The 57,671-nt window shown below is 40.2% G+C and carries 41 protein-coding genes and 2 tRNA genes (2 of these 43 cut by a window edge); 30 read left to right on the forward strand and 13 right to left on the reverse strand.

Going from position 1 to position 57,671, the window contains the following annotated elements:
- Both D1164_RS17830 and D1164_RS17835 read right to left on the reverse strand, forming a co-directional pair.
- Window positions 1-3,292, reverse strand: the 5' portion of a protein-coding gene (locus D1164_RS17830; protein ID WP_119351256.1) for an outer membrane protein assembly factor BamB family protein. It extends 404 nt beyond the left edge of the window; the window shows 3,292 of its 3,696 coding nt (coding positions 1-3,292); the start codon lies at window positions 3,290-3,292; its stop codon lies beyond the left edge, outside the window.
- A gap of 596 nt (window positions 3,293-3,888) precedes the next feature.
- Window positions 3,889-5,541 carry a hypothetical protein gene (locus D1164_RS17835; RefSeq protein WP_119351257.1) on the reverse strand — a complete coding sequence of 551 codons (1,653 nt, stop codon included), beginning with the start codon at window positions 5,539-5,541 and terminating at the stop codon, window positions 3,889-3,891.
- A gap of 674 nt (window positions 5,542-6,215) precedes the next feature.
- Here D1164_RS17835 and D1164_RS17845 point away from each other — a divergent pair.
- The 10 genes from D1164_RS17845 to D1164_RS17890 all read left to right on the forward strand — a co-directional run bounded on the left by D1164_RS17845 (window position 6,216) and on the right by D1164_RS17890 (window position 22,325).
- Window positions 6,216-6,836, forward strand: a complete 621-nt coding sequence (locus D1164_RS17845; RefSeq protein WP_119351259.1) for a YqaA family protein — start codon at window positions 6,216-6,218, stop codon at window positions 6,834-6,836.
- A gap of 333 nt (window positions 6,837-7,169) precedes the next feature.
- Window positions 7,170-7,757, forward strand: a complete 588-nt coding sequence (locus D1164_RS17850; RefSeq protein WP_172594515.1) for an RNA polymerase sigma factor — start codon at window positions 7,170-7,172, stop codon at window positions 7,755-7,757.
- A 155-nt stretch (window positions 7,758-7,912) separates the two neighbouring features.
- The gene (locus D1164_RS17855) at window positions 7,913-8,908 is read left to right on the forward strand and encodes a FecR family protein (RefSeq protein WP_119351261.1); all 996 of its coding nucleotides are present in this window, start codon (window positions 7,913-7,915) and stop codon (window positions 8,906-8,908) included.
- 82 nt (window positions 8,909-8,990) lie between these two features.
- Window positions 8,991-12,554 carry a TonB-dependent receptor gene (locus D1164_RS17860; RefSeq protein ID WP_119351262.1) on the forward strand — a complete coding sequence of 1,188 codons (3,564 nt, stop codon included), beginning with the start codon at window positions 8,991-8,993 and terminating at the stop codon, window positions 12,552-12,554.
- Between the two features lie 26 nt (window positions 12,555-12,580).
- Entirely contained in the window at window positions 12,581-14,410 is a 1,830-nt protein-coding gene (locus D1164_RS17865) for a RagB/SusD family nutrient uptake outer membrane protein (protein ID WP_172594516.1), read from the forward strand.
- Window positions 14,411-14,793: 383 nt separating this feature from the next.
- On the forward strand, window positions 14,794-16,302 hold the full coding sequence (locus tag D1164_RS17870) for a polysaccharide pyruvyl transferase family protein (RefSeq protein WP_119351264.1): 1,509 nt from the start codon (window positions 14,794-14,796) through the stop codon (window positions 16,300-16,302).
- Window positions 16,303-16,364: 62 nt separating this feature from the next.
- Window positions 16,365-17,867: a Gfo/Idh/MocA family protein gene (locus D1164_RS17875; RefSeq protein ID WP_119351265.1), complete on the forward strand. Its 1,503-nt coding sequence runs from the start codon at window positions 16,365-16,367 to the stop codon at window positions 17,865-17,867.
- Window positions 17,868-17,950: 83 nt separating this feature from the next.
- Window positions 17,951-18,808 carry a sugar phosphate isomerase/epimerase family protein gene (locus D1164_RS17880; RefSeq protein ID WP_119351266.1) on the forward strand — a complete coding sequence of 286 codons (858 nt, stop codon included), beginning with the start codon at window positions 17,951-17,953 and terminating at the stop codon, window positions 18,806-18,808.
- A 68-nt stretch (window positions 18,809-18,876) separates the two neighbouring features.
- On the forward strand, window positions 18,877-20,763 hold the full coding sequence (locus tag D1164_RS17885) for a glycoside hydrolase family 127 protein (RefSeq protein WP_119351267.1): 1,887 nt from the start codon (window positions 18,877-18,879) through the stop codon (window positions 20,761-20,763).
- A gap of 440 nt (window positions 20,764-21,203) precedes the next feature.
- Window positions 21,204-22,325: a glycoside hydrolase family 27 protein gene (locus D1164_RS17890; RefSeq protein ID WP_241558300.1), complete on the forward strand. Its 1,122-nt coding sequence runs from the start codon at window positions 21,204-21,206 to the stop codon at window positions 22,323-22,325.
- Window positions 22,326-22,811: 486 nt separating this feature from the next.
- Here the strand turns inward: D1164_RS17890 and D1164_RS17895 are convergent, their stop codons facing one another.
- Window positions 22,812-23,081 carry a DUF4943 family protein gene (locus tag D1164_RS17895; RefSeq protein WP_449405542.1) on the reverse strand — a complete coding sequence of 90 codons (270 nt, stop codon included), beginning with the start codon at window positions 23,079-23,081 and terminating at the stop codon, window positions 22,812-22,814.
- Between the two features lie 53 nt (window positions 23,082-23,134).
- Here D1164_RS17895 and D1164_RS17900 point away from each other — a divergent pair, with 53 nt between their 5' ends.
- A complete protein-coding gene (locus D1164_RS17900) occupies window positions 23,135-23,461 on the forward strand; it encodes a hypothetical protein (protein ID WP_119351269.1) in 327 nt (108 codons plus the stop codon).
- Window positions 23,462-23,897: 436 nt separating this feature from the next.
- Here the strand turns inward: D1164_RS17900 and D1164_RS17910 are convergent, their stop codons facing one another.
- A complete protein-coding gene (locus D1164_RS17910; RefSeq protein ID WP_119351271.1) occupies window positions 23,898-25,235 on the reverse strand; it encodes an ATP-binding protein in 1,338 nt (445 codons plus the stop codon).
- A gap of 514 nt (window positions 25,236-25,749) precedes the next feature.
- Here D1164_RS17910 and D1164_RS17915 point away from each other — a divergent pair.
- From D1164_RS17915 to D1164_RS17950, 9 genes are all read left to right on the forward strand, one after another.
- Window positions 25,750-26,859 (forward strand): nickel-binding protein, encoded by a 1,110-nt coding sequence (locus tag D1164_RS17915; RefSeq protein WP_119351272.1) that lies wholly within the window; start codon window positions 25,750-25,752, stop codon window positions 26,857-26,859.
- Between the two features lie 197 nt (window positions 26,860-27,056).
- Entirely contained in the window at window positions 27,057-27,212 is a 156-nt protein-coding gene (locus tag D1164_RS23825; protein ID WP_172594517.1) for a hypothetical protein, read from the forward strand.
- A 17-nt stretch (window positions 27,213-27,229) separates the two neighbouring features.
- Entirely contained in the window at window positions 27,230-27,616 is a 387-nt protein-coding gene (locus D1164_RS17920; protein WP_119351273.1) for a cupin domain-containing protein, read from the forward strand.
- A gap of 4 nt (window positions 27,617-27,620) precedes the next feature.
- Window positions 27,621-29,012: an FAD-binding oxidoreductase gene (locus D1164_RS17925; RefSeq protein WP_119351274.1), complete on the forward strand. Its 1,392-nt coding sequence runs from the start codon at window positions 27,621-27,623 to the stop codon at window positions 29,010-29,012.
- A gap of 327 nt (window positions 29,013-29,339) precedes the next feature.
- Window positions 29,340-31,037, forward strand: coding sequence for a tetratricopeptide repeat protein (locus D1164_RS17930; protein ID WP_119351275.1), 1,698 nt, complete (start codon window positions 29,340-29,342; stop codon window positions 31,035-31,037).
- A gap of 495 nt (window positions 31,038-31,532) precedes the next feature.
- On the forward strand, window positions 31,533-32,660 hold the full coding sequence (locus tag D1164_RS17935; protein WP_172594518.1) for a helix-turn-helix domain-containing protein: 1,128 nt from the start codon (window positions 31,533-31,535) through the stop codon (window positions 32,658-32,660).
- A gap of 243 nt (window positions 32,661-32,903) precedes the next feature.
- On the forward strand, window positions 32,904-33,899 hold the full coding sequence (locus D1164_RS17940) for a fibrobacter succinogenes major paralogous domain-containing protein (RefSeq protein ID WP_119351277.1): 996 nt from the start codon (window positions 32,904-32,906) through the stop codon (window positions 33,897-33,899).
- 844 nt (window positions 33,900-34,743) lie between these two features.
- Window positions 34,744-35,370 (forward strand): helix-turn-helix domain-containing protein, encoded by a 627-nt coding sequence (locus D1164_RS23830; RefSeq protein ID WP_172594519.1) that lies wholly within the window; start codon window positions 34,744-34,746, stop codon window positions 35,368-35,370.
- Window positions 35,371-35,610: 240 nt separating this feature from the next.
- A complete protein-coding gene (locus D1164_RS17950) occupies window positions 35,611-39,012 on the forward strand; it encodes a PKD domain-containing protein (RefSeq protein WP_119351279.1) in 3,402 nt (1,133 codons plus the stop codon).
- A 303-nt stretch (window positions 39,013-39,315) separates the two neighbouring features.
- Here the strand turns inward: D1164_RS17950 and D1164_RS17955 are convergent.
- From D1164_RS17955 to D1164_RS17985, 7 genes are all read right to left on the reverse strand, one after another.
- A tRNA-Asn gene (locus D1164_RS17955) sits at window positions 39,316-39,392 on the reverse strand.
- A 117-nt stretch (window positions 39,393-39,509) separates the two neighbouring features.
- Complete coding sequence (locus D1164_RS17960) at window positions 39,510-40,439, reverse strand: DUF58 domain-containing protein (protein WP_119351280.1); 930 nt, start codon at window positions 40,437-40,439, stop codon at window positions 39,510-39,512.
- Between the two features lie 75 nt (window positions 40,440-40,514).
- Window positions 40,515-40,832, reverse strand: coding sequence for a thioredoxin (gene trxA, locus D1164_RS17965; protein ID WP_119351281.1), 318 nt, complete (start codon window positions 40,830-40,832; stop codon window positions 40,515-40,517).
- Between the two features lie 46 nt (window positions 40,833-40,878).
- Complete coding sequence (dnaE, locus tag D1164_RS17970; RefSeq protein ID WP_119351282.1) at window positions 40,879-44,526, reverse strand: DNA polymerase III subunit alpha; 3,648 nt, start codon at window positions 44,524-44,526, stop codon at window positions 40,879-40,881.
- 148 nt (window positions 44,527-44,674) lie between these two features.
- The gene (locus D1164_RS17975) at window positions 44,675-45,067 is read right to left on the reverse strand and encodes an HIT family protein (RefSeq protein WP_119351283.1); all 393 of its coding nucleotides are present in this window, start codon (window positions 45,065-45,067) and stop codon (window positions 44,675-44,677) included.
- A 6-nt stretch (window positions 45,068-45,073) separates the two neighbouring features.
- Window positions 45,074-45,547 (reverse strand): transcription elongation factor GreA, encoded by a 474-nt coding sequence (gene greA, locus D1164_RS17980; RefSeq protein WP_119351284.1) that lies wholly within the window; start codon window positions 45,545-45,547, stop codon window positions 45,074-45,076.
- Window positions 45,548-45,686: 139 nt separating this feature from the next.
- Window positions 45,687-46,091: a hypothetical protein gene (locus D1164_RS17985; protein ID WP_119351285.1), complete on the reverse strand. Its 405-nt coding sequence runs from the start codon at window positions 46,089-46,091 to the stop codon at window positions 45,687-45,689.
- 63 nt (window positions 46,092-46,154) lie between these two features.
- On the opposite strand from D1164_RS17985, the gene D1164_RS17990 reads away from it, so the two are divergent.
- On the forward strand, window positions 46,155-46,589 hold the full coding sequence (locus D1164_RS17990) for a Rieske (2Fe-2S) protein (protein ID WP_119351286.1): 435 nt from the start codon (window positions 46,155-46,157) through the stop codon (window positions 46,587-46,589).
- Window positions 46,590-46,592: 3 nt separating this feature from the next.
- Here D1164_RS17990 and ahcY read toward each other — a convergent pair whose 3' ends face one another.
- Window positions 46,593-47,987: an adenosylhomocysteinase gene (ahcY, locus tag D1164_RS17995; protein WP_317126936.1), complete on the reverse strand. Its 1,395-nt coding sequence runs from the start codon at window positions 47,985-47,987 to the stop codon at window positions 46,593-46,595.
- Window positions 47,988-48,098: 111 nt separating this feature from the next.
- Window positions 48,099-50,285 carry a DNA helicase RecQ gene (gene recQ / locus D1164_RS18000; RefSeq protein WP_119351288.1) on the reverse strand — a complete coding sequence of 729 codons (2,187 nt, stop codon included), beginning with the start codon at window positions 50,283-50,285 and terminating at the stop codon, window positions 48,099-48,101.
- Window positions 50,286-50,473: 188 nt separating this feature from the next.
- Between recQ and tatC the strand changes: the two genes are divergently transcribed.
- The 9 genes from tatC to D1164_RS18045 form a co-directional block, all read left to right on the forward strand.
- Window positions 50,474-51,355, forward strand: coding sequence for a twin-arginine translocase subunit TatC (tatC, locus tag D1164_RS18005; RefSeq protein ID WP_119351289.1), 882 nt, complete (start codon window positions 50,474-50,476; stop codon window positions 51,353-51,355).
- Between the two features lie 30 nt (window positions 51,356-51,385).
- Window positions 51,386-52,108, forward strand: coding sequence for an LPS export ABC transporter ATP-binding protein (gene lptB, locus D1164_RS18010; protein WP_119351290.1), 723 nt, complete (start codon window positions 51,386-51,388; stop codon window positions 52,106-52,108).
- Window positions 52,109-52,260: 152 nt separating this feature from the next.
- A tRNA-Glu gene (locus tag D1164_RS18015) sits at window positions 52,261-52,332 on the forward strand.
- A 30-nt stretch (window positions 52,333-52,362) separates the two neighbouring features.
- Entirely contained in the window at window positions 52,363-52,614 is a 252-nt protein-coding gene (gene rpsT / locus D1164_RS18020; protein ID WP_119351291.1) for a 30S ribosomal protein S20, read from the forward strand.
- A 118-nt stretch (window positions 52,615-52,732) separates the two neighbouring features.
- On the forward strand, window positions 52,733-53,431 hold the full coding sequence (gene radC / locus D1164_RS18025) for a RadC family protein (protein ID WP_119351292.1): 699 nt from the start codon (window positions 52,733-52,735) through the stop codon (window positions 53,429-53,431).
- Window positions 53,432-53,449: 18 nt separating this feature from the next.
- The gene (locus D1164_RS18030) at window positions 53,450-54,772 is read left to right on the forward strand and encodes a polysaccharide deacetylase family protein (RefSeq protein ID WP_119351293.1); all 1,323 of its coding nucleotides are present in this window, start codon (window positions 53,450-53,452) and stop codon (window positions 54,770-54,772) included.
- Entirely contained in the window at window positions 54,765-55,694 is a 930-nt protein-coding gene (locus D1164_RS18035; RefSeq protein WP_119351294.1) for a hypothetical protein, read from the forward strand. Before D1164_RS18030 ends, D1164_RS18035 begins: the two co-directional genes overlap by 8 nt.
- On the forward strand, window positions 55,691-56,665 hold the full coding sequence (locus D1164_RS18040) for a polysaccharide deacetylase family protein (RefSeq protein WP_172594520.1): 975 nt from the start codon (window positions 55,691-55,693) through the stop codon (window positions 56,663-56,665). Before D1164_RS18035 ends, D1164_RS18040 begins: the two co-directional genes overlap by 4 nt.
- On the forward strand, window positions 56,635-57,671 hold the 5' portion of the coding sequence (locus D1164_RS18045) for a GNAT family N-acetyltransferase (RefSeq protein WP_119351296.1). The gene runs 79 nt beyond the window's last position; only the first 1,037 of its 1,116 coding nucleotides appear in the window; the start codon lies at window positions 56,635-56,637; its stop codon lies off the right edge, out of view. The genes D1164_RS18040 and D1164_RS18045 overlap by 31 nt, the downstream gene beginning before the upstream one ends.

Raw genomic sequence — 57,671 nt, forward strand, 5'->3', positions numbered from 1 at the left:
GTTTCACCGGAATTCCGGAAGCTGCCCCGGCTACCACCGGAAATTCAATCCACAACACATCGTTATCCGCACTCCTGTCGCCCGGAGCATTCAGGTTCAGCCCAAGTTGTTGTATTTGTTTTCCGTTCCAGGAATAATTACTGTTTGTCCAGTAGGCCATCCAGGGCATATTTACCAATGCAAGCGAGGTCTGGTTCTGGTATGCACATTGGCAGGTACGGGTATAATCCGGAGAATTAAGTACCCCATCGGCAGCAATCAGGTTGGTGGAGCAACTGGCTTTCCATCCGCCCAAACTTCCTGTTCCTTCAAATGCATTGAGATTGATAAAACCTGCCGAAGCCGACCGGAAGGTAAGCAGGTGCTCGCTTGCAGCAACTATTCCGCAGCCATATTCCCGCTTGAAACTCCATTTTAAATCTTCTCCGGTAACCGGGTCTTTTTCAGTAAGCGAATCGCCGGTTAAAAGCTGAAACCCTTCGCCATTGGTATAAATTTTATCGTTATGAATAATGGGCGGATTGGCATAACTCATTTCACGATCCCATATTTTGTTCTTGGTCTGAATGTCATAAGCAATCATGCGCGTACCCACTTCCCCGTTCAACATATCGCGGGAAGGGCGTGTCGCCTGAAGCAACAATTTATATTCACCGGAATATCCGAGCCAGGTTCCAAACACATCTTCTGTCTCTTCCCTGATGATCTCACCGGTTCGCGCATTCAGGTATAACAACCTGGAGCCTTCGGGGAGTGGCTCGCCCCGTCTTTTCAGTTTCGTTTCCAAATATTGCGGAAGTTTATCGAGGCAAAACAGCATATCGTCGCCTGCAATCACCGAGTTATGAATAAACCCATGATTGGCATCCATACTCCATAACTTTTCACCTGTAAACCGGTTTAAAATTATCAGCTTGCTACTTGCGGTGAGGTTATAATCGGTAAAACGTTCCCTTTTAACTTCCACCTCGTCTTTCTCCATTTCAGGGAATTCTGCAAAATTACTCCCGAGAATCAGCAGGTCTTTGTAAACGCCAATATATCCGAGTTTTTGGGTATTCTCCCCGCCCGTGTTAAACACCCTGGCTGCTTTCCCAGTGTTGATGTCAATCAGCGTACACTCGCTTCCTTCAATAAGATAAACAAACTCCCTGGTCGCAATGTAATTGGTTCCCCTTGCATTGGAACCGGGCAAATGCACCTGGTTGTATTTAGGGTCGAGCGGGTTTTCCTCATCATAACTTTCATCATAATAAACAAGCCAGTTGTCTTCCAGTAATTTTTCAGTTTTGTACTTCCATATCACTCTTCCCGTATACACGTCGCGGGCGCTGATGCTATTCATTCCCTGGATTATCAGCCGCCCGTCGATTACCTGCTCTCCGGGCCCGTGGCCGTGGCGCGGAAGCACATCCATATTCGAGTTTCCGCCAAACCATAAAATACCAAGCGGGGCTTTCACCAACTGATCATCTGACTTTACGGTATTGGCAATATCGCCGTAGTTATGTGTCCAGGGTGAAGCTCCATGCAGCGGGCCGGTTCGTATTACCTGACAAAAACCTTTTTTCTCTTCTAGCTTTGCCCCGGGAAGCTCAAGTTCTCTTATAGCTTTTAACAGAATGTCCTGCTGTTTACCATTTCCCTTTATCAGGATTTTACCGCCATAAGGCCGTGCAGAAGCGTAAACTTTCTCTAAAAAGTCTTTGCCGTTTTCTTTTAAATACGACAGGTCATTTATGATGGTGAACGACGAAAAATACCTGGGCAGGGCAGGAAATTTATCGCCCCAATGCTGAAAGCTTAACCGCTCTGCTTTAATGCCTTCCCGATCAAAATACTCTCTGAGGGATTGTACTTTTTCCCGGCTTTTGTCGTAAACCACCATATTCAAACGGGTATCATTCACCAGATTTTTTAAAAGCTGAATGTTATCGCCTCCCAGCACAATACCATATCCTTCTGTTATACCAGCTTCCTTCAATATTTTTGATTCCTGGTTTGATTTTACTTTCGTTTCGGTTTTCCTATGAAGGGCTACCTTACTCACCGGATTTTGCCCAAACACCATCAATGTTCCGTCGCTAGTAACAGCTATTAACTTGCCGTTGGCGGCCACCAGTCGCTCCACATTCTTTTCTGTTTTGAAATTCCAGATAATTTCCGTCTTATTTCCGGGCAAAAGTTTCACTGCTGAAACCCCTGAACTGTCGGCAGCAAAAAGGCAATTCCCGGCTTTAATCAGATCGTTACAGGCTGAAATATTTTCGCACCACAAGGTATCCAGTTTATTATCGGGCATTAACTGCGCTGCCCATAATTTTTCGCCCGAAAAATAAATACGGTCGCCATCCACCACAGGATACTCCCCCACGTTAGAAATAAGTTTGTTTCCATCTTCCGAGCTATACATGTTGGTTGCCCTTTTCCGGAAATGATTAAAAAAAACTTTATCGTTGGCACAGGTAAAAGAACCGCCGGTTTTCTGGTTGGCAGCCAAATGATAATAAAGCTCCTCGCCGGTTTTTAAATCGAAAGCTGCAGGCACCGAGCGTCCGCCTGCCACCAGCAACTTGTCGCCGCTAATGGTAAAAGCTCCCTGAGGCGCCACATCAGCAAAAGCAGGTGAGCGGTGCGGCTGAAGAATGTAATTGCTGCCGGTACCCTCATTTTTCCAGATAATATTTCCGGTGACGGCATCAAGTGCATAAATAAACGTTCCCATCAATGGAAAAATGCTGGCCGCCGTATATACAACATCGTCTTTCATTACTACCCCGCCTCTGGCAGGCCACATGGAAATAAGCCTTTTGTTTCCCAGTAATTTATTTTCTGCAGGAGCTAGTAACCGCTTCCATAATAAAGCACCGTCTTCTGTATTCAGGCAATATATGTAACCATCGTCGCCGGTAAAATAAATTCGCCCTTTGTTTACTGCCAGGGGAAGCCGAACCGGACCATCGGCATAAAAATGCCAAAGTTCTTCTCCTGAATGTATATCTACCGCCACCACTTTATCCTGATCATTAAAGCCGATAAAAATTTTGTCCCCGGCCACTACCGGTTCGAAAAGCCGATCGTATTGCATCAGGTTTTGGTTGAGTGGATCATCCCAAACCGGATTTCTGGGCGAATACGTTACCTGCCATTGTAAATAAAGCTCATCGGCCAGTTGCTCCGGTGTGGAAGCTGAACGGTTAAAATCATTCCGCCACATCGGCCAATCGTGAGAAAATACAGGTTGTGAAAAAAGTTGGAGGAATACGAAAATTATTACAGAAACTCTTCTCATGCTTCCAGGCTGTTGATTAAGGTTTTTAAAATAGTCGTTTTTTCTACTACAAATATATTCGAATTACTGAAATGAAACTAACAGGACGACAACTCCGGTTAACCTCCTTAAAGGATGTACAAACATAGTAACTCTAATTTTCATAAAAATAGAGGAGAAAGGAAAAGTTCCAAACCAATCCACCTGCATTTTCCAAAAAATTAATCTTAAAGAAAGAAATGACCATTTGTTCTATTCGTTTTTTTTTAATTCGAAAATTACAGCCTTTTAAAATGATGAATCATGCATATCAAAAGTTGAACACTAGCTGATTATCAGTAATTCAACCCACTCCGGGGTTGTGTCTTTACCCCGCATTGCCTTCCCCGGGCTTCGCACGGGGCTATTTTTTATTTATGTCCTTCGGACATTTCTTTATCCCGAAAGGGATTAAATAATAATAGCCACGGGTAAAACCCATGGGAATGAAGTGGGTATGAAAAGAACCCCGAAGTGGGTTCAACTCTTGACTCGCATGAATCGGAAAGATACCCCACCAGACATTTACCCTATATTGCAGAGCGGAGTGTTCCTTCAGATTCCCCTTCAAAGCGCCATTAATTGGTGTTTACCTTCACATCTTTAAACATAAACGGATTATCACTAATTCTCAAAACCTTGCCACTGGCAGTGGTCACATTCCTGAGAATTACTTCCCGGGTCCTGACATAAGGAAACTTTTCCACGTAGGAATCGTCCGTAAAATCGGAATTAAAATTTGCAAAAATAGTTGGCCCCTTGTAGCCTTCCGGATGATTGGAATCGTCAATATGAAGGGAATCAATTGTGATCCGTTCCGGCATATAACAGGTGTACCCAAAATCATGCTGCCCGGAATAGGAGCCGCCAATCAGGCTCGCCCTGGCTGGACTGCCGCCCGAAGGCACAAAAACGCAGTTGCGAATAATAAACTCCCCCTGCCATGTGCTGCCGTAATCGGAGCGCAGGTTGATGAGAGTCCTTCCGTAAATAGTACTGTTCTCCACGGTAAAAGACCCGCTGCCGATAGCATTAATGCCCATATGTCCCAGGGTCGAATTCCGGATGGTTGCATTGGCAACCCCCATGTGGGCATCGAACCGTGACAGGGTGCATTTATCGTAAACCAAATTCTTGCAGTAATTGGATCCCAGGATTCCCCAGTAAGTGCGATCATTGATGTCATTTGTCTGGGTGCAGTTCACAAATGACACATTCAGGGCACGGTTCACCGTGATATCGTAAGTGCCCATAGAAACCGGTTTTCCTGCAGAGCCAATGGTACGGTATGTTTTGTGTCCGGTCAGGATGGTGTTTTGTACCGTTACGTAAGAGCAATCGCGGATGTTAATAAAACCGCCATAAGGTGCTCCATGGTCCCCTTCGCCCACGACACGGTGTTCCAGTCCGTCCACAAGAACATTTGAACGCCTGATTGCTATGTTTCGGTTATAATAGGTATACTTAGATTCAGCCTGGTTGGCAATGGTGGTGAAACGCCCCCCGGTAATGGTCAGTGTTGTTTCATCCATGGGGAGGGCTGTGATGTCCGTAATCTGATCAAAGTCCCAAATGATGGGAGCATTAGAATCTATGTTACCGTTTTTATCCACCACAAAAATATCTGTCTGCGGAGAGCCATTATTCTGGTTCAGCCCAAACCGGATGTATCGTCTGATATGGGAATTAGTCACTGTAACCAGGCAGTTTTTGGTTAAGGCAACATCTATTTTCTCCTGATTCTTTTTAAGGGAAGATACTCCCTCAAGTTTGAAAGGTTGTAATCCGGAACTGACCAAAAAAACAGAGGAATTTCGGTTTTCCACCTTAGTATCGTCAATGATAAAATTTGCCGTACCAAAATCAGTGTCGGTCTGGATAACCGCGGTACGGTCTTTTCCTCCAATATAGTAGGTTGCCCCTGCGTCAGCTTTTACAGCAAGACCTTGCTGATTGGCAAATGCATGAGCAGCAGCAATGGCATCTGCATCATCCGTTTTACCATTTCCTTTGGCACCAAAATCAAAATAAGAGACAAACCCATTCTTTTTAAATTCAGAGACATCCCTGGGAGATACGTTTACAAGCAACTTCCCGCTTTCGTTCGTATGCGCCTGGGTTTTACCCTTATTCGTTGTTATAACTACATTTTCATCCGGGCTATTAATCTGCCCGTGTACCAAACTGAATATACCCGAAAATAAGAAGAGAAGTAACAGTGAATTTTTCATGATGAAACTATTTTGTGTGGATCAATTTTCAAAATATTCATTCAAAAACTGTTTAAAAATCGTAAAAATATAATATTATATAAAATGGGGTTAAGTTTTATTGCACTAATCATGATATTGGAAATCAATTCATTTAACCCCACCCCTAAAGGGAGTAAATTCCTGCCAGACGTCAGGCTGGGATTTTCAGTACACCCTTCAGGGATTGGGGTAAAAACTGAAAATCAAAGCAATATAGTACTGTGGAATAAAATTTAAACAGTTTCTAAAATTTCAGAGGTAATTTTACTCATAAAGTTTATCATTAGCTAATAATTTTGTGCAGAATACGCACACAAATGATTACTCCAGACATTTTTATCAAAAAAAATGGGCATTGATCTGTTTTTATTTTTGAGTTTTCTCCTTGCTGTTATCATTCTTAAAAAAGACAAAAACTGCCGGAATCATAACCTTTATTGTTCTGACTGCCTGGACAAAAGCAAGACCGCAAAAAACGCGGCCTGCAAAATCCAAATTATTAATTCAGACAATAAGGTATGAAAAAGAGTTTAAATACCCCGGATACCACCGCAGCCAAATAAAATATTAATTGTTTACTACAACATTTCGTAATCAAACCTTGTTAATAGAAAGTCGTTTTTGATATGCTAATACCGACTTAAAATGAAACAATGATAAAATATTTGTTCCAGAGCTTTTCTCCCAGGCGATTATCAATACTGAACCGATACTACAAAATCACGCAATTTTATTCCTTCCTGAAAAATACAGCCTATAAAGGAGGCACCGTTACTGCGATTTTTGTGTTGCTACTAATTGGTCTGGAAATATTTCTTTTAGATTTTAATGTATTACTCAATAACCTGGTAACCACCTATTCTCCCAAAATAATTTATTCGGTCTTTTTTGTATCTGAGACTTTTTTAGGCCTGTTGCCTCCGGAAATGTTTATCGCCTGGGCATCCAAATTAGAAACCCCCTGGATTGCGGTATTTGTATTGGCCACTTTATCTTATATCGGGGGAGTACTTGCATACTTTCTGGGCACCCGCCTGTTCCTGATACCTTACTTCAAGACCCATATCGAAATAAAAATACAAAAGCATATTACCAACTTAAGAAAATGGGGTGGCGTTTTTGTTTTTTTAGGTGCGGTTTCGCCCATCCCCCACTCCATCGTGAGTTTGGCATCCGGCCTGATTAAATACAATTTTAAAAGCTATTTACTGTGGTCTCTTTTCCGGTATTTGCGTTTTATTATTTATGCCCTGATCATCTTTGGGATTTTTTAATCCCCTTTGGGAAAGGTCCTTTTTCCATTTTATATCGAGGTTCAAAAAATTCCCTGGAACAAGGTAATATCATCGCATTTCTCAAAAGTTGGAACATACTAAATTTTGAAGGCACCTGGGTTCCTGTTTCTTTTCGATTACAAAAAATTTATAAAAGACTGTAGATAAAAATCAGGCACAGTTCTTTAGGATATTTTATACTCATTAAAGTTATACTTTCCGACAGCTTTCCTGTCGTAGTTTTTGTATTGAAACTTCGTCAGAATCCAATGATTTTGTCCGCGTTCTGAAATTTGATTTCTATATTTGTTTTCTATTTAGCAACTCATTTCATTGGGTACAATTCATTTAAATAAAGAGGAAGACCTGTTATTACGCCTTAAAAAAGGGGACAAAGTAGCTTTTGAACTTATTTTCTATAAGTACAAAGGAAAACTGTTTGACTTTATTCGCAAAAGTTTGCCCACCAGCGAGGAAGCAGAAAACATCATTCAAGATGTTTTTACAAATCTATGGTTATACCGGAAAAAGCTCGATTCAGGCAAGTCTTTAAATGCCCTGCTCTACACAATGGTTCGTAACGAGCTGTTCATGCACCTGCGCAAACAAATAGTAAGAAGGAAATATGTAGAAGAATTTGGCTTGTTTGTGAATGAAAATGATGATTCTACGCAAAATCAAATTGAGTATAATGAATTAAAGTTATTATTAGCTCAGTTAATAGAATCGATGCCGGAAAAGCGAAAGGAAGTATTCAAACTAAGCCGTTACGAAGGACTAAGCTATAAGGAGATTGCCAAAAAATTAGGCATAAGCGAACATACCGTTGATACCCAAATCCGAAAAGCACTTTCTTATTTAAAGGAAAACCTAAAAAAAACAACATTTGTTCTTTTTTCTTTGTTTTTTAAACGCTTCTAAAAAGGGGCTGATTGTGTTTGCATTACGCCTTCCAGCCCGTAAAAAAAGACCCATACCGTTGCGAAAAAATCTAAACTAATTAAAAAAATATTCCCCCCCCTTAATCACGGAAACAATCTTTTAAAGCATATTATATTAATGAAAACATATATCAAATGAATGTACCTAAGGATATTGTTGAAATAATTAACCGTCTGTACAGTAATCATTACCTGGGGAGCGAAGAAATTCGCAACCTGGAAAAATGGTTAAAGCAATCCAAAGACAACCAGGATACGGAACAATGGCTGTTTTCGAACTGGCAACAGGCTGAAAATGTAAATTTCGATATTTCGATAGAAAACATTTTTAAACGGATAAGACAATATGAAAAACAATCAAAATCTTACCGGATCAAGGTCCTATTGAAACAGGCGCAAAAAATTGCTGCCGTACTTGCCATTCCATTACTCATTTTAAGCGTGTGGCTTTTAGTCAATCCCAGATACAAATCCTCCGAAATGGTTTTGGCTACAGCAAAAGGTGAACATTCCCATGTTTTTTTACCGGATGGCTCTGAAGTCTGGCTTAATGTAGATTCAAGACTGGAATATACTACTGATTTTAATGCAACAAACCGCCATTTAAAATTAACCGGAGAGGCATTCTTCAAGGTCGCAAAAAAACAAAAATATCCATTTATAGTTGAAACTCCGGATTTTAATGTAAAAGCCATAGGAACAGAATTTAATGTTATAACATACAGGGAAGCGCCGTATGCTTCCACGTTCCTAAAAGAAGGAGCCGTAGAATTAGTTTATTTCCCCCATAGCGCGAAAGAGCAGAAAGTGAGGATGAAGCCGGGAGAAAAAGCATCGCTTAACAAAAAGGAAAATACCATAGTAATTACCAACACATTACCCCAGTATGAAATAGGCTGGCTCGAAGGAGAGCTCATGTTTGAAAATGAGCCAATGGATTTGGTATTTGAAAAGACAGAACGATGGTATGACGTCAGATTAGAATTTAACCCGGACGATTTTGAAGGTGAAAGTTTAAATGTAAAACTGAAGAAAAATGAATCGATACAAAGATTATTTGAAATAATAGATGAGGCAATGGGCATTCATGTAAAACAAAACGGGAACGATTATGTAATCAGAAGGAAATAAAAAAGGTAAGCGTAAAAGTTGGCACGATTCCGCTTACCCTTTAGATAGTGATTTCTTTAATAATTAAAAATCGATCAAATTTATGAAAAAAAAGTGTGAAAAACCAACCAGGTTGAAATGTGCCTGGTTGCAAAAATTAGTAAAAATCATGAAACTGACTTTCTTTTTGATCTTGGTTTCGACAATGCTTGTTTCTGCAGGAGTTTATTCTCAGAACACAAAGCTAAGCCTTCACTACGAAGAGATATCGATTGGTGATCTTCTTGAATTAATCGAGGAGCAGACAGAATTCCGGTTTGCTTTTTCTAAATCATCTCTTAATCGAGATGAGAAGGTATCCATTAATGTAAAAGGGGAAAAGCTTGACAAGGTTCTTTCCATAATTCTGGATCCCAACCAGCTCTCTTACCGGATCATTGACAAATATGTGGTTATATCTGATAAAAGTGTACCTGGTGAAAACAGGGGCTTTCAACCACAGATAACTGTCTCTGGAAAAGCTACGGACTCCTCCGGCTCTCCTCTGCCGGGTGTAACCGTTGTAATTAAAGGCACCACCAATGGTACGGTTACAAATGCAGATGGGGAGTATTCGCTCGCAGGTATTCCTGACAATGCCACACTGATATTTTCATTTGTGGGAATGAAGACACAGGAGGTGGTTGTTGGAAGCCAAACGAGCATTAATGTAACAATGGAGGAAGAGACCATCGGAATTGAGGAGGTTGTGGCAGTGGGATATGGTTATCAAACAAAAGAAGAAATTTCAGCTTCTGTTTCAGTTATTAACGCTGAGGATATAACTAAAAACAACAAAACAGACTTACAACAAATTCTTCAAGGAAAAGCTAGTGGAGTTACTGTATTAAAATCTCATAGCCTTGGTGGAGGAGCCAGTGTTCGGATACATGGAATAACTTCCATCAATAATAATGAGCCTCTGTGGGTAATAGATGGTGTTCCTGGAGCAACAATCCCTCAACCAGATGAGATAGCGAGTATTTCTATATTAAAAAGTGCAGATGCTTCTGCCATATATGGTGCACGAGGTGCTTCCGGTGTTATTCTAGTAACCACTAAGACAGGCCGAAAAAAAATGGCCACAAAAATTAGTGTCAATGTAACACAAGGATTAAACATGTCTCCTAAGTTTTATAATTTGTTAAACACACAAGAATATGCAGAACTATATTGGTTACAGCAAATGAATTCTGGTGTGCCAACGGATCAAATATCACATCCTCTTTTTGGTTCTGGAGCCCAGCCTAGCTTACCAGAGTATATTGTACCAGCTCGGGCTACTTCAGAACTAATAACAAACGATTACATTAGTGAGAAATATGACAATCGTCAAGTTAATGAGGATGGAAATGACGTATTCCTTATATCAAAAGCAAGTATTCCTGGAACTGATTGGTGGGACGTTATAACTCGTAATGGATTTTATCAAAAATATGATATGAATATTATTGGAGGAAGTGAAAAATCGACTTTTGGAATTGTTGCTGGCTACTTAAATGAAGACGATTATTATAAATATTTCGACTATCAACGATATTATTTACGTGTCAATACAGATCACGATCTAAATAATTGGTTAACCATAGGACAAAGATTAAATACCCGATATGAAATAGACAAAACTTTTACTGGATTACATGGATACACCAATGTTATATATGCTTGTCATACGACTAATCCAATTATTCCTGTTTATGATGTAATGGGAAATTTTATGGGGAGTCAGGTTCCTGGTGGTCAAATTACAGGTTATAATCCTCTTGCAGCACTTTATCGGGGACGCAATAGTTATCAGAATAATTTAAACCTTTCCGGTAATTTATATATTGAAGCAAATATTTTAAAAGGGCTAAAAGCGAAATCACAAGCAGGGTTTGATGTAGGAATGTCTGAAAGAAAACGCTACGGTTATAGAACACGAGAACATATTCCACCTGTTGATTATGATGAAGTTCAAAAATATTATGATTCTGATCGCACTTGGAGTTGGATTAATACGATCAATTATACAACTGAAATATCCGATGAGCATAGTTTGAACCTATTGGCAGGATCTGAGTGTATTGGAAACAAATGGGGATATCTTAGTGGTGGTAGACAGAATTACTATTCAGCAGGAGATGAACCACCTGTTTATTATATGATCATTAATGCAGGTGAAACAAATCGAACAAATGCCGGTAGTTATACAAGTTGGTCAAGTTTTTCATTATTTGGCAGATTAAATTATCAATTTAGAGATAAATATATTGTTAATGCAACTTTTCGACGAGATGGATCTTCACGATTTGGAAAAAATAATCGTTATGGGAATTTCCCTGCAATTTCTTTGGCATGGAGAGTTTCCGAAGAACAATTTCTAAAAAAATTGGATTGGCTTAATCTTCTTAAAATTAGAGGAGGTTGGGGATTAGTAGGAAATGATCGAATTGGGAATTACAACTCATACACCACATACAATGTAGTAGAAGGCGGCGCACCTCCTGGATCGTGGGGCGATTCACCTACCTCATTTTATGCGCTAAATGGTGAAAATGTAGGAGGTACTTCTGGAGTCCAGTCAGCAGCTTTTGGAAATCCAAATGCAAAATGGGAGACGACTGAAACAATAAATTTTGGGATAGAATCTAGAATATTTGATTTTCTATATGTCAGTGTTGAAAAATGGCAGAAGATTACAAAAGATATGCTATACCAAGCCAGTATACCAGCAGTTGTCGGAGACGCAGCGATTCCTTCAGTAAATATCGCACAAATGAAGAACAGAGGATTTGATTTGGAATTAAAGATTTTGCCTAAAATGAAGGGAAATTTTAAATATGATTTTTCATTATATCTTTCCCATTATAAAAATGAAGTAACGCAGCTAACTGATATAGAAGGAGAAACATTATGGTCACCTGACTGGGCTGGTTCGAGATATGCAATTGCAAGAGTCGGTACTGAGTATCCAATCTTTTATGGATACATTGTAGATGGTATATTCCAAACAGAAGAGGAAGCAACGAAACATCCCGCAGCATTTGGAGAGGGAGGAACATACAATGAACCTGGACATTTTAAGTATAGAGATGTTAATAAGGATGGAGTTATTAATGATAAGGACAGGACATTGATAGGAAGTCCACATCCTGATTTTACTGCTGGAGTAACTGTAAATATGGAGTATAAGAATTTTGACTTGTCTGCTGATTTATATATGTCATATGGAAATGATATTTTGAATTTGATGAGAAGAAAGCTCGATTTTCAGAGATTTGCAGGAAATCGGTCAACCCGTACTCTTTACGAATCGTGGGGAAGCCCTTATCTAGCAAACAACGAGGATGCAAAAATGCCAAAATATGAAACAAATGATGCTGGTAGCCAGGAACCCTCTACATATTTCGTCGAAGATGGTTCATACTTACGTTTGAATAATGTTGAGTTGGGATATTCACTGCCTCATAATATTGCTAAAAAAATTGATATACGTTTTTTTACTCGTGCTTCAAATCTGTTTACTATTACTAACTATACTGGATTAGACCCGGAAGTTTTATCATCGGGAATAAGTCTGGGGCAAGATGACAGCGCAAGGCCAATCTCTTCACAAGTAATGTTTGGTGTTAACTTTAATTTTTAAGAAACAAGACTATGGAGGCTAATACTATGAAAAAGATAAATAATTGTAGTTTGATGATTGTACTTATTGTATTAATTATTACATCATGTAAAGAAAACTTTTTTGAACATTTCCCCCCTGGGCAGATATCAGACAATACTTTAGAAGGAGCTAAAGGAGCGGAAACTGTGTTAACCGGTGCATATTCTGCTCTTAGCGGATTTCAGGTTAGCGCTTTTAACTCAATGGAAATAGGTACAGACAACAGGTTGTTCGGGAGTATTGCAGCAGATGATGGTTACGCCGGCTCACATATCGGGGACAGACCTAAGGTATGGACACATGAACTGTACCAGGTTCTTCCAACAAATGTGTGTGAAGAATATCGGTGGAAATATGTTTATGATGGGGTTTCGCGTGCAAACGATGCTCTTAAACTGATAAATGAGGCGGAAAATAATGGAGAACTTTCTGCTGAGAAGGCTAAAAAAATGAAAGCAGAAGCTCGGTTTATTAGAGGCTGGCTTCATTACAACCAAAAGATTGTTTTTAAATATATACCGTATATTACATTAAATCTCGAAAATCCAGTCAGCGATATGCCATATACTAAGGCAGAAATGGAGAATCCTTCGAAAGTTCCGAATATGACATCAGAGGATAATGAAATTGACACCTGGCGTTTAATTGAAGGAGATATCAAGTATGCTGTTGATAATCTTCCCGAGAAGCAAGAGGAGATTGGTAGGGTTGACAAATACGCAGCTGAAGTTCTTTTGGCCAGAGTTTTTCTGATGCAGGGGAAATATGCTGAAGTGAAACCTCTTTTAATTGATATTATTGAAAACAGCGGAGCAGAACTTGTTGAACATTTTTATTGGAATTATGACATTGTACATAACAACAATAAAGAATCCTTATTCGAGATTCAATCATTTACAAATTCCAATGGTATAGCAACTCAAAACTCTTTTAATACAGGATTAGGTGTAATGCCTCGTAAATTAGGAGGTTGGGGGCTTTATCAGATTTCGTTACAAACTGTAAATGCATTTCAGGTAAATGAACAAGGGCTGCCGCTGGAAAACTGGGACAAACACCCTTTTAAACATTCATATGGAATTTTATCTACTGAAGAGTTTCATCCTAGCGAGGAATTGGTGGATCCACGGTTGGATTGGACGGTGGGTAGGAGAGGAATCCCCTTTTTAGGATGGGGAATCCATATAGGATCCGGGTATGTTCGAGATCCTGCATTTGGAGGTGTATTTAATTCGAAAAAGCATATGTTTAGTTTTGAAGAAAATGGCAAAGAAAGACCTTCAACAATGTATAGTGGTTCAAGCACGCAGAATATCAGAAAGTTCCGTTTAGGTCATGTTTATTTATGGATGGCTGAGGTTGAAACGAATGAGGGCAATTTTGAGTCTGCAAGATGGTATATCAACAAACTACGTGAACGTGCTAGTAATCATGTTGTCATGGGAAAATGTTATTCATATGAATTTAATGATGACCTAGATCCCAATGTAAATTGGGATGAACCAGCAGCAAATTATAAAATTGGTCTTTATAGGACAGAAGACTTTAATACGAAGGATAAAGCTTGGCGTGCAATTCAAATAGAAACGTTTCTTGAGACAGCTGCTGAGGGATTGCGTTTTTTCGACTTGCGGCGTTGGGAAGAACATGGTAATTTTAATTTTTCCATGGTGGAATGGATGAACAATTATATTGAAAATGATTGGAAACAGTATAGGCCTTTTTTGAAAGAAGCTCAAGCCTTTTTTGACGAAGAGGATAAATACTTTCCTATTCCTCAAAGAGCAGTAGATGACCAACCTGGAATAATTAAACAGAACCCAAATTTTAGATAAACGATAATTCCAGACCTGTCATTAACAATAGGGTAGTCTGACTTTCATTGAACCACTTGTAGAAGTATCAGGGAAACAATAAAAAATCTCTGATAACATTTAATGTTCAGATTAGTAAAGAGGTTGATGACAGTTCTGTATTTATAAAATTCATGTGATATAGGTGTGTGATGAGAAAATACTTATGTCATGAAAATTCCTTTTAACTAATGGTAGAAATTTGTGCTGTCTGAGTACATGTTCATGGTGTCGATTCTAAATTGTTTTTACATGTGTTTTGTTATTGCTTCGCCTTTTGATAGAGGATCTATATTGCACATAGTTAATATGTTATGTGTAATTTGATAGTTAGTTGTAGTTAATTTTGTAAAAATTTTTGTGTAATGAAACAGAATTCTAAATATACGCAGTTAAACCGACGAAATTTTATAGGTCATGTTGGAGTAGTTTCAGCAGGCCTCACCCTAGGGGTGAAACCATGGTATATAAAAAAAGTAAATTCAAAAAGTATGATGAAGGAAAAGAAGTGTTCTCGTATAATGATTGGTTATGTTTGGAGACTGGAGAGTACTCCGGGAGGAAATATTGGAGATTATGCCATAACTCCGGGGTTAGTAACCCTTTTGGAACATAACTTTCCAAAATACCAGGTCACTGCATTGAATATGAAAAGAAGTTCAAAATTTAGAATCTATAATGAACTTCACGGATTTCCCAAATGTGATGTTGTTGATGATGCTTTAAGCAGTGTTTTTAGTAGCGAATTACTAAAAATAAAAAATGAGTTTGGAGGAACCCTGCCTATTATTAATAGTTCAAATATTGATATAGTGTTTGATAAATTTGCTTCGGGCATAATCAATCGGGTTAAACAGGAATATCCTCAATTTATTGATGTATTGCTTGAAACATGTCTTTTTATCTACAATAGTGGGATGATATTGGTTTATGGTGAAGAAACATTAGCGGGAAGCGGACCTATTGGTTTTTGGAATTATACTGTGTTAAGAAGCTTACCCCTTTTAATTGCGTGGAAATTAGGTATCCCTTATGGGATCTATGCTCATTCATTCGATTCATTTGGTGATGTTAATGATTCTGGTCAACCTTATTTTAGAAAGCTGCTGGAAAACGCAAAGTTTGTTTTTTGTCGTGATAGCAACTCTGTAGATTACGTGAAAAGTTTGCAAATAAATGCACCTAACCTCATGTTTGTACCTGATAGTACTATTTCTGCTAATCAGTGCGACAATAATTGGGCATCTGAGTTCATGAAACGCAATGGTCTAAATCAAAAACGTTTTTTAATAATTGTTGCACGGACTTGGAATCAGGGAGATAGAGGAAGCTCCACCATTGGAAGGAAAAGGGGATTTAGTCATATGGAGAAAATGAGACATATTATTAGCCAATGGGTGTTAAAAACGGGAATGAAGGTAATAATTACATCAGAAGTTGAGTCGGATTTCAATAATGTTGCAGAATTCATTTATTATAAATTACCTGAAAATATTCGCTCAAGTTGTATAATGCCAGATGCATTTTGGACAACGGAACAGGCTGTCGCCTTATATCGGCAAGCACGTATTATTGTTACTATGGAGGTACATTCCTTTTTAATGGCTATTCCTCAAGGTACTCCGACTATTGTCCCAACCTTTAGTGAGAGCGGAAGGAAAATTTGGATGTTAAATGATTTTAAACTTAACGATTGGCTTTTTGATATTGATAATGTTAGTGCGGAACAAATTGAAGACACTATTTTTAAAATAAATGATCAATATCAACATTATTCTGATTTAGTTAATACAAAGGTTATTCCTTATCTAAAAAACATTGAGGATCGAGCCATGAAAATTGTTGGGAAAGCTTTAGTTCCTGAAGCTAAATAATTATTAGCCAGCTTTTTTTCGTGAGCTGGCTGATTTGATTTATAATCTTGTATTTTGTTATCATGATCAATATTAACCGAAGAAACTTTGTAAAAACCACAGCCCTGGCCGGCACCGGGCTTACCTTTGTCCCGGGCACAGTACTGGGTAAGCGCTTTGGCCATGTTTCGCCGAGCGACAAGTTAAACATTGCCGGTGTAGGCGTGGGCGGCATGGGTCGCAACAACCTGCGCAACATGAACGGCGAAAACATTGTGGCCCTGTGCGACGTAGACTGGAACTATGCCGCCAAAACATTTAAAGATTACCCTAAAGCCAAACAGTTTAAAGACTGGCGCGAGATGCTCGACAAAATGGGAAATTCCATTGATGCGGTAATGGTAGCTACACCCGACCATACCCACGCCGGAGTAACAGCCCATGCCATCACGCTGGGCAAACACGTGTATACGCAAAAACCGCTGACCCATTCAGTTTACGAGTCACGTCTGCTAACTAAACTGGCCAAAAAGTATGGCGTGTCCACACAAATGGGCAATCAGGGAAACTCGTTTGGTGACATACGGCGGGTGTGCGAATGGATTTGGTCAGGCGCAATAGGGGAAGTCACCGAGGTACATGCCTGGACCGATCGCCCCATCTGGCCTCAGGGACTGCAACGCCCCACCGAAACAGTGAAAGTTCCTAAAACCCTCGACTGGGACCTCTTCCTGGGCCCAGCTGCATTCCGCCCCTACCACCCGGCCTATACGCCCTGGAACTGGCGTGGCTGGTGGGATTACGGTACCGGTGCTCTCGGTGATATGGCCTGCCATGTACTCGACCCGGTATTCTGGGCTCTTAAGCTGAAATATCCGACCAAAGTAGAAGCATCCTCCACATTGGTTAATACCGAAAGTGCACCGCATGCCGAGGTTGTGGAATATACTTTCCCGGCACGGAAAAACCTCCCTGACGTGGGTATGCCCGAGGTAAAGGTTACCTGGTACGATGGAGGATTACTACCGCGCCGTCCCATAGAACTGGCCGATGGCGAAATACTCGGCAAAGACAGCGGCGGTGGACTGTTGTTTGTCGGGACCAAAGGGAAAATCATGACCAGCTACTACGGAATGAAACCCACCCTGCTTCCTTATTCCAAAATGGAAAAATTTGAAGAGCCCAGGCCGGTATTGCGCCGTATCCCCGGCTCTGGTGACAGCCCGTGGTCCGGGGCGCACGAACGCGACTGGATTCGTGCCTGTAAGGAACCGGCAGGAAGCCGCACCGAAACGAGTGCCAATTTCGCCTACTCCGGCCCGTTTAACGAAATGGTGGTAATAGGCGTGCTGGCTGTCCGTCTCCAGGGATTGAACCGTATCCTGGAATGGGACGGCGAAAATATGCAATTCACCAACATATCCGACTCGGATAAAATTAAAGTGGTATCTGTCGATAAATTTGAAGTGGTGGACGGCGACCCGCGCTTCGACAGGCAGTACGCTGAATTTAATGCAAAAGATATGGCCGAGGAATGGGTGAAACATACCTACCGCGATGGTTGGTCGTTGCCCGAAATGCCATAAGGATAGGAACAAAAAACACAGAAGGGGCCGTCTCTTGTCAGCCCCTTCATTTTTTTTAATTATTTAATTCTACAATTCAAGTTATGAAGAAAAGTATATTCGTAAAAATTTCTGTTTTACTGGCAGTTATGGTTTTATCGTTAGCTGTTTTTGCACAAAAAAGCAAGCTGGACAAAGCCGGCTGGAAACTGGGGGTACAAAGTTACTCGTTCCATAGATTTACTTTTACAGAAGCCGTTGACATAGCCCACCAGCTGGGACTGAACTACATGGAAGTGTATTACGGCCAGCCTTTGGGCGAAGGCATGGAAGGCACCATGGATTTCAGGATGGATAAAGAAACCCGCAAACAGATACTGAAATATGCCCAATCAAAAAAGGTTAAAATCATGGCCAGCGGCGTGGTTATCTGCAAAGACGAACAGGAATGGAAACAGCTTTTTGAATTTGCCAATGCCATGGGCATTAAAATCATTACCTGCGAGCCGGAGTACAAACACCTGGAATATGTGGATGAACTGGCCAACAAGTACAAAATAGATGTGGCCATCCACAACCACCCGAAACCATCGAATTACTGGAAGCCTGAAATGTTTCTCGAAGCCACCAAAGAGCTGAGCAGCCGGATTGGGGCATGTGCCGATGTGGGCCACTGGGCACGCATGGGGCTCGACCCGGCAGAATGCCTAAAAAAGTACAATGGCAAGGTAAAGTCGCTGCACTTTAAAGACATTAAAGCAGCAGAAGCGGGGGAAGCCGAACGCCACGATGTGATTTGGGGGACCGGTTCGCTGGATATAGAAGGCATGCTTGCGGAATTAAAAAAACAAGACTTCGAAGGCCTCTTTTCCATCGAATACGAACACAACTGGGATAACTCGGTTCCCGATATCGAAAAAAGCATTACATATTTCAAAAAGCTTGTCGATGAACTATATTAAATGTAGTTATGGAAGCTTTAATAGAAAGCGGCAATAAATTATCAGAGTCGATAAAACATTAAAAAAGCATGAAAAATTTATTTATCACTTGGCTTTTCGTTCTATTTATTGGTACTGCATTTGCGCAGGGACAAAAACAGAATCAACCTGATAGTAACAATGCAATTGTAGACCTTTTACAACCTGCTACTGCATCTCAAATACGTGGTTTCTTGGGAGAAAAATTGGATGCTTCTTACTACAATCGGATACTAGCACAGGATGTTGAACGACTAATTTCTCCGTTTTGGAACCGGACAGAAACCAGTTGCTGGCAAAGTGAATTTTGGGGGAAATGGTTAACGTCGGCCGTATTGGCTTATTGCTACCATCCTGAACCGCAATTGAAAGATATTTTAGATATGGCAGTTGAGGGGCTTATAGCTACTCAATCAGCTAATGGATATATCGGGAATTATGCAGATGATTGGCATCTTAAAAATTGGGATATATGGGGAAGAAAGTACTGTTTGCTTGGTTTATTGGCATATTACAATCTTAGAAAAGATGGTACTGTATTGCAAGCAGCTTGTAACCTAGCTGACCATTTAATAAAAGAACTTGCTGATAATAAAGTATTGATTGTAAAACAAGGGAACCACCGTGGTATGGCTGCTTCTTCGATACTAGAACCCATTTGCCTTCTTTTCTCTCGGACAAAAGAAAAACGATACCTTGAATTTGCCAAAGAAATTGTACGTCAGTGGGAAATTACTGATGGACCTCAACTTATTACAAAAGCAAATGTTGATGTGTCAAAACGTTTCCCAAAAACTACAAACTGGTATGGATGGGAGCAGGGGCAAAAGGCATATGAAATGATGTCATGCTACGAAGGATTGCTAGAATTTTATCGCTTAACAGGGAAAGACGAATATAAAGAAGCAGTTGAAAAAACTTGGGAAAATATACGTAGTACTGAAATAAATATCGTTGGTTCAGGGGCATCTATAGAATGTTGGTTTGGCGGAAAGGAATTACAATCACAACCAATTCTCCATTACCAAGAAACTTGTGTTACGGTAACTTGGATAAAACTATGCCAGAAATTACTACGATTAACAGGAGAAGCTAAATATGCAGATGCTATTGAACAAGCATATTACAATGCCTTATTGGGATCTATGAAGCCTGATGGAGCAGAATGGGCGATGTACTCCCCTCTCTCCGGGCAACGGATGGTAGGCAGTGAACAATGCGGCATGGGGATAAATTGCTGTAAGGCTAATGGCCCCCGCAGTTTATTCTCATTTCCATCTACTGTTGCAATGGGCAGAAACGATGGGCTACAGGTAAATTTTTATGCAAAGGGAGCTTATGTTCTTCAAACCCCGGATGGGCAGAAAGTCAAATTGGTACAGGAAACAGATTATCCGATTAGTGGAAAAATCAACATCAAAATAGAATTGCCCAAGTCGGAAGAAATGGCAATCCGGTTACGTATACCTGAATGGAGCAAACATTCTTCTCTTTTTGTGAACGAGAAATCAGTTCCGGGAATTACTGCCGGGCAATATGTCGTTATCCAAAAGAAATGGAAAGACAAGGACAAAATAAGTTTGTACCTGGATATGAAAGGTAAAATTATAAAACCAGGGAAACAAACTGAGAATATAGCTATCGTACGAGGTCCAATTGTCTTTGCACGCGACAGCCGCTTGCTCGGTTCACCCCTCGATGCATGGTTAATCCCGTTAACTGATAAAGACGGTTATTTAAATTTGAAAATGAACGAACAAAAACCACAAGGTTTCTGGATGCAATGCAAAGTGCAGTGCAAATACGAACCTACTCAAAAAGGAGGTGACCAACAAGGTCAGTTAACCTTTTGCGATTACGCTTCGGCCGGAAACACCTTCGACGAGCGTTCACGTTTTCGGGTTTGGTTTCCTCAGTTAATTGATCCTCGAAAGTAAGTTATAGTAATCTTTTCTTATAAAACCATTTTTACAAAGCCAATTGGAGAAGAGCTTGACAGGCTCGTCGAAGTGGCATAAAAAACAAAGAAAGGAGGAGAATATGGGAAATACCCCAAGAGTGTATGGGCGAGGTACGTTCTTTTAACTCAAAAAAGGAAAATCAAGAGGCGTTTTATGCTCGAAGGACAAAGGATACAGAATATTTAAAGGTGGAGTTAAACCAAATTGACTCCAATTGAATAGCCTTTGCTTCATAAGCCGGAAAAAAATCAATTTGGATATTTAAGTTTACTTTTTCTGGAGATAGTCAAATGAATCAAAAAAATATCAAAAAAATGAAACATAACTTTTTATTTGCGTATCTATGTATTTTTCTTTTTTCATGTTCGCAACAGAAAAAAGAGATTCAATTCGCAGAGCGCCCCAAAACCCCCGTTATGGGCTGGGCCAGTTGGAACAATTACAGGGTGAACATCAATGAAGATATTATAAAACAACAGGCCGATGCCATGGTTGATCGGGGCATGGCCGATGCCGGCTACCGTTACATAAATATCGATGACGGATATTTTGGTGGCCGCGATTCGGAAGGGAATTTACTGGTACACAAAGAGCGTTTCCCTGGAGGGATGAAAGCCTTGGCCGGGTACATTCATTCGAAAGGCTTACGTGCCGGTATTTACACAGACGCAGGGATTAACACCTGCGCATCCTTCTGGAACAAAGATACCCTTGGGATAGGTATGGGACTTTTTGGACACGAATACCGCGACCTGTCGTTGTTTTTAAATGACTGGAAATATGATTTCGTAAAAATCGACTGGTGTGGCGGCGACTGGTTGGGCTTCGACGAACAAATCCGCTATACCGAGCTGGGCAGGATAATACGCGAACTAAGGCCTGATGCAGTTTATAATATTTGCCGCTGGAAATTTCCGGGGAAATGGGCTGTACAGGTTGCCGATTCGTGGCGCATATCAGAAGATATTGCCAATACCTTTGAATCGGTGATGCACATTGTGGATTTGAATGCCGATTTATGGTGCTACAGCGGCCCCGGGCATGTAAACGACATGGATATGTTGCAGGTGGGCCGCGGAATGACCTACGAAGAAGACAAAACCCATTTTACCATGTGGTGCATTATGAACTCTCCCTTGCTGGCCGGTAACGATTTAACGACCATGTCGGACGAAACGCTTTCAATTTTAACAAACGAAGAGGTAATTGCCCTCAACCAGGATCCGATGGTATATCAGGCACGCCGTTTGGTTGATCACGGCGATCATGAAATTTGGGGCAGGCCTTTGGTTTCAGCTATAAGCGGCGAGGTTGGGGTTGTTCTGCTCAACCGTGGCGAAAAGCCGGCCGAAATCACTTTAAACCTCGAAACCATTGGTATTAACGCTTCGGAAGGTTACAAAGTAAAGGATTTGTGGAAAAAAGAAACACAGCAAAATGTTACCAAAGATTCGTTGACATACACGGTTCCCGTTCATGGCGTGGTAGCCTTAAAAATTGATGGTGAATCAATCCCGTTCAATATTTTTCAACAATAAGAGTTCAAAAAAAATAAATCTTCCCCACTACCCCTCGTTTGCAACAGGGGATAGACTGTTTCGTATTTGTAATGCATTTTTTTCAGCAACATGGTTTTTTATGATGTAATCGCTATTTTTAAAATAAAAGAATGTCAGCAGACAATTACTTTATTACTGACCAGAACGCTGTTTATTTTTTAACATTCACTGTTTGGCTCATGAAAATCCGGTTCGGGCTTTGATAGTTGCGAAACCATATGAATACCTGCTTAGTTAGGCACGCGATTATTCAGGTAAAAAAGGTTTTGTACATGCACAAACAGAAATCTAAATCAGTAAAAAGACTTAATGGAAAATTGAGAGTTACAAACTCTAAGACAGCTTCCCCCTCGTTGCAAACAAGGGGCAGTTGGGCTTGCTGCAGGAGAGGTGGAAATGACTTTATAATCATTAAAACCATGTATAAAGTGTTCCACCTAATGGGTACGGAGCCGCTAAAACATTTTAAGGATAAAGATTCCACCAATTTTTATAATAATCTCTTACAAGCAATACTTCTTCAGCTGCTATTCCTTTCCCAATTTTTTGTTCGTTCGTATTAACCATGAATGGATTCAAAGGTGGGAAATGACCGTCTATTGTATATTGAACACACCATAATACATATTCTCCAAGAAAAACCTTTCCAGGTCTGTTTCCCCAAAACAACAACTCTTTCAAAATGAACAAATTAATCATTTTTAACTTACGGACAAGCTGTTTTAAGACAAAGATGTCTTATATTGTATTAATTATTTGAGTATTAATCAATTTAATAGATTACGATTATGGGATTAGTTGTTGCGCCTGTATTAAAAGGTATGGAAGAAGAATGGAAAAATTGGATTCTAAAAATGAAGGGTGAAAAGAAAAAAGACTGGGATGAACTGAATAAACGTTATAGTCTTACCCGCCATGATGTCTGGGCAGTAGAAACTCCAAATGGATTAATGGCAGTTGTGCTTCACGAAGGTCCTGGTGCGGAATCGTTTATGCACGATGTGGCAGTATCTGATCATCCTATTGACATTCTTATGAAGGAAAATATAGAAAAATGTCACGGGATGGATATGAATGCCCCGCCTTCGGGCCCTATGCCGGAAAAACTTATTTAGGTTAGGACTTTAAGATGACTATTGAAATATTGGATATTGAAATAGACATTCAGTATTTCATTAGTAGTTTTTAATTTATTGACGTGATGATCAAGTTCTCTGCTGGTTCGGATGTACAGCCCGCCCCGTTTAGCAACACGCTGACGCAAGATTGCATCTTGTGGCAATTTCCAACGATACATCAACATACGTGTGGCGTAAAAAGGAACACGGTAAAATCGTGCCTCTTTGGGAACAAAAGAAAAAACACATACTACCGGTTTTGAGGAAATAAAATAAATGCCAGGATAAATACAGAAAAAACTGTCACAACTGACGACCTTTTTTGTACTCTTCCTAACAATTGGAAGTTGCAATCTAATTTGCGAGAGTTTGGCATGAATCACCACCGAACCTGAACCATTAATGAGCCATTTGAGCCAATAATATTTTAATTTTACCCTAATTTATCTAATTCCCGTTCAATACGGTGCACAAGGTAAAAAGGCAGATTAACAAGAGTAAACGTTTTACCTGCAATAGTTTTGGCTTTTTGTATCAGGTATTCCCCCTGATAGACTCTTACTGCAATATTATGAGGGGCACGATCCATAAACTGGTGCAACGATTTTAATTTTCCAATACTTCCTGATTTTACTTCAATGGGAATAAGTTTTCCCCGCCAGGGTAAAATATAATCTACCTCGGCACTTGATTCTTTTTTGTCGCGTACCCAAAAATTTAGTTTGTTACTAATCGAGAAATTGGATGCAAGCAACTCCTGTCCGGTAATGTGCTCGGCAATAATTCCCCGGTATGTATCACCAATATTTTCGTTAAAAACGAGCTCGCCCATCAATCCCCGTGCATGATTAATCAATCCGGTATCTAACACATGGAGACGGGGTTTCCTTTTCAGTGAAGGAGAAGCCGGTACTTCCAAATTGGTGCTTGGATATACCATCCGTATCAACATTGTTTTTTCGAGGGCACGAAATGCTTCTCGCATTTCTCTTGAACGGTATTCCGAATTTCCAAATTTTTCAAATGTAACTTTAGTCCCACCCATAGCAAAAGCATGGTCAATGACATGCCTGATGTAAGTTGTTTGTGCTGAAGAAACAGCATACTTTTCCACATCGTCGGAAAAAGAATAGATTAGACTATCGTAAACCGAACCGAGTGAAGAAATATCGGTACCGTTTGCATAAAGTTTCAATACCTCGGGCATTCCACCAATGGTGGCATATTTTTTAAATTGTGCCGTAAGCTGGTTATGCAAAAAAACCGGGACTTCAGGTCTTTCAAGCTCTGCTGCCAATAATTCGTTATTGGTGGCATAGAGGAATTCCTTAAATGAACAGGGGTGAATTGCCAGGTATTCCACCCTGCCCACCGGGGAGGAAATTTTTCTGTCCATTATGCTCTCTAAAAGTGACCCCGCAGTTATTACGAACAGTTCATTAGCCTCTTCATAAAAATACCTGAGAAGAGCTATCGCTTTTGGAGAGTTCTGAATTTCATCAATAAAAATAAGGGTTGTCCCCCCGTTTCTCTTCTTCCCTGCATAAATAAACAGGTTAGTGATTAAATCAAGGAAAGGATAGTTCTGCTCAAATAATTGTCTTTCTTCTTCTTTTTCAAGATTAAGGTAAATGTACTGGTCAAACTGTTCAGAAAACATATTTATAGCAGTAGTTTTCCCTACCTGCCTGGCACCTCTTATGACCAGAGGTTTTCGGAACTCCTTACTTTTCCATTTTACCAGTTCTTCTAATATTTCCCGCTTAAACATTTTTACTTTTGTACTAAAGTGAGGGTTAAAAATACAAAAAGTTGTATTAAAGTGAGGGTTAATTATAAAAAATATTGTATTACAGAGAGGGATACATTTTATACCAGACAAACAATTTTATAAACTAAAGACCATGTAATGCTTTCAAATATAATACGACCATGAATAAATTTTATCCACACAAAAGCAATATTATCATTTTCATGGGGGGTTACATTGAACATCAATGAAAACAAACAATAATAATGAGAAATACAGCTAAGTGTTAACTACCACCATTCTTTATCAGGTTTTACAGAAAGTAATTCGCAATGCCTTCCTGAAACTGCAACCTATAAACTCACAAAACCGACACAAGTACTGAGATTGGCACACTTGTATAATTTATACTAAACGCAAAAAAGAACAAATAACAACAGAATACGTATTACTTTTTGTCCATGGTATAATTTGATTATTATGATTTTATCGGACGTCATGTCCATTTTATAAAGAGGTCTTAAAATATACAACTATGCCAATCTACATGGATCGTCATGATGTTTCAGAAGAGGTAACTGCTGAAGCTGTTGCAAAACTTCATCAAGAAGATTTGAAAATCCAGCATAAATTTAACTGCAGGGGATTAACATATTGGTTTGATGATAAAAGAAAGACTGCATTTTGTCTTATCGAAGCACCAGACGAACAGAGCCTTATTAATATGCATAACAGCGCCCATGGTGTAGTTCCTCATCGTATTATTGAAGTTGAACCCAGTATCGTGGAATCATTTTTAGGAAGAATAGAAGATCCTGAAAAATCAAAAAACGTCAGCCTGAATATCATTAATGAACCTGCATTCAGAACCATTATGATGACGGGGCTTGAGCAATTATCCTATCTGGATACGGAAATTCAGTCTTTGAAAGAATCTATAAATAAAATCAATCAATCAATTTCCGCTACAATCAAATCTTTCAAGGGAAGGGTAGTTAATCAAACTTCAGATTATTTTCTGGTTTCTTTTGAATCTGTCTCACATGCCATTAACTGTGCCGTTCAGGTACAAACGGATTTTAATCAGTGGAAAGAACAAAATAAGTTGGATAATATTGAGCTGAAAACTGGATTAAGCGCTGGTGTTCCTGTTACTGATAAAGAATCTGTTTTTGAAGATACCATTCAAAGGGCTGAACGTTTGTACTATATTTCAAGGGCAAAAATTGTGATCACAAACGAGGTTAAAGAGCTATACCAGAGCGAGAATCAAAATGTTTCTTTTCAACCCGATATTATAAGTCCAATATCGCCAAATGATGAGGATTTACTCCATAATTTAATGGACTACATGGAATCAATCTGGACTAAGCATTCATTTCACTCTAACGATTTAAGCAAAGAATTAAATTTAAGTAAATCCAATCTATACCGGAAAATGACCTCAATTACCGGAGAATCGCCTAATGCATTTATCAAAGAATTCAGGCTTAACAAGGCTTTAAGTTATATTCGCTCAAAAAAAGGGAACATTTCAGAAATTGCCTATGAAACAGGCTTTGGAAGTCCCTCATATTTTACAAAATGCTTTCAACAAAAATATGGTGTAAGCCCTACCGACTACCTTCATTTACTGGACATTTAGTACAATCCAGAATAAAAGACAATTTTGTATTTATTTTGAATCAATCTTACAAGCATTTGAATAAAATGTAGTAACACCTGAGCACTTTTCTGCCGTATATTTGATTTTCTATAACAGTCACAATCATCTAATCAGTAGCTGACCGCAACAAAGGAAATCTGTTCAGGATTACGAATGAATCATTTTAACCAGGTACTATGAACAGAACATTATTTGAACGATTAGAAGGAAGAGAAGGCATCGCAAAAATTGGGAATGATGCGGTTGAAAACCACATGAACAACCCGGGAGTGAGTACACGGTTTTTGTCTTGCAAAGAAAATCAGGAGGATTTGGCAGTAATATTTAAATAATAATGGAGGATTGAAAAATGAAAATTGCAAAAGAAAACATTGAAGTAAAAATGGAAATTCCTGGCGCCGTTGTACGCCAAAGAACAGATTTTGGTGATGCATCAGGATTAGGTAAAATTAGCGGTGAGTATTTTAGCCTTTCTGAAGGGGTCGATACTACTCCTCTTTTTATCGGACTTGAAGGAAACCAATGCCAATGTCCCCACTGGGGATATGTTCTGAAAGGTGAGATTACAACTACTGATGCAGAGGGCAATCAGGAAACAGTTACCACAAATGATTTATTCTACTGGCCTGCCGGGCATAATGTTAAGGTCAATGCTGATGCAGAAATTATCATGTTCAGCCCACAGCATGAACACAGTGAGGTAATTAATCACATGATTGAAAAGACGAAAGGATAATACGATGGAAACAAAAATTAAAAATCTGCAAGAAGACATCTTGCAGGAATTTGAAACAAAAATCAGGGGAGAGTTAGTATTTCCCGACAATCAGAAGTACGAAGAAACCCGTAAAGTCTATAACGGAATGATCGATAAGAAGCCGGGGCTTATTGTAAAATGTGTCGATGTTGCAGACGTAATTTCTGCAGTAACTTTTGGCAGAGAAAATAATTTGCTCGTTTCGGTTCGCGGAGGAGGTCATAATGCCGGGGGGCTTGGAATTTGCGATGACGGATTGGTCATTGATTTATCAGGAATCAAATTTATTCGGGTTGACACATCGGATAATACGGTACGTGTTGGAGGCGGCAATGTTTGGGGAGAAGTAGATCATGCAACTCATCCTTTTGGCCTGGCTGTGCCCGCTGGAATAATTTCAACAACCGGTGTCGGCGGATTAACCTTGGGCGGTGGCGTTGGTCATTTATCCAGAAATTTTGGATTGACTATTGATAATCTTCTTGAAGCGGACATGGTTTTAGCTGACGGAAGTTTTGTGACTGTAAATAATGAAAAGAATACCGATCTTTTCTGGGCAATAAGGGGAGGAGGAGGAAATTTTGGTATTGTAACTTCCTTTAAATTCCAGGCTCATGAAGTAAACACAGTTTATGGCGGACCAACATTATGGCCTATTGAAAAAACGGAAGAAATAATGGAATGGTACGATGGTTTTCTTCATAACGCCCCCGATGAATTAAATGGATTTGTCGCCACTTTGGTTATTCCGGGGCCACCTTTTCCGCCTCATTTACACAACAAGAAATTTTGCGGAATTGTCTGGTGCTACTCTGGTGACGTAAAAAAAGGACCTGAAGTTTTTGAGCCAGTTATAGCCATGAATCCATTGTTTGAACATGTGGGAGAAATGCCTTATCCTTCAGTACAAACTTTGTTTGACGGACTCTTGCCTCCAGGCATGCAATGGTACTGGCGAGCTGATTTTTTCAATGACATTCCCGCTGATGCAGCGGCTCTTCATAAAAAATTCGGTTCAGAAATTCCAACACCACTTTCGCAAATGCATTTGTATCCAATAAGTGGCGCGGCTGGCAGAGTTGGGAAAACGGAAACTCCCTGGGCATATCGCGATGCAAAATATGCCGGCGTATTTGTTGGTATTGATCCGGATCCTGTTAATGCAGAAAAAATTACAAAGTGGGCTAAAGATTACTGGAATGCATTGCACCCATATTCTTCAGGGGGAGCCTATTTAAACTTTATCATGAATGAGGGACAGGAACGGATTAAAGCAAGTTACAAGGATAATTATGAGCGATTAAGTCAAATCAAAAAGAAGTATGATCCCGCCAATTTTTTCCGGGTAAATCAAAATATTGTTCCGGCTGAGTAAGCGGAACACTTACTATCAGGTGAACATGATCTTTTTGGATATTAATTTTCAATCATTTCACATGATTTCCATTCCAACAGCATTGGGATGCCCTGCGGTAGCAATTCCTTGATCAAACCTTCAAGAACGCGAAATAGGTATTTAGGTGTCCATACAATATGATAGGTACACCTACACCCATAAATTACATGGTTCTGTCAATTGAATCATAATAAAAGACATAAATGTCTTTTATATCTACGGATTAATTTGTAACTTGTTTAATATTTGAACTTAACCCCAATTACATGATAATCAGATGAATTGTTTAATGTAAAATCAGTCATCATGAAACTCAAAACTATTCTTTTTTTATTAAACATTTGGATTATTGGAGATAAAGATCCTTCCAATATCTCCTATGGTTCAATTTTATCCTCTCTATCTCAGGCGAAGTCTGAGGTTGAACTTTTTGATGGACTGGGCTCATATAAATGCAGCTTAAGTGAATTTTCTTCAAATGCTCAGGATTACTTGAATCAGGGTTTTATTTGGTTGCAATCCTTTAACCATGATGAAGCAATTCGCTTGTTCACAAAAGCAACAGAAATTGATCCTAATTGCGCAATTGCATGGTGGGCGATATCGTATGCTCAAGGACCAAATTATAATGATCCATTCATGACGGAGCAAAGGAATCAAGCTTCGTGGGATGCATTGCAGAAAGCTATAAAACTTTTAGAATCTGCATCACCTATAGAAAGAGACCTCATTGAAACATTGAAAACCCGATATGAGAATCCATTCCCAGCAGATCGTTCAAAACTGGAAAAAGCCTTTGCTGAATCAATGGCAAAAGTTTGGAAGAAATACCCTGAAAATCCGGACGTTGGAGCAATATATGCCGAATCAATGATGCAAATCAGACCTTGGGGTTTATACACTACTGACCGCGAACCTGTAGAAGGCACGGAATTTATTGTAGAGACACTGGAACAAGTTCTTAATTTGAACCCAAATCATCCCGGAGCATGTCACTTATACATACATGCAGTTGAACAAGGTAAGATTCCTGAGAAAGCGCTTGCAGTTGCTGAACGTTTAGGCAACATGGTTCCTGCCAGCGGACACATGATTCATATGCCTTCGCACATTTATACCAGAGTAAACATGTGGGATCGTTCGATTATTCAAAACGAATTAGCCATGGAGGCGGATATCCGGTATCGAAAGATTTCTCCAAATCAGGGAATTCAACATATGTATATGGTACATAATAATCATATTCTTTCATATTCTGCAATGATGATAGGACATAAAAATAAAGCTCTTGATGCATCCCGTCATATGTGGACCGATATACCCAAGGATAAACTCAAGATGCTCACGCCTGACATTGATATTTGGATGTGTTCTGTTTACGATGTGCAAAAGCGCTTTGGCCTTTGGGATGAACTACTTGAAGAACCTGCACCTCCAGAATTTATGCCTATAACTTCTGCTATGTGGCGGGCACATCGTGCTATTGCATATGCCGCTAAAAAGAATTTTGATGCTGCAGAAACAGAGTATGCTGAGTTTAAAGAATTATACAACACTACTCCTCCACAGGAATTGTTATTTCCGGGATGGACTGAGGAGTCATATCGAAAACGTTTGGATCCGATTCTTCATTTTGTTCCCGGTGAAATTGCACTACAAAAAGAAGATTATGCACTTGCCATTGAACATTTGAAAAAGGCAGTGTTGGCAGAAGATGAATTAGGTTTTGGTGGAGAGCCACCTGAATATCTCCAACCAATCAGACATACTCTGGGTGCCGTTTATTTTAAAGCTGAAAAATTCGAAGCTGCGGAACAAGTGTATCGCGAAGATCTTGAAGAGTTTCCCGGAAATGGATGGTCATTGTATGGATTAAGCAGGGCCCTTGATGCACAGGGTAAATCAACAGAAGCGGACATTGTAGAAAGACAGTTCCTAACTGCTTGGGCAGAAGCAGATGTTCCACTCCTTAAAACAACATGTGAATGTATTAAGGACATGTAATTATTCAGCTTTCCAATTTTTTTAATGTCAGCAAAATGTGATAGGTACCTTCCTATTCTATTACTTCAGGTGTATAAGAAGTGGAATTTTCATCAGGATTATAATCAATTTTACAGTCTCTGATGTTATCCTCTGGTGGTTCCGGCATTTTCAGAGGAAGCGATTCCATTGGGAGAACCGTGTCTCGATTCGATACAATACAGCTCGCAACTTTGTAGCAACACTTCGGGATATGGTCCCTGAAGGCATAACACCTTTCGAAACTTCTGAACTGAAGATTTCTTACAATGAGAATGCTGTGGAATACACTCATATCGTGCTTGATGAATTTGAATATCCCCTGACAGCCGGAAGTTGCAACCTGATTTGTGAAAGTTTAGTGTAAATAATCAGCAAATTGGATCAATCTTTCAATATTTTTCAATACAAAAATTAGTAAATTGTATATGCAATTTTTAGCATATGCTTTTATTTTTATCCATTACAGGTATTTTTTTGTCATTAATTTTACTGTATTTCAATGCGAAGAAATACACATCTACCATCTACCTGAGTTTATTCTTTTTATTTATTAGCCTTTATGGTTTTTATCAGTACATTTTACTGTATTCCAAATCAGTAACACTTATCAGTCTTTTCCTTTTTAATTTATCGGTTGCAGGCTCTCCCGTTTATTTAATCGGGCCGATGCTATTTTGGTACACAAGAAGTGTTTTAACAGATGATGCGAAACTGAAAAGAAGCGATTTTTGGCATTTTATCCCAGCAGTTATCTTTTTTATTTCAGCTTTACCAAATTCCTTTGTTCCCTGGCACGAAAAAGTAGAAGCTGCTGAAACTGTTATTCATGACCAGAGCTACATTATGATTTACAAAGCCACATTATTAAGTGAAATTTTCTCTTCTGTTACAATTTTCATAACACGTCTCTTCCTGGTTTTAGGATATACAATATGGTCTATTGGCTTATTCATAAACTATCTGGTAAAGAAAAAATCATCTGCAGTTTTGTCGAAACAACAATTTATGAGAAAATGGTTGTGTTATTTACTGGGATTTATGTTGATTTTGGTTGTCAGCCAGATGGCCCTCGTCATTAAAAGTTTTGAAATGCATTTTTCTACCGTATTCTTTACATTTAATATCATACGTGTTGTATCAGTAGTCGGGCTTCTTGGATTGCTTATCTCGCCATTCTTTTTTCCAACCATTCTTTATGGGTTACCCCGAATGTCTAAAACAAATGAGACAAAGCCGTCCTTTTATTCTTTTGAATCCGATTATCTTCAATCCATAGGGAAAAAATCAGATTCTGTTATGGAAGAGCTGCAGCTTTATCTGGAACCCGATTGTAATCTTGCCTTTTTTTCAAAGCAAATTAATATTCCAGCTCATCATCTTTCATATTATTTCAGGGAGGTAAAAAAACAACGTTTTAATGATTTCAGAAATGAGTGGCGAATTAACCATGCAAAAGCCCTTATTCAGGAGGGAAAGGCAAATGAGATTACCTTGGAAGCCATTGGGACGCTTTCCGGATTCTCATCGCGAAATGCATTTATTACTGACTTTAAAAAGCTGGAAGGAGAATCTCCAGGCACCTATGCTGCCCGCTTCAATTAAAAAATTTCTTTAAAAACCATCTTCCCTTGCACCATTTTTCAAAAACAGTACAAGGTGAACCTCCAAAAATTTCCTCTTTTTTTTTCACTTCCCGAATTTTGTTTGAAGTTATATAACTACAGCTGAATTCATGAGACGGTAATGCAAATCTGGATTAACCAGCCACGCATGACCGTCTCTGAACAGCAGTAGTAAAAACACATTCTTAATTCAACTGAGTTATAACTTTAAAAACTAAAAATCATGGAAAAAAAATTGTTTGAAAAAAGAACCATCAAAAGAATGATTCCTTATGTATTAGCTCTAGTTCTGATTTCTATTTCATTCCAGTCTTGCCAAAAGGATGAAATACTACTGAACGATTTTGAAAATGAATCTATCCAATTAAAAAGTGCAACTATTTCAATTGGTGCGATTGATGCACTGATTGATAAAATTGAAAATTATGAAACCGCAGGTGTATTAGATTCCAAACTGGCAAATGTTTTTATCAAAGAACTTGAAAATGTAAAGAAAAGCCTGGAAAAAGGAAATGAGAAAGCGGCAGAAAACCTGCTTCAGGCAATCATATATCAACTTGAGGGTATGGTGAAAGCCGGAAACATTGAGACATCTATTGGTGAAGGACTTATTTCTCAACTGGAATCAATGGTTGGAGAATATCCAACATTTACTGATACGAGAGACGGTCATGTTTATAAGATAGTTACCATCGGAAATCAGACCTGGATGGCTGAGAACCTGGCGTATGATGCAGGTACCGGATGTTACGCTTATAACAATGATGAAAGTAATGTGGCTATTTATGGCAGATTATATACATGGAATGCAGCGATGGCAGGAGGAACCACCCCCGGTGCACAAGGTATTAGCCCTGATGGTTGGCACATTCCAACGATTGCAGAATGGGAAGAACTTCGGTCGTACCTTGGTGGAGAAGAAGTTGCCGGCGGAAAGATGAAAACAACAGGTACAATACAAGATGGTACTGGTTTATGGGTAACTCCAAATACAGCGGCTACCAACGAAAGTGGTTTTAGCGGGTTACCCGGAGGTATTGTTAATTACTCAGGTAATTCTGAAGCTATAGGCATATATGGATTTTGGTGGAGTTCTAACCAAACCACAACAACCACTGCTGCAAATATGCGTTTAGATTTTGGTTCAGGGTATTTAGTTCGACAAGATCTGAATAAGATATATGGGCAAAGTATCCGTTGTATTAAAGATAGCGAATAAGTGAAGTTTGACTATTTGGTTAATTTTGATTTTTAGGGAAATACAGAATTAATCTAAATGATTTCGGAGAATTAGGCATTTACATTCTAACCTTGAATAAATCCAGGCTCAAAAAAAAGAGGTCGATACTGACCTCTTTTTGCTTTTGGCTCCCCTGACAGTTGGAAGTTGCAACCTAATATGTGAAAGTTTGGTGTGAATTTGCATCAACTTGAACTAATCTTCTTGTATTTTTCAATACAAAAAATTCGTAAATTGTACCTCATAATTAATGTAGTAGATGCTTTTATTTTTATCGATAGCCGGCATTTTCTTGTCTTTGCTTCTACTGTATTTCAATGCAAAAAAATTTGCATCTACTACCTATCTCGGTATTTTCTTCTTTTTGATTAGTCTGTATGGTCTTTATCAATATATATTATTGTATTCAAAATCAGTTACCTTAATCAGTCTTTTTCTTTTTAATCTTTCTTTATTCAGCTCTCCGGTTTATTTAATTGGACCAATGCTTTACTGGTATGTCAGAAGTGTGCTAACTGATGATCCAAAATTGAAAAGAAGCGATTTATTGCATTTTATTCCTGCAATAATTTTTTTCATTTCAGCCTTGCCAAACACTTTTGTTCCATGGCAAGAAAAAGTAGAAGTAGCAAAAACAGTTGTAAGTGATCAAAGTTATATAATGGTATATAAAGCTACATTATTAAGCGAATTTCTCTCTTCAGCTACCATATTTTTAACTCGACTTTTTCTGGTTCTTGGGTATACAATATGGTCAATTGTTTTATTTATTAATTACATAAAAAAAAGAAAATCATCATCAGTATTCTCGAAGCAACAATTCATGAAAAAGTGGTTATGCTATTTGCTCGGGTTTATGTTGATTTTGGTGATCAGTCAGTTGTTTATGGTATCTAAAAGTTTTGAGATGCATTTTCCCGCGATATTCTTTACATTCAATATCATACGAGTAATATCGGTAGTTGGGCTTGTAGGGCTTTTAATCTCACCATTCTTTTTCCCGACTATTCTTTACGGATTACCCCGGATGCCCGAAAGAAATGAAGAGGAAAAAGATAACAGGCTGACAAATGAGACTAAACCACCTTCCAATTCTTTTGAATCCGATTATCTTCAATCCATCGGACTAAAATCAGATTCTTTAATGAAAGAGAAGCAGCTTTATCTTGAACCTGAATGCAATCTTGGTTTTTTCTCCAGGCAAATTGACGTCCCGGCTCATCATCTTGCATACTATTTTAGGGAAATAAAAAAGCAGCGCTTTAATGATTTTCGCAACGAGTGGCGGATTAACCATGCAAAATCCCTCATTCAGGAAGGCAAAGCAAATGAAATTACCCTTGAAGCAATCGGATCACTTTCCGGATTCTCTTCCCGTAACGCATTTATAACCGACTTCAAAAAAACAGAAGGCGTTTCGCCAAGCGTGTATGCCTCCCGATTCAATTAAAAAAATTTCATAAAGAACTCCCTTTCTTGTACCATCTTTCAAAATCAGTACAAGGGTAACCCTCAAAAATTTCAGCATTGATTTTCACTTTCCGAATTTTGTTTCAGGTTATTTAACTACAGCTGAATTTATGAGACGGTCATGTTAAACTGAATCAAACGGCCACACATGACCTTCTCTAATCAGCAGTAGTAAAAACCATTTTAATTCAACTTAGTTATAACCTTTAATTAAAAAATCATGAAAAAAGTACTACTTCTAAACCTGATGTTGCTCATCATAAGCTGGGCAATAAGTGCACAAACTGCCACCCCGCCTGCAATTGGCGATGGTTCTGAAAGTAATCCCTATCAAATTGCAACTCTTGAAAACCTTTACTGGATTGCAACGAATTCATCTCGGTCTATGGGGGATAATTATTTTATTCAAACGGCAGATATTGACGCATCTTCAACTGCAAATTGGACCGGTGGCTGGACTCCTATTGGCAATAGTACGAATAATTTTTGGGGACACTACGATGGAATGAATCATGTTATTTCAGGTCTTTATATTAATAGTTCCTCTAATGCTGAAATTGGGCTTTTTGGTTTCACACAAAACGCTGAATTTAAGAACCTGGGTATTACGAATGTTTATATTGAAGCAGAAAGTGCAGAAAATACAGGAGCACTTTTAGGATATGCCGATTTTAATGTTATAGTTGATAACTGTTTTAGTACGGGTACAGTAAAGGGACATTATTTCACAGGTGGATTAGCAGGTTATTTGACAAATTACAATACTAATACAACCATCCGTAACAGTTACAGTACGTGCAATGTAAGTGGTTCTCAATATGCAGGAGGATTAGTTGGTGTTTGTCAAAGTTATGTTTCTATTCTTAATTGTTTTCATGCTGAAGGCACTGTTGAATGCAATGAAGGTTGCGGAGGTCTGATTGGATATGTTAATGGAGCAACAATCTCACAATGTTATAGTACTGGAAAAGTGATAGGTAATTCCGGTGCGGGTGGTTTGATTGGTATTAATGCTGGTTCAACAATTTATAATAGTTACAGCAAGTGCCCGGTCACAAGCAATTCAACTTTTCAGTCATGCGGAGGCCTTGTTGGATTAACTATTGGCAATGCAAACATAATCAATTCCTATAGTACCGGATCTGTTTTGTCTGGTATGGGCGGATTGGTCGGAGGCTTTAATCCTGATTATGGTACTCCTACTATTACGAGTTCTTTTTGGGACACCGAAACATCAGGAACAACCTTGAGTGCAGCAGGTGTGGGAAAAACCACTGTACAAATGACAATGGAATCGACCTTTACCAATGCAGGTTGGGATTTTACAACTACTTGGGGCATGAACGCAGGTTGCAATGACAAATATCCTTACCTGATCCCAAAGGTCATCAGGTTACCATCGGTAACCATTACATGCGATGTTAATGGAGAGATATGTTCCAACATGACACCGAATTTCACGGCAACGCCACACAACACCGGCGTAGGCGATATTTACTATTCATGGAAGCTTAATGGTGAATCGGTTGGATTAAACCAGAATCCTTACACTTTAATAGACCTTGTACCTGGATATGAGTATAAGGTAAGCTGTGAAATAACTGTTGCCGACACTACCTGTTGTACTTCTGTCACAGCTACTTCGAACGAAATTACACTATACGTCACTGACAAACCAGATGCTGGAGAGATAACCGGGAAAAATCTGATTCAGGTTGGGGATACCACTACACTTAGCTCAACTGTTACAGGTGGCTTCTGGTTGAGTGCTTATGATACGATTGCCACAGTAGATGAATATGGCAAGGTTACCGGCACGGGTGTCGGAGAAACAACTATAGGTTATGCAGTAATAGGAGATGATCCATGCAATGAAGTTGGTTGGACGGAATTTCAGATTACAGTAAGTGAACCTCAGAGCCAATGTACGGGTTCCGCTTTGGCCGTATTTGCCTATCTCGATAACGACAATAACATGAACCCGCAAAATGCAACCGGTGAACCGGATGACCAATTCGCTGCGATTGGATACATGGAACATGTTCAGCTTGACCTTACCGGTGGCAACCTGACCATTGCAAGCCCGGTAACCATCCGTATGAGAAAAGAACCGGGCGGCGATAACTCATTTGCCTTGATATTTGAATCTGAGAATGGCCAATACTGGAGTGTGCCAGGACCGTTCACGGTGACAACCGATGATTTTACAGAATATAATATCAACTTGAACGAAAACACACGCTACATCAGCATTGAAAATCTTTCTCCAAACTGGTTGTTTGTCGAATCGGTCACATTCAACTACCCCTGTCAGGAATGTACCGATGGTACACTTACACTGATCTCGGACAATAGCCAACAATCAGTTTGCCTTTCGACCGCCGTCGGCGACATCGTTTACACAACAGGTGGTAGCGCGACCGGAGCAACCGTGGAAGGGTTACCGACTGGAGTTGGCGGAACTTTCGATAACGGAACATTCACGATCAGTGGTACACCAATTGTATCAGGCACTTTCGATTATACAGTTACCACCACAGGTATTGTGTCGCCTTGTGCAGAAGCAATCGCCACAGGGACCATTACTGTTAATGCACTGCCGGATGTTTCGGATATTATTCCTTCAACTACAGATCCGATAGCAATTAATGTATTATTATCAATAACTGTTTCATACTCGGATGTTGACGGCAATGTCGAAACTGCTGTTATTGACTGGGGAGATGGAAGTAGCAATGACTTTTCAATAAAAGAGCATTCTTATGCTAGTGCAGGAGTTTATACAATAACTGCATCGGTAGTCGATGATTGTGGTAAGGTAACTAAAACATACCAGTATGTTGTCGTTTACGATCCATCCGCAGGCTTTGTAACCGGTGGCGGCTGGATAGAATCACCAATATGTGACAATGTTGATCCTGCTTATGAATATATGGATGTAAGTGGCACAGCTAATTTTGGTTTTGTTGCCAAATATTTGAAAGGAAAACAAACACCTGATGGCAGCACCGAATTCCAGTTCAAAGCCGGAGGTCTGAATTTCAAAAGTACCGATTATGAATGGTTGATAATCGCTGGTTCAAAAGCTCAATATAAAGGCTCAGGTACAATTAATGGTTCCGGCGATTTCGGATTTATGCTTAGTGCTGTCGATGCTGATTTAGCCGAAATTACTGAAACGGATCTCTTCCGAATCAAAATCTGGGATAAAAACAATGGTGACGCAGTAGTATATGATAACCAATGTGGAGCTGATGACTATGCTGATCTAGATCAAACGACTGCAATTTCAGGAGGTTCAATTGTGATTCATTCCGCAGACAATAAAACCAAATCAGCTACCATTCAGATCGACTTTGACAAGCCGGAATTGAATGTTTATCCCAATCCGTTCAGCGAAAGATTGTATTTTAAATTTATTTCACCTGTCGATACCCATGTCCGCATTGATTTATACGACCTGACAGGACGACTAATTCAAACGGTATTTAACAATCAGGTTGAAGCAGAAATAAAATATACAACGGATTTTATTCCGGGGAATACTGTTACCAATATGTATGTTTATCGCATGACGATGGGAGAAACAGTTTTCAATGGGAAAGTTTTTTATAAACAGTAGCGTTTATTAAACACGAATATTGACCATCAAAGGAAGCAAGTTAGGTTTTAACTTAACTTGAAATTGGCGGAAATAACACATCTACTAAAATTTATGGAGAAAAATTTTATCCGAATTTGACCTGTAAACCTATTAACTTTACTATACTTTCGATTATACACAATGTTGGGGATTGATCTATAAAATGAATTGCTAAGTTGCAACTTGTCAATTCACAAACCAATGCAGGTACTTCTCAACACCAGCAAGGTTTTGAAAAATTCAGGCATAAAAAAAGGAGATCAAAATTGATCTCCTTCCATATGGCTCCCCAGGTAGGACTTGAACCTACGACCTACGGATTAACAGTCCGCCGCTCTAACCAACTGAGCTACTAGGGAATTTTTTTATTTCTTAGAACGTTTGCTTTTTCTAAAGCGATGCAAAAATAACAGCTTTTCGCAAAAGAAAAAATTTTTTTGAAAAAGAATTCGTCTCTTTTAAGTTCCTTCAATTTTTCAAAATAATCTTTTCCTTTTTACCAGGTAAGCCAGCAAAACCTCTTTAAAATCTTTATTGATATCGGCTTCAGCCAGATCGATCTGATACTGACCGCATTTTAGCTTCAAATCGTTAAAATAAGACTTTACGGCCGAAGTATAATAGTCTTTCACTTCCCAGGGATTAAATTTTACCATCTGCCCGCTTTCCAGGTCCACAAATTTATGAGGGCGGTTGCTAAATTGAAACTCCCTTTCCTGCCTGTGGTCCGTTACATGAAAAAGCAGTACCTCGTGTTTATTGTAGCGAAGATGTTGCAGCGCAGAAAAAAGCTCTTCCGTTTTATTACTGTCTATCATGTCGCTGAAAATAATTACCAGAGAACGTTTATGTATGTTTTCGGCAATTTGGTGAAGCACGTCCGTAGTGTTGGTATGCTTTCGAAGCTGCATGTTTTTGGGGTCAATCAGTTCAGACAATTTACCGAACATCAACTCTGCATTTACCGAAGAAAGCCGGGGAGAAGTGTGAAATTCGATTTCATCTGAAAAAAGGGTGAGCCCCACCGCATCGCGTTGTTTACGCAACAAATAAACGAGAGCTGCTGCTGTATATACCGAAAAAGCCAGTTTATTTTCGAGGTGCTTCTTCCCTTTATAATACGGGAAAAGCATGGAAGAAGAAGTATCAATAACCAGTTGGCAACGTAAATTTGTTTCTTCTTCATATTGCTTCACGAAAAGCTTGTCGGTGCGGGCAAACAACTTCCAGTCAATGTGTTTGGTAGATTCTCCCTCGTTGTATTGCCGGTGTTCGGCAAACTCCACCGAAAATCCGTGAAACGGGCTCCGGTGTAGTCCGGTAATAAATCCTTCGACTACCTCACGGGCAATCAAGCCCAAATTATCGAACTGATGAAACTGTTCTATGTCGAAAATATTTTTCAAACCCGGTTAGTATAAAATATATAAGGCGGCCTCACCCAGTGGAGACCGCCTCAGCTTTTCCTTACTTAAAATTGGCTAAAGCAGCGCATCCAACTTAGAGGTAAACGCCTGTTTGGGTGCAGCACCCACCTGTTTATCGGCCACCTCTCCGTTTTTCACAAACAATACGGTTGGAATATTCCGAATTCCGTATTTCATGGCAACATTGGGATTGGAATCCACATCCACTTTCCCAATCACTGCTTTTCCTTCATATTCCTGCGACATTTCTTCCACAATAGGAGCAATCATCCGGCACGGTCCGCACCAAATCGCCCAGAAATCAATCATCACAGGTTTATCTGAATTTACAACCAATTCTTCAAAATTGGCATCGGTAATTTCTATTGCCATATTCTTTACTTTTAAATGTTAATTCTCAATTTTTTCACAAAATTAGCTAATTAATTCTATATCCAATATCGGTTTCTTTTTCAAAGTATTCCAGTAAACTATTGGTTAATTCAATCCTAGTGTTGCGCGAAAACAAATGAATAAACATATTGCTTTCCGGATCGTAAACATTAAATTTTAACAATGCCTTGCCTTTATTGTTTCGGACAATACTTTCGATTTGTTCTATGACCGATTCATTCACTTTATTGAGTGGAATATTGATGGTTACGCTCTTCACATAGTTCTTTCGTGCTTCGGAGAGCAACTCTATCTGCGAAGCCTTGAACTCGTAAAAATCACTTTTAAATCTCTGCTTTACTGTACCCTTCAAAAGAATAAACAGCCCGGTCTTACAATACTTATGAAAATTCACATAATCTTGTCCGAAAAAGAAAAACTCGTAAGAATCGGTATAGTCCGAAAGGGTGAGTGTACTGAACGGATTTCCGTTTTTGGAAGTTCCTTCGCGTGCAGCTGTTACCATGCCGCCAAAAGTAAAGTCACGATCCTTGAATTTTTCAATGTCATTCTTCAAATCTGTTAACGACACATCGCGCGAGCAAAAATTCTGAATCTCAACCTTGTAATCGTCGAGCGGATGGGCAGTAAGGTAAATTCCAATGAGGTTTTTTTCTTTCTCCAGCAGGATAAGCTGGGGCCATTCTTCCACTTCAGGAATAGCAGGCTTTTTTACAGCTGCGCCGCTACCAAGATCCCCAAACAAACTTTGCTGCATGCTCTGGCTTTCGGTTTGAATTTTATTCCCGTAACGAATAAGTTTTTCGATGAATGTGGTACTGTCGTTTTCATTTTCACCAGCAAAAAAGCTACTCCGTTTTACCCCTTCAAGGCTGTCGAAAGCACCTGCCATTGCAAGAGCCTCCATGTTTTTTTTATTTACGGTTTGCAGGTTCACATTCTCCACAAAATCATAAATGGTTTTAAACGTGCCGTTTTTTTCCCGAGCCCCGATAACATCTTTTGCAGCCCCTGAACCTACTCCTTTGATGGCTGCCATCCCGAAACGAATATTCCCGTTTTTGTTGGCCGTAAATTTGCTAAAACTTTCGTTCACATCGGGCCCCAGAACGTTCAGTTTCATACGGTTACACTCGTTCATCAGTTTGGTAATTTCAGAGATATTACTCAGGTTCCGGCTAAGGTTGGCCGCCATAAACTCTCCCGGGAAATGTGCTTTCAGATAGCCCGTCTGGTAGGCAATATAAGCATAACACACCGAATGCGATTTGTTGAAAGCGTAAGAAGCAAAAGCCTCCCAGTCTTTCCATATTTTTTCGATCACGTCGTCAGGCTTCTTGCCAACCAGCTTACATTCGTCAATAAACTTAAAATTGGCCTTGCACCCGTCTACAAACTTCACTTTCAGCTTGTCCATAAGAGCCGTAATTTTTTTACCCATTGCTTTTCGCAGGGTATCGGAGTCACCGCGGGTAAAATTGGCCAACAGCCGGGAGAGGAGCATCACCTGTTCCTGGAAAACAGTAATCCCGTATGTCTCACTCAGGTATTTTTCCATCATGGGGAGGTCGTACTCCACCTTTTGCCTTCCATGCTTCCGGGCAATATAAGCCGGAATATATTCCATAGGCCCCGGACGGTAAAGTGCATTCATGGCCACCAAATCCTCAAACCGGTTGGGTTTCAGTTCACGCAGATGCTTTTTCATCCCCTCCGATTCAAACTGGAAAATGGCCGTTGTTTCACCGTGGCTAAACAACTCAAAGGCCTTTTCATCGTTCCACGGAATGTTATCTACATCGATTTCTATACCTTTTGAAATCCTGATGTTTTCAAGGGTTTCCTTAATGATGGAAAGCGTTTTCAATCCGAGAAAATCCATCTTCAACAATCCGATATCTTCCACAAAACGCCCGTCGTATTGAGTTGTAAGCAGGTTCTCCTCATCTTTGGTGGGCATGAGGGGAATGTGATCCGTCAACGGATCCCGGCTAATAAGGATTCCGCAGGCATGAACACCGGTTTGCCGCACTGAACCTTCGAGTGTTTCTGCAAATTTGATAGTCTTGGCAATAAGCGGGTTATCCGAATTTTTTTCCTTTTTCAGGTCGGGACTTTCTTTGAATGCTTTTTGAAAGGTCATTTTCGGCGCTTCAGGAACCAGCTTTGCCAGCCTGTCTGCTTCAGGGAGAGGAAGTTTCAGCACACGCGCCACATCGCGGATGGCCAGTTTGGTAGCCATAGTACCGAATGTACAGATATGGGCCACCTTGTCCTGCCCGTATTTTTTTGTAACGTAATCGAGTACCAGTTGCCTGCCGTCGTCGTCAAAATCAATATCCACGTCAGGCAGTGAAATTCGATCGGGATTGAGAAAACGTTCAAAAAGCAAATCGTATTTAATGGGGTCGATGTTGGTAATTCCCGTACTGTAGGAAACCGCAGCACCCGCAGCCGAGCCGCGCCCGGGCCCAACCAAAACACCCATTTTGCGGGCTTCATTAATAAAATCCTGAACAATCAGGAAGTACCCCGGATAACCCATTGTCTTGATGGTTTCCAATTCGAAGTCGAGCCGGGTAGCCACGTCTTCAGGGACCGGATCGCCATACCGCTCTTTTGCACCTTCGTAGGTCAAATGCCTGAGATAGGCGGCTTCCTGTTTTACACGCAACACCTTCTCATAGCCGCCAAGCCGGGTGAATGTCTGTTCACCAAACTCTTCCACCAGTTTTGCTTCCGAATATTCTTTTCTGAAATCTTCCATTGTCCCAAATTCCTTGGGAATGGGGAAAAAGGGCATAATGGGTGGTGAATCCAATTCAAAATCTTCCACCTTTTCCACAATCTCAGCGGTATTCGCTAATGCTTCAGGCACATCAGCAAACAATTCGTTCATCTCCTGCTGTGTTTTAAACCATTCCTGCTTTGTGTATCTCATCCGGCCCGGGTCATCCACATCTTTCCCTGTATTAAGGCAAATCAGCAAATCATGCGCATCAGCATCCTCCGCATTCGTAAAGTGAACATCGTTTGTCGCAATTATCTTGACATCGTGTTTTTTGGCCAATTGCAGGAGCACCTTGTTTACAAGAACCTGGTTATCGTAAACATTTTCCCTTTGCGCCGCTTCTTCTGCGGGATGTCTCATCAACTCGAGATAATAATCGGCACCAAAAATACTTTTATACCATAAAATGGCATCTTCTGCCTCCTTCACCTGGTTTTTCATAATAAAACCAGCTACTTCCCCACCCAAACAGGCCGAAGAAATAATCAACCCTTCCCGGTGCGCTTCCAGTATTTTTTTATCGATTCTTGGCTTATAATAGAAACCTTCATTACTGGCTATGGAAATCAACTTTACCAGGTTCCGGTAACCTGTTTTATTTTTTGCCAGTAAAATCAGGTGGTCTCCGTACCGGTCCACCACATCGGTTTTGTCATGCAGGTTACGCACCGCTACGTAAGTTTCACATCCCAAAACAGGTTTTATCCTGGCTTTTTTACAGGCGGAATGAAATTCTTTAATGCCGAACATGGTACCGTGATCGGTAAGGGCTAAGGCTTTCATTCCATCTTTTACTGCCTTTCCTACCAGATCGGAAACGCTTGCCGCGCCGTCTAATATCGAATATTGCGAGTGTACATGTAAATGTGTAAACGGAACCATTTGTCGGTGTTTTTTAATGAAACAGTTTTAAAAAAGTTGGATAAAGTTACTGAATTTGTACCGGCAATATTGGGATGTTGATAAAAACTGGAATAAAAAACCCGGCTTTAAAGCCGGGTTCATAAACTTCAATCAGCTTAGCTGACTGTTAAATATTATTTGAGATTTTATCCCTGATTTCTTCAAACTCAGCTTCACTCAAACTCAGTTTTTTCGAGAAATTCAAAACGTCTGACTCATCCTGCATAGGAATGAGGTGAATATGGGCATGTGGCACTTCGAGCCCCAATACCAGTACTCCCACTTTTTTACAAGGGATTGCATTTTTAAGCCCCGAGGCCACTTTTTTTGCAAACAGTTGCAACCCGGCATACAGTTCATTATCGAGGTCGAACAGATAGTCCACCTCCTTTTTAGGAATTACCAGTGTATGCCCTTTGGCAACCGGGAAGATATCCAGAAACGCCAGAAAATTCTCGTCTTCGGCTACTTTATATGCTGGAATTTCTCCCGCTACAATTTTTGTAAAAATGCTTCCCATGGTTTTTTAAATTGAAATTTCAACAATTTCAAACGGGATAAGCCCTGAGGGTACTTTAATTTCTACTACATCGCCTACCTTTTTACCCATCAGTCCCTTGGCAATGGGCGTAGTAGCAGAAATTTTTCCCTGCTTCAGGTTGGATTCTCCTTCGGGTACAATCATGTACTGCATGATGGCGTTATTCTTTCTGTTTTTGATCTTCACCTTGTTCAGAATCTGCACCTTCGAAGTGTTAATTTTAGATTCATCAAGAATGCGTGCATTGGCAATTTTGGATTGCAAGCCAGCAATTTTTGCTTCCAGCATTCCCTGAGCATCTTTGGCGGCATCGTATTCGGCATTTTCCGAAATGTCGCCCTTCTCTATTGCCTCGCCAATTTGTTTCGATATGGCCGGACGCTCCACATTAATAAGCTGTTCGAGCTCCTTTTTAAGCCTCTGCAGCCCTTCTTTTGTCAAATATGTTATTTGTGACATTTTTTGTTCCTCCTCATTTACTTTGAGCTATAAAAAAATAGAAAGAATTCCAGACTTCCGGAACTCTTCCTTTGGCAAAAGTATACAATTTCCCTGATATTAAAAACAACTTTTGTTAAGAATGTTAAAAATGAATCATTTATGATTCCTCAATATATTTTCGTTGAAGGATTTCGCTGTAAATAACAGCTTCCTTTAGCGGAAACTTTTTCTTTCTGATCTTTTTGTGAGCTGGTTTTGTATTGCGTCTGTCCTTACCAGTTGTGTTATTCACATAAATACCCGCTCCTTCGTTTTCTGGCTTAAAATGGTACTTTTCTTCCTTAAAAGGTACTTCCTCCTTTACTTCCTCTCTCTCTCCGGGATTGAATTCAGTCCACTCCGGATCTTTTCTGTCTCCATCCAATAAATCCCAGAAATCATCTTTCTGCGGCTGATTGCCAGATTCTGTTTCCTGTAGCGCCTGCTGCCGTTTTCTTTTTTGCCCGAATATTCCGGCAACAATAAAAATCAATGTCAGTATCAATACTATTATATCATCCATTTTCTTTGCACTTTTGCTACAATAATTTATATACCTTTAAAGTTTGTAGTAAAAATAAGAAAAATGCAGCAGTCGGTTCTGAAATACGGAAAGTATTTCATCTTTTTCCTTTTTCTAACTCTTGTTAGTCCTTCATGCGATAAGCTCAATAACTCGCCTGTTCCCGATGTTTATGTTTCATTTACCGTAAATCTAAACATTGCAAATGCACTAACCGTCCCCGGCAATTCGGTGCTTTTCCCCGGATTCGGTTTTGGCGGTGTTATTGTTTACTGCGAGCTGCCAGGCTCTTACTATGCTTTTGATGCGGCCTGCACTTACGAGGCAAGCAAGACCTGTATTGTAAAAAACGAAGGAGTACTCGCCGACTGTCCCTGCTGTGGGTCGCAATTTGTGTTAATCAGTGGGGCATACCCCACAGAAGGACCTGCTGCTCTCCCTCTAAAGCAGTATAACGTTTCAATTGTGAACGATTTTACGTTACGCGTTTACAACTAAAAATTAGTACCTGTAATGTTCAGGTTTGAATGGTCCATCTTTCGAAACGCCAAGATACCGCGCCTGATCGTCTGTTAAACTTGTAAGCTTTACCCCCAACTGTTCAAGGTGAAGGCGCGCCACTTCCTCATCTAATTTTTTGGAAAGCCGGTACACACCAATTTCGTAATTGTTCTGCCAAAGATCAATTTGAGCCAGCGACTGGTTAGTAAACGAGTTACTCATTACAAATGAAGGATGACCTGTAGCACAGCCCAGGTTTACCAAACGTCCTTCGGCCAACAGATAAATACTACGTCCTTCTTCAAATGTAAATTTGTCAACCTGCGGTTTGATATTCAACTTTTTAACTCCCGGCCATTTATGCAGTTGCGCCACCTGAATTTCATTATCGAAATGGCCAATGTTACATACAATAGCCTGGTCTTTCATCTTCGACATGTGGTTGGCAGTAATTACATCTTTGTTTCCGGTTGTTGTAACAAAAATATTACCTTCACTAAGAGCGTCTTCCATCGTTTTTACCTCAAACCCTTCCATGGCCGCCTGCAGGGCACAAATAGGATCAATTTCGGTTACAATAACGCGGGCGCCGTAACCACGCATCGACTTGGCGCAACCTTTCCCCACATCTCCGTAACCAGCCACAACCACTACCTTACCGGCGATCATTACGTCGGTTGCCCGTTTAATTCCATCGGCAAGAGATTCGCGGCATCCGTAAAGGTTGTCAAATTTCGACTTAGTAACCGAATCATTTACATTAATGGCAGGAAAAAGGAGTTTACCTTCCTCTTGCATCTGATAAAGCCGGTGTACGCCCGTAGTTGTCTCTTCGGAAACGCCTTTCAGTTTTTCCGCAGCATTGTGCCAGCGGGTAGGGTTTTCCCGAAGGATACGTTTCAGTATTTTATTCAATTCTTCTTCATCTTCCCCTCCGGCTGGTATATCCAGAACAGAGGCATCTTCTTCAGCATCGTAACCCCGATGAATCATAAGGGTTGCGTCTCCCCCGTCGTCTACAATCAGTTGCGGGCCTGCACCCTCTCCAAAATCAAGTGCCCTTTCGGTGCACCACCAATATTCCTCCAGGGTTTCACCTTTCCATGCAAACACCGGAATACCAGCTGCCGCAATGGCTGCCGCCGCATGATCCTGGGTGGAAAAGATATTGCAACTTGCCCATCTGACTTCAGCACCCAATTCAACCAGCGTTTCAATCAGTACCGCTGTTTGTACTGTCATGTGCAGGCTTCCCATGATACGGGCGCCCTGAAGGGGTTTAGATGGTCCAAATTTTTCGCGAATCGACATAAGGCCGGGCATCTCTTTTTCGGCTATATCAATTTCTTTCCGTCCAAATTCGGCAAGGTCTATATCAGCTACTTTAAATTTCATTTGTTCTTTTACAGCAATACTCATTTTTAGTAAAGATTAAATTTTGTATTTAATGTGTTGCAAAGGTAACAATTTACATATCAAAATGGTTTGAAAAAAAGAAGGCCGTCTTCAATTACCCATGTCTGACAAAAATTTGATTCGCATCAGCCGGATATCTTCTTCGGAGTATTCATCTTCTCCCAATTCGGCAAGAGCCTCTTCCACCGAATCGCTTTCCGCTTCCCTGAAATAATCAAATACTTCTTCCTGATGTTCTTCGTCGAGTACATCGTTGACGTAATAATCTATATTGAGTCTGGTCCCTGAATGAACAATGGCTTCTACCTCTGAAATCACTTCCCTGACTTCCACCCCTTTGGCGTTGGCAATATCTTCGAATGGAATTTTGCGGTCGATACTTTGGATAATAAATACTTTCATTTTCGACTTGTTTGCGACTGTTCGCACAACAAAATCTTCAGGCCTTTCAATCTCATTCTCCTCCACATACTTTTTAATGAGCTCCAGAAACTCTTTCCCGTATCTTTGTGCTTTTCCCTGGCCTACGCCTTGTATATTCTGTAACTCTTCTGTTGTGATAGGGTACTGAATCGACATATCGGCCAGTGAAGGATCCTGGAAAATAACAAAAGGAGGCAGGTTCTTACGTTTTGCAATTTTTTTCCGCAAATCTTTCAACATGGCAAACAATGCCGGATCGCCGCCTGTTGCCCCGGAAGGCGCCCCTCCACTGCCAGACGACTCCTCTTCCTCTTCGTATTCGTGGTTTTTAACCAGCATAAAACTGGTTGGGCTTTGCAAAAATTCATGCCCTTTAGGCATTACTTTCAGCAAACCGTAATTTTCAATATCCTTATTTATCAATCCTTTTATCATCGACTGCCTGAACACGGCGTTCCAAAACCGTTCGTCGTGATCTTTTCCTGCACCAAACGATTTCAGGGTATAATGTTTAAACGACTTGATGGCTGCCGTTTTATTACCAATAAGAATATTGGCAATATGTTCTCCTTTGTATTTTTCATTCACCTCCAGAATAGCATCTAAGGCCCTTACAACTTCATCTTTAGCTTCAATCTGCTCCTTGGGATTAAGACAATTGTCGCAGTTCCCGCAATTTCCCTGTTTGTAAGTTTCCCCAAAGTAATGGAGCAAAATAATGCGGCGACAAATAGCAGATTCGGCATAAGAAACCGTGTCAAGCAAAAGTTGCTTTCCTATCTCCTGTTCGGCCACAGGTTTCCCGTGCATAAATTTTTCCAGTTTCTGAATGTCTTTATAACTGTAAAAAGTGATACACTTTCCTTCGCCGCCATCACGGCCGGCACGACCGGTCTCCTGATAATATCCCTCAAGACTTTTGGGAATATCATAATGAATAACGAACCGCACGTCGGGCTTATCAATACCCATTCCAAAGGCAATCGTAGCAACAATTACATCCACCTCTTCCATCAGGAATTTATCCTGATTGCCTGATCGGGTTGCGGCATCCATCCCGGCATGATATGCAAGAGCTTTAATGCCATTCACCTGAAGTGTTTCTGCAATTTCTTCTACCTTTTTCCGGCTCAGACAATAAATAATACCCGATTTCCCTTCATTCTGCTTGATAAAGCGAATAATTTGCGATTCTGGTTTTACTTTGGGCCTCACTTCATAATACAGGTTAGCCCTGTTAAACGAAGCCTTAAATACTTCCGCATCGAGAATACCGAGGTTCTTCTGGATATCGTGCTGCACTTTTGCCGTAGCAGTTGCCGTCAGGGCAATAATCGGCGCCTGTCCTATTTCTTCAACGATGGGCCTTATACGCCTGTATTCCGGGCGAAAATCGTGCCCCCATTCAGAAATACAATGAGCCTCATCAATGGCATAAAACGATATATTAATATTCTTCAGAAACTCTATATTGTCTTCTTTGGTCAATGACTCAGGAGCCACATACAGCAATTTAGTCCTTCCCGCCTGCACATCGCTTTTTACCTCCTGAATGGCTGCCCTTGAAAGCGATGAATTCAGAAAATGCGCCACATAATCCTCCGTTTGCATGCCCCTGATGGAATCCACCTGATTTTTCATCAAGGCAATAAGCGGTGAAATAACAATGGCCGTACCATCAAGCAACAGGGCCGGCAACTGGTAAATTAACGACTTCCCCCCACCTGTTGGCATCAGAACAAAAGTGTTCTTCCCTTCCAACACACTCTTTACAGCTTCCTCCTGTTGGCCCTTAAACCTACTGAACCCAAAATATTGCTGTAAATACCCGGTTAATGAAATATCTTTATTCATAAAACTCTTCTCTCTATAACCCCTACTATTTTTTCGGGGTTTCTAAATTATTAAAAGTAAGAAAAATGGCAATACATTTTTTGCTTTTTTATAAATTATATAGCATTCTTTTAAATAATGAAAGGAGGAAAAGCGGTGAATAGCAGGAAGTATTTATATTTGTGAAGTTTTTAAAAAATCAGGATTCAATGAGCGAAGACACGAGACAAGAAGAACAACAAGACAAAAAAGGCAGGCGTAAAAACAGACAGGGGGTTAAATCAAGTTATGCCGAGATGTCGTTTCTGGAGCACCTGGAAGAGTTGCGCTGGCATATCATCCGGTCGGCTTTGGCCATTACGATTTTTGCAGTTATTGCATTTATCCTGAAAGATTTTATTTTTAATACCATTATATTAAATCCGCGCACGCCCGACTTTTGGACCAACCGAATGTTTGCGCTATTAGCCGATTGGTCTGGCACCGAGGCCCTGCGAATAAACCAAAAACCGCTGGAACTTATCAGCATAAAAATTGCCGGTCAGTTCATGACCCACATCTGGGTATCTATTATTGCCGGTTTTATTATTTCTTCTCCGGTCGTTTTTTATGAGTTTTGGCGCTTTATTAAACCGGCACTTTACGAAAACGAAAAAAAATATGCAGGCGGCGCTGTGTTTTTTACTTCTTTTCTGTTTATGCTCGGCATTTTATTTGGCTACTATTTAATTGTACCCCTTTCAATCCATTTTTTAGGAACGTACAATGTGAGTGGTGACGTAACCAATCAAATCAACCTGCGATCTTATATCGGGTCGGTTACTTCCATTTCGCTGGCTGCCGGTGTGGTGTTTCTTATTCCTATTTTTTCCTATTTCCTGAGCAAGGTGGGCATATTGACCCCACAGTTCATGAAAACCTACCGGAAACATTCGTATGTAGTAATGCTGCTGCTTTCAGCCATTATAACACCGCCCGACGTTTTTAGCCAGATTATGGTGTGTTTCCCATTGATATTTTTGTATGAAATTGGCATCCTGATTTCACGACACGTCGTTAAAAAACGTGAAAAAGAAATGGATGAAGTATAAGTCTCCCAATAAATTGCGTTATTTGCCCACATGATTCTTCGTGCAGAAAATATTGTAAAAAAATACCGGAAACGAACGGTAGTTAAAGGAGTCAGTTTCGATGTAAAACAGGGAGAGATTGTTGGATTACTTGGTCCGAACGGCGCCGGAAAAACAACCTCTTTTTATATGATTGTCGGATTAATACGTCCATTGTCGGGGAATATTTTTATGGACAAAGAAGATATTACCCGGCTGCCGGTATACAAAAGGGCTAAAAAAGGAATTGGTTATCTGGCCCAGGAAGCGTCGGTTTTCAGAAAACTAAGCATCGAAGACAACCTGAAAGCTGTATTGGAGATGACCGACTACAGCAAAGAGTTCCAGCGCGAAAAAGTGGAAACATTGCTTACTGAGTTCGGGCTGCAGCATATCCGCAAAAGTAAAGGGATTCAGCTTTCAGGGGGAGAGCGCCGACGAACAGAGATTGCACGTGCTCTGGCCATCGATCCTAAGTTTATTTTGCTCGACGAACCATTTGCAGGAGTGGATCCTATTGCGGTAGAAGATATCCAGCAAATTGTTGTAAAGCTGAAAGAAAAAAATATCGGGGTTCTTATTACCGACCACAATGTACACGAAACGCTTTCCATCACCGATCGTTCATACCTGCTGTTTGAAGGTTCTATTATGAAAGCCGGCACCGCGGAGGAGTTGGCTAATGATGAAGATGTGAGAAGAGTTTACCTGGGACAAAATTTCGAGTTGCGTTAGCAATTAAAATCCCTTTAATAATGCAGGCTACACGCATTAAGGTTAACACCAGCCTAAAAAATTACATTCTCTTTAAAAATTTTAATTTAAAATTTGGTGGATAATAAAAATGAAGTATTTTTGCAGTCCCAATTTCAGGGAAATATAAGGAAGGCCCGTTCGTCTAGGGGTTAGGACGCCAGGTTTTCATCCTGGTAGCAGGGGTTCGAATCCCCTACGGGCTACTTAAATTTTAAAGATTTTAAAAGAATAAAATGGCAAATCACAAGTCAGCTTTAAAAAGAATCAGGCAAAACGAAAAAAAACGTTTGCACAACAGGTATTATGCCAAAACAACCCGTAATGCGGTAAAAGCATTGCGCAATGAAACCGACAAAGAAGAGGCTGCTAAAAAGTATCCTGAAGTGGTTTCAATGATTGACAAACTGGCCAAGAGGAATATCATTCACAAAAACAAGGCCGCTAACCTGAAGTCAAAACTGGCTGTTCAGGTAAATAATTTGTAAGAAAATTTTTACGATATGGTTGAAGCCTCTCCGTTGACGGAGAGGCTTTTTTTCGTAGGGACAATTCATTCCCGGCATTTGTAAAGAAATTTGTTTATTTTTAGGCACACTCCAAAAAATGAACGAATACAAAAAACTAAATATCAAAGAATGGGCTGTAGAAGATCGTCCGCGTGAAAAGCTCCTTTCAAAAGGCCCGCGATCACTTTCGGATGCCGAATTGATTGCCATTCTGATAGGCTCCGGAAATACCGGAGAGACGGCAGTAGAACTTAGTCGCCGTGTACTCAACTCGGTAAACAATAACCTCAACGATTTAGGAAGAAAGGGAATCGACTACCTGAAAACTTTTAACGGAATTGGCCAGGCCAAAGCTGTTTCAATTGTTGCTGCGCTCGAACTGGGAAAAAGAAGAAAAGAAGCCGAAGTGTTTATAAAAAAGAAAATTACTTCCAGTAAAGATGCCGCTGACTTTTTTATGCCACTGCTGGGTGACCTTAACCACGAAGAGTTTTGGGTACTGCTACTCGACCGGGGAAACAAAATTATTGATCATTTTATGATCAGTCAGGGGGGGATTTCCGGAACCGTTATCGATGTACGCATCATCCTTAAAAATGCCCTTGAAAAACTGGCTGTTTCTCTTATTCTTAGTCATAATCATCCATCCGGGACAATGGAAGCATCGGATGCCGACCTGAAAATCACCCGAAAAATAAAGCAGGCTGCCGATGTGATGGAGATTTCGGTACTCGACCATATCATTATTGGGCAAAACCGTTATATTAGTCTGGCTGATGAGGGAATGATGTACTAAAAAAAAACCAAAACCGATATGATATTAATTTACACTGAAGAACTGACTCCCCGCATTGAATACATTTCGCGGTTGATTTTTACAACCATTTTGCAAAACGAGGTTTCATTTACTACAAAATCCTCTAAATTTCTTGTGTCGGATTTGCCGAAAATAAACTATTCCTATGAGAAATTTGGGAATGAATTCTACCTCAAGCCGCACCGGTTTTTGCATTGCAAAGCGCTTATTCAGCCCAATATTCAGCCCGTGTGGTACAATGGTGAAAAGTATTTCTTCGAAAGCTCCGCCGACTCCGACTTGCCGTTCGATCCGCTGGCTGCATCCTTCTATCTGGTTTCTCGCTACGAAGAGTATTTAGACACCCAACGCGACAGGCACAACCGGTTTCCTGCCGAAGAGAGCATTCTTGTGAAGTACGGTTTGCTTAAAAAGCCGGTAGTCAATATTTGGGCGCATTTGCTGGCCGGGAAACTAAAAGCGCGTTTTCCCGAACTTATATTTCCTGAACCTAAATTTGAGTTTCTTTCCACCATCGACATTGATAATGCATGGGCGTATGCACACAAGGGTTTTTGGCGGAGTTTCGGAGCCTTTTCCCAGGCTGTTTCAAAAGGTCATTTTACCGAAGCGCGAAACCGTATCCGTGTTTGGCAGGGCAGGCAAACCGACCCATATGACACCTATAACTTTTTGAATAAAACGTACGAAGGAAACGAGAATAAAGTATTGTTTTTCTTTCTTTTAGGAGATTACAAACGGTTCGATAAAAATGTTTCGTGGAAAAACAAACACCTGCAAAAACTGGTTAAAGAAACAGCGGCAAAATATTCCGTTGGCATCCATCCTTCCTTTTCTGCCAGTAAAAAGAAAGGCAAGAAAAAACTGGCCACAGAAATAGGAAGGTTCAAAAAAATAACCGCTTCAGAAGTGACAAAAAGCAGACAACACTTTCTGCGACTTCGGTTGCCGCGTTCTTACAGACGTTTAATCAAAGCAGGTATTTCAGAAGATTATACCATGGGATACCCATCGCATACCGGATTCAGGGCCGGAACCTGCACCCCGTATTATTTTTACGATTTAAAAAGGGAAACCGCAACATCGTTAAAAATTATTCCGTTTCAGGTGATGGATGTCACCCTGCATCAATACATGGGACTGCCTCCCGAAGAGGCCAGTGCCGAAATTGAAAACCTGATGCAGGAGGTAAAAAATGTGGGCGGCGTTTTTTCGGCCATCTGGCACAACGAAACCCTGAATGACATGGATGACTGGAAGGGATACCGGGACGTTTTTATAAAAATGAACCAAAAAGGATTTGAGTGGGCCAATGCTTAACAGAGAGGAACTGAAATATTTAAAACAGCATGAAATTGATTACCCTAAATGGGATCGGTGCATAGAGGAAGCCCCAAACAGCAGGGTATACGCTGTAAGCTGGTACCTAGATCGCACCGCCATTGAATGGGATGCACTGGTTTGGGGGAACTACGAGTTCGTAATGCCCCTTCCACGCAGGCGAAAATTGGGGATAAGCTATCTGTACCAGCCTTTGTATTGTCAGCAACTCGGGATTTTCCCAAATCCACCTACCAAAATTGCTATCGAATTTTATAAAGCTATAACCCATAAATTCAGCTATTTTGATATCCAGAACAATGCCGAAAACATACCGCCAAAAAGTTTAAAAGGCGTACACATTCTTCCACGAAAAAACTTTTTACTCCACCTGGAAACTGATTACGAGGCCATCCTTTCAGGGTATTCAAAAAATACACACCGTAATATTGCAAAGGCCAACAACAACCGGTTGGGATTTGTGGAGAATATTCGGCTGGAAGATTACCTTCAGCTAAAACAGAAAAATTTACCTGCCCAATTCCCTAAAAGCGGGTTTCAAAAATTAAAAAGCATTATCGCTTACAGCCAATACAAAGGATTGGGTGAAATTGAAGGTGTATATTCTCCGGGGAATAACCTTTGCGCCGCGGTATTTTTTCTTCGGTGGAAAGACCGACTGCTCTATCTGAATGCCGCTTCAAGTGAGGAAGGAAAAGAACTGCGGGCTATGTTTTTTTTAATCGACCATTTTTTGGGAACTACTGCAGGGAAGAACCTGACCCTTGATTTCGAAGGTTCCATGCTGCCGGGAGTTGCACGTTTTTTTGAAGGTTTTGGCGCTACACCCGAAACCTATTACCAGATAAGAGGCAACCGGCTGCCGGCACCGTTGAAATGGCTCAAAAGAAATTCAGAATGAAAACGTTTTCGCGATTTTTGAGTAAACAGGGAAGCCGCTTCTTTTCCCCTGAATGGCTTTTTAAGCAGGAAACTCCTTATTTTCTGCCTTTTTACCACGTAGTAAGCGATGAAATACTACCTCATATTTTAAACTACCCTTACCGGAATACATCTCAGTTTGAGAAGGAGCTTGATTATTATCTGAGGTACTTTGAGCCGGTTTCACTGGAAGGACTGGTTGCCGGAGAATATTCCGGCAAGAAAGTATTTCACCTCTGTTTTGATGACGGCCTGCGCGAGTGCGCCGAGGTGGTGGCTCCCATCCTGCTGCGAAAAGGCATTCCCGCTACTTTCTTTGTCAACACGGCATTTGTAAACAACAAGGGACTATTCCATAAATACAAAGCCAGCCTTATTTTAAACAGACTTCTCAAAGCTCCAAATCCGGATGTTGAAGCATTTCTGAAAATACATAACCTGACAAACAAAAATATTTTATCGGCCGGAATTTGGCAGGCAGATGTGTTGGACGAGGCTGCAACCATGCTGGGAATCGACTTTACTACGTTTTTAGCTCAGCAGCAGCCCTATTTAAACTCAGAACAAATAAAAAAACTGGCCGCCGACGGTTTCTCCATTGGCGCCCACAGCCATAATCATCCTGAATTTTGGAAAATTCCGGAAGAAAAACAAATCAAAGAAGTAAAGGAAAGTATGAGCCAGGTAGAAAAACTGGTAAATCAGCCGGTTCGTGCATTTGCATTTCCATTCACGGATTGGGGAGTACCGGGTAACGTTTTAGAAACCATTAAAAATGAACATATTTGTGATGTAACATTTGGAACAGCAGGTGTAAAACACGACATATTTGATTTCCATTTACAAAGATATCCTGTGGAGCAGGAGGGAAACTTTATTCAAAACTTAAAAGGGGAATTTTTATATTCTGAACTGCGGAAATGGGTGGGAAAAGCAACGGTGAAACATTGAGTCCTGAAATCAGAAAAATAGAACTGAAAAATCTGGAATTTTTTACACAAAGTGAAATTTTCCGGCAATTCTCTTTTGTCCCCATAACTCCTTCCCGGGCAAAGTCATATCTTTCAAACCCGCATGGTCGTCCCAACGATGTAGTTCTGATTTTAGCCCTGGTTGATGGGGATTTGGTTGCATTCCGGAGTATATTTGCAGGTGTGGTTCAATCAGGAAGTGAGACAATCCGGTTTGGCTGGTGCAGTGGTGCCTGGGTAAAACCTGGTTTCAGAAGAAAAGGGTTGTCAAAACAACTTCTGGAAGAGGCACTCGCAGACTGGAAAGGCAAACTCATGTTTTCAAATTATGCACCTGAAGCAGAGAAATTAATTCTTTCAACCAGCCGATTCAAACCCATCCACCAATTTGAAGGCGCCCGTGCGTATCTTTTCCCAAAAACGGTAAAGCTGTTACCTTTTGCACAAAAAAACAAGCTGGTAAAAATGGTCTTTCGGCTGATCGATATTTTTATTGCCGGCTTTGCAAAAATTCGGGGTTCGTTTTTCAGCCTTAAAAAAAATCCGGAAATACGGTTTGAAGAAATGGAATTTCCTGATGCGCCCTGTTATCAGTTTCTTCAAAATAAAAATACAACCTGTTTATTTGGACGGGACGAAAAAGAATGGGAATGGATTTTCCGGTTCCCCTGGATTTCAGAAACAAACCGCGAATTAAAAAATAAATATCCATTTTCGGCTTGCTCGGATTCATTCTTTTACCGGACTGTGAAGGTCTTACAAAAAAATGAATTGAAGGGCGTTTTTATCTTTTCCGTTCGGGAAGGACATTTAAAAACACTTTATAGCAGCCTTACATCACCCCTCGAAAACGAAACGGCCCTGTTTATAAAAAAATACTGTGTAAAGCATCAAATCGAACTTGTTACGGTATATAATACCCCCATAGCGCGCCAGTTTTTTGCTCAAAAATTCCCATTTTTGCACGTTAAAAGAATGGGACAAAA

The sequence above is a fragment of the Mariniphaga sediminis genome, from assembly GCF_003573545.1.
Classification (GTDB): Bacteria; Bacteroidota; Bacteroidia; order Bacteroidales; family Prolixibacteraceae; genus Mariniphaga; species Mariniphaga sediminis.

Coding starts and splice junctions, on each gene's coding strand:
- rpsT (WP_119351291.1), top strand. CDS start 52,363: ATGGCAAATCACAAGTCAGCTTTAAAAAGAATCAGGCAAAACGAAAAA.
- D1164_RS17985 (WP_119351285.1), bottom strand. CDS start 46,091: ATGGATGATATAATAGTATTGATACTGACATTGATTTTTATTGTTGCC.
- D1164_RS17855 (WP_119351261.1), top strand. CDS start 7,913: ATGAATGTACCTAAGGATATTGTTGAAATAATTAACCGTCTGTACAGT.
- D1164_RS17930 (WP_119351275.1), top strand. CDS start 29,340: ATGAAACTCAAAACTATTCTTTTTTTATTAAACATTTGGATTATTGGA.
- D1164_RS17865 (WP_172594516.1), top strand. CDS start 12,581: ATGAAAAAGATAAATAATTGTAGTTTGATGATTGTACTTATTGTATTA.
- D1164_RS18040 (WP_172594520.1), top strand. CDS start 55,691: ATGAAAACGTTTTCGCGATTTTTGAGTAAACAGGGAAGCCGCTTCTTT.
- dnaE (WP_119351282.1), bottom strand. CDS start 44,526: ATGGTTCCGTTTACACATTTACATGTACACTCGCAATATTCGATATTA.
- ahcY (WP_317126936.1), bottom strand. CDS start 47,987: ATGAAATTTAAAGTAGCTGATATAGACCTTGCCGAATTTGGACGGAAA.
- D1164_RS17975 (WP_119351283.1), bottom strand. CDS start 45,067: ATGGGAAGCATTTTTACAAAAATTGTAGCGGGAGAAATTCCAGCATAT.
- D1164_RS17925 (WP_119351274.1), top strand. CDS start 27,621: ATGGAAACAAAAATTAAAAATCTGCAAGAAGACATCTTGCAGGAATTT.
- D1164_RS23830 (WP_172594519.1), top strand. CDS start 34,744: ATGAAAAAGTGGTTATGCTATTTGCTCGGGTTTATGTTGATTTTGGTG.
- D1164_RS17870 (WP_119351264.1), top strand. CDS start 14,794: ATGAAACAGAATTCTAAATATACGCAGTTAAACCGACGAAATTTTATA.
- D1164_RS17940 (WP_119351277.1), top strand. CDS start 32,904: ATGGAAAAAAAATTGTTTGAAAAAAGAACCATCAAAAGAATGATTCCT.
- D1164_RS17910 (WP_119351271.1), bottom strand. CDS start 25,235: ATGTTTAAGCGGGAAATATTAGAAGAACTGGTAAAATGGAAAAGTAAG.
- lptB (WP_119351290.1), top strand. CDS start 51,386: ATGATTCTTCGTGCAGAAAATATTGTAAAAAAATACCGGAAACGAACG.
- D1164_RS17880 (WP_119351266.1), top strand. CDS start 17,951: ATGAAGAAAAGTATATTCGTAAAAATTTCTGTTTTACTGGCAGTTATG.
- D1164_RS17860 (WP_119351262.1), top strand. CDS start 8,991: ATGAAAAAAAAGTGTGAAAAACCAACCAGGTTGAAATGTGCCTGGTTG.
- D1164_RS17920 (WP_119351273.1), top strand. CDS start 27,230: ATGAAAATTGCAAAAGAAAACATTGAAGTAAAAATGGAAATTCCTGGC.
- D1164_RS17900 (WP_119351269.1), top strand. CDS start 23,135: ATGGGATTAGTTGTTGCGCCTGTATTAAAAGGTATGGAAGAAGAATGG.
- D1164_RS17875 (WP_119351265.1), top strand. CDS start 16,365: ATGATCAATATTAACCGAAGAAACTTTGTAAAAACCACAGCCCTGGCC.
- trxA (WP_119351281.1), bottom strand. CDS start 40,832: ATGGCAATAGAAATTACCGATGCCAATTTTGAAGAATTGGTTGTAAAT.
- D1164_RS17950 (WP_119351279.1), top strand. CDS start 35,611: ATGAAAAAAGTACTACTTCTAAACCTGATGTTGCTCATCATAAGCTGG.
- D1164_RS17845 (WP_119351259.1), top strand. CDS start 6,216: ATGATAAAATATTTGTTCCAGAGCTTTTCTCCCAGGCGATTATCAATA.
- tatC (WP_119351289.1), top strand. CDS start 50,474: ATGAGCGAAGACACGAGACAAGAAGAACAACAAGACAAAAAAGGCAGG.
- D1164_RS23825 (WP_172594517.1), top strand. CDS start 27,057: ATGAACAGAACATTATTTGAACGATTAGAAGGAAGAGAAGGCATCGCA.
- radC (WP_119351292.1), top strand. CDS start 52,733: ATGAACGAATACAAAAAACTAAATATCAAAGAATGGGCTGTAGAAGAT.
- D1164_RS17990 (WP_119351286.1), top strand. CDS start 46,155: ATGCAGCAGTCGGTTCTGAAATACGGAAAGTATTTCATCTTTTTCCTT.
- recQ (WP_119351288.1), bottom strand. CDS start 50,285: ATGAATAAAGATATTTCATTAACCGGGTATTTACAGCAATATTTTGGG.
- D1164_RS17915 (WP_119351272.1), top strand. CDS start 25,750: ATGCCAATCTACATGGATCGTCATGATGTTTCAGAAGAGGTAACTGCT.
- D1164_RS18035 (WP_119351294.1), top strand. CDS start 54,765: ATGCTTAACAGAGAGGAACTGAAATATTTAAAACAGCATGAAATTGAT.
- greA (WP_119351284.1), bottom strand. CDS start 45,547: ATGTCACAAATAACATATTTGACAAAAGAAGGGCTGCAGAGGCTTAAA.
- D1164_RS18030 (WP_119351293.1), top strand. CDS start 53,450: ATGATATTAATTTACACTGAAGAACTGACTCCCCGCATTGAATACATT.
- D1164_RS17890 (WP_241558300.1), top strand. CDS start 21,204: ATGGGCTGGGCCAGTTGGAACAATTACAGGGTGAACATCAATGAAGAT.
- D1164_RS17885 (WP_119351267.1), top strand. CDS start 18,877: ATGAAAAATTTATTTATCACTTGGCTTTTCGTTCTATTTATTGGTACT.
- D1164_RS17835 (WP_119351257.1), bottom strand. CDS start 5,541: ATGAAAAATTCACTGTTACTTCTCTTCTTATTTTCGGGTATATTCAGT.